Raw genomic sequence first — 56,793 nt, 5'->3', positions numbered from 1 at the left:
TGACCGGGGCGGATCAGGCGCCCGCGTCGCGGGCCGAACCAGGGCAGCGCCCAGGCCCGAAGGGCGCCGACGGTGAAGAAGACGATCCACCACGGGCTGGCTGCCCCCAGCCGCCAGGCCAGCGCGGCGAGCACCGTCCAGCCCAGGTGCCAGCCGATCGAGGCCAACACCCAGCCCGGCTTGTTGCGCTCCCGGATCAGGGTCTTCACCACGAAGACGGTGCCGAAGAAGTAACCGAACAGCCCGACCGCCAGCCACGACGTCGGCCCCAGCCCGGAGCGCCAGACCGCCCCCGGGGTGGTGAAGGGCAGGATCCAGGCCAGCAGGCAGGCGGCGAGCACCGTGCACAGGCCGGAGAGCAGCGCCCGCTCATGCCGACGGCTGGTCAGCCACAACGCCGTGCCCAGCAGTGGCAGGTAGACCGGCAGCCACCAGAGCAGGGGCCAGCCGCCCAGGGCCAGCGTCGCCAGCCCTGCCACGCCGGAGACGGCGCCATAGGTCAACATGGCGGGCAGGTAGGTTCGGCGCCGGCGGGCGGCGGCCTTCAGCCACAGTCCGCAGGCGTTGAAGCAGAAGTAGCCCACCAGCCAGGTGACGGCCAGCGGCCAGGCCCAGCCGGGCAGGCCGGTGCGGGAACGCACCCCCAGGCCCACCACCAATGGGACGACCAGCATCGCCCACGCGCCGTGCTGCTGGGGGATCCACCCGGCCTTGCCCTTGCCCGCCATCACGGCGTCAGCGCACCTCGCTGCAGGTCAGGGTGTACTTGGGGTTCTGGTCGATCACCTTGGTCATGCCCACCAGTTCGTTCAGGCGGGCCCGCCACGGCAGGTGTGAGTTGTAGATGCACCACAGCTCGCCACCCTTGCGCAGCACCCGGGAGGCCTCGGCAAACATCTCCAGCGCCGGGGTGGAGTCCTTGGCATTGCCGATGTGGAAGGGCGGGTTGGTCACCAGGATGTCCAGGGAGTCGTCGGCGAAGTCGGTCAGGCCGTCACGCCACAGCACCTCGACGCGCACCTTGTTGGCCCTGGCGGTCAGCTTCGTCGCCTCGACGGCGGCCCAGCTGACGTCACTGGCCATCACGTTCGCGGTGCGGAAGCGCTTGGCCAGCAGGGTGGCCAGCACGCCATTGCCGCAGCCCAGATCCAGGATCTGCAGCGCACCGCCCCCGACGGAGGCCTCCGAACGGCCCCCGCCCACCAGCTTGCCGACCCGGCCCAGCTTGTCCACCAGCACCTTGGTGCCGGGATCGATCTTGGCGCCGGCAAAGGTGTTGCCGTGTGCCCACAGCTCGACGCCGGCCTCGGCATGGGTCTTGCTGCGCGGCCAGGTTGGGTCGGCGGGGTAGGGGAGCCGGGCGTGCAGCACCCGGGACTTCTGCCGGCCCAGCGACGCGTTCACGCTGCCGAAGTGGGCCTGCAGCACCTCATTCATGCTCAGCGTCATGTGCTTCACCCGTCCGCCGGCCACCAGGCGGACCTCCGGATCCGCGTGGTTGGCGATCAGTTCCGCATACTCGTCCAGCGCCCCCAGCCCCTTGGGCAGCCGCAGCCAGACCAGGTCCGCCCCGGTCAGCGCGGCGGACAGGTCGTCTGCCAACAGTTCCGCGGGCACCTGCTGGCGCTCACGCAGGTCGTCGCACCAGATGACCACCTCGTCGGCGGCCTGGCGGGCGCGCTCCACCAGGGCGGGGGCATCCAGCAACACCAGGCGACGGGCGCGGGCCCCCTCGGTGATGGTGTGGGACTCGTCGGCGATCAGCAGGTCTACGGGGTCGGTTTCAAGCACGGCACCATTCTCCCAGTACCGGCGTCGAAAGGCCGCATCGTCGCGTCTCGACAAACCCCCCGGCTGGGTGATGTCGGAGGGGCTTGGTAGGTTCAGGGCATGGCAATGGAGCCGCTGCAGATCCACGTGATCGCCGACTCGACGGGAGAGACGGCGGCGAGGTTGGCGCGCGCCGGGCAGGCGCAGTTCACCGAGACCTCCTTCACGATCGTCCGCCACCCGCGGATCAGTACTCCCGAGGCGCTGATTGCCGTCTTCGACCAATTGCGGGCGGCGGTGGCCGACGAGCCCCAGATCAAGCGCGTCGTGCTGTTCACCCTGGTCAACGAGCACATGCGGACTCTGGTCCAGACCGCCTGCGAGGAACTCGGCATCCCCAGCGCGGATCTGCTCAGCGGCACCCTGGAGGCCTTCGAGCAGGCCACCGGCTCGGAGGCGGAAGAGGTGGTGCGCCGTCCCGTCGGTGTGGAGGCCGACTACTTCGAGCGGATCAGCGCGATGGAATTCGCGGTGCGCAATGACGACGGCGCGATGCCGGAGGCGCTGCGGGAGTGCGACATCTGCCTGGTGGGGGCGTCGCGTTCCGGAAAGACGCCGCTGAGCATCTACCTGGGTTACCTGGGCTACAAGACCGTCAACGTGCCGCTGGTGCCGGGGATCGCCCCGCCCACGGAATTGCTGGGGCTGGAGCGCTGGCGGATCGTCGGGCTGACCATCGACGCCGAACGGCTGTTGCAGATCCGCAACCGACGGGTACGCGGGCTGGGCGGCTTCGGCACCAAGGATGGCTATGCAGACCTGGTGCAGATCTACGACGAACTGGACGAGATCGGCAAGGTGCAGCGTCGGCTGGGGTGCCCCGTGATCGACACCACCGGGCTGGCGCTGGAGGAGGCGGCGGCCCGGGTGATCGACATCGTCGACGAGCGGGCCAAAAGGGCCGGCGCGGCCTTGCGTCGGCCGGCCGGAAGCCTGAAGATCAGGCCGTGAGACCTCCCCGGGGCGAAGTGGCCACGGGGCACAACTGAACACCAGCTGGACAACATCCCATCAGGGTTCACCGCCACGGCGGCACGTTGAAGGAACCAAAGGAGATTCCACACATGAATCAGAAGTACATCTACGACCTGCACGAGGGCGACGCCACCATGCGCAACCTGCTGGGTGGCAAGGGCGCCGGCGTGGCCGAGATGAAGAAGGTTGGGGTTCCCGTTCCCGACGCCTTCACGGTGACCACCACCGCCAGCGTCGAGACGATGAAGCGTGGCGGGGAATGGCCCGAGGGGCTTGCCGACCAGGTGGCCGAGGGGCTGCAGCGGCTGGAGGAGCGCACCGGCAAGGTGCTGGGTGGCAAGGAGAACCCGCTGCTGCTGTCCGTCCGCTCCGGTGCCGTCGTCTCCATGCCCGGCATGATGGACACCATCCTGAACCTGGGCATCAGCGACGAGACCGTGCCGGCGATCATCGCCGAGACCGGCAATGAGCGCTTCGCCTGGGACTGCTACCGCCGCTTCATCCAGATGTACGGCGAGGTGGTGGAGGGCGTCGATGCCCACGCCTACGAGGATGCCCTGACCAACATGAAGGCCAGCAAGGGCGTCGAGCTGGACACCGACCTGACCGCCGAGGACCTCAAGGAACTGGTCGAGCAGTTCAAGCAGATCAGCAATGAGGCGCTGGGTGGCGACTGGACGACCGATCCGGTGGAGCAGCTGAACCGAGCCATCAACGCCGTCTTCAAGAGCTGGCTGAACCCGCGCGCCGACGTCTACCGCAAGGCCAATGGCATCTCGGCCGACTACGGCACCGCCGTCAACGTGATGCAGATGGTCTTCGGCAACCGTGGCGAAACCTCCGCCACCGGCGTCTGCTTCACCCGCAACCCGTCCACCGGCGCCAAGGAGCTCTACGGCGAGTTCCTGACCAATGCGCAGGGCGAGGACGTGGTGGCCGGCATCCGCACCCCGCGGCCGCTGGCCGAGATGCAGGAGGTACTGCCGGAGGCCTATGCGCAGCTGATCGACACCATGAAGAACATGGAGCTGCACTACAAGGACATGCAGGACATGGAGTTCACCATCGAGAATGGCAAGCTCTACCTGCTGCAGACCCGTAGCGGCAAGCGCACCGCCGCGGCGGCGCTGAAGGTGGCCAGCGATCTGGTGGACGAGGGCATCATCGACAAGGCCGAGGCCCTGAACCGCATCGAACCGGCCCAGCTCGACCAGCTGCTGCACCCGGCCATCGACCCGCACCACGGCACCGAGGCGATTGCTCGGGGCCTTCCGGCCAGCCCCGGCGCCGCCGTCGGTGAGCTGGTCTTCGACGCCGACACCGCCGCGGATCGTGGTGGCAAGGGCGAGCCCGTCGTGCTGGTCCGCTTCGAGACCACCCCCGACGACATCGCCGGTGTGATCGTCTGCCAGGGCATCCTCACCGCCCACGGCGGCATGACCTCGCACGCCGCCGTCGTGGCCCGCGGCATGGGCAAGCCCTGCGTCGCCGGCGCCGCCGGGATCAAGATCGACCCCGTGGGCAAGACCCTCACCATCGGTGACAAGGTCTTCAAGGAGGGCGACGTGATCACCCTGAACGGTTCCACCGGTGAGGTCTTCGGCAAGGCGCTCGCGCTGATCCCGCCGCAGATCAACGAGGACTTCCAGAAGGTGGTCGGCTGGGCCGACGAGGTGCGCACCATGGGCGTTCGTGCCAATGCGGAGAACTTCGAGGACGCCAGCAAGGCCCGCGAGCTGGGCGCCGAGGGCATCGGCCTGTGCCGCACCGAGCACATGTTCTTCGGCGCCGACCGGCTGCCCGCCGTGCGGGAGATGATCACCGCCGAGAACTCCGAGCAGCGCGCCGCTGCCCTTGAGAAGATCCTGCCGATGCAGCAGGCCGACTTCGAGGGTGTCTTCACCGCGATGAAGGGCCTGCCCGTCACCGTGCGCCTGCTGGATCCGCCGCTGCACGAATTCCTGCCCAACCTGGTGGAGCAGAGCCTGCTGGTGCAGAAGCTGGAGCTCACCAATGGGGACCCGGCCGAGCTGGAAGAGGCCCGCAAGGTGCTTGCCCAGGTCAAGAAGCTGCACGAGCAGAACCCGATGCTCGGCACCCGCGGTTGCCGCCTGGCCATGCTCTACCCGGAGATCCCGGACATGCAGGCCCGCGCCATCATCCGCGCGGCCCTGGCCGTGCTGGAGCGCGAGGGCGAGACCATCGACATCGAGATCATGATCCCGCTGGTGGCGCTGCCCACCGAGCTGAAGACCCAGCGGGCCATCGTCGATGCCGCGGTCAAGGACGAGTTCGCCAAGGCCGGCAAGGAGTTGCCGTACACGATCGGCACCATGATCGAGCTGCCGCGCGCCGCGATGGTGGCCGACCAGATCGCCGAGCACGCGGACTTCTACTCCTTCGGCACCAATGACCTGACCCAGACCACCATCGGCATCAGCCGCGACGACGCCGAGAACGGCTTCCTCAGCGCCTACGTCGTCGACGGCGTGCTGCCGAAGAACCCGTTCGAGTCGATCGACGTGGACGGCGTCGGCGAGGTGGTGAAGATCGGCGTCGGCAAGGGTCGGTCGGTCAAGCCCGAGCTGAAGTGCGGCGTCTGCGGCGAGCACGGCGGCGATCCGGAGTCGATCGACTTCTTCCAGGGCGTCGGGCTGAACTACGTGTCCTGCTCACCCTTCCGGGTGCCGGTGGCCCGTTTCGCGGCGGCCAAGGCGGCGATGGCGCAGCAGAAGTGATCCTCGGGCGCTGAGCCCGTCAACGGCGGCCCCGTCTCCCCTGTGGAGGCGGGGCCGCCGTCGGGGTGTGGCAGGGTGGAGGCCCGACGAAGCAGGGGAGAGGACCCACCATGGATGCACCGCAGCGAGCCGTCGAGCTGGCCGACGAGCACGGCCTGCACGTGGTCCGGATCACCGTCGAGGGGGTGCCCGAGGGCCTGCGCGCCCGGCTGGTGGCCGAGGCACTGGCGGAGGTGCAGGCGTTGTTGGATGCCGAGGGTCGCCCGATCTGGTGGGTTGAGCAGGAGGCCGACGCGGCGGTGGTGGTGGCCGACGGCCTGGCGATGGACATGAAGGCCGAGCTGATCGCCCTGGAGACCGAGCACGTCCTGGGGCCGTGGTGGAACCTGGATCTGGTCACCGTGCTGCAGGACGGCTCCACCGGTGCATGGCACCGCTCCCCGATGCGGCCACACGCACGAACCGCGCCCAGCTCCGAAGAACTGGACGCGGTCCTGAAGGGCTACGACTGGAGCGTGTGAGCTCCGATCACTCGGTGGGCAGCCAGACCCGCATCGGGCTGGAACCGCGGTTGGCCCAGCTGCTGTACGGCACCAGCGTCGTCTCCCGGACGTCGGGATCCACCGCCACCATGGTGCGCGAGTACAGCGCCTGCGGCTTGCGCCGGAAATTGGCGGGCACCGTGATCAGCGGCAGTTCGCCGTCAGTCGACGGCTGCACCGTGGCGGTGGTGTGGAAGACCAGGTTCTCCAACTGCGGGTTGTCCACGCCCTCGGCGCAGTAGACCACCGGGCCGCGCAGCAGCGCGCGGCAGCCGCGCACCGCGTCGACCCGCGGATGGGCGAAGACGAAGCGGGGATTCATCTGGAAGTCCAGCACCGCGGTGTAGTCCTCGGTCAACTTCTGGTCGAAATAGCCGTCCACCACCAGCGCATTGCGCCCGTTGTAGGTGTGCTTCTCGCACCAGGACGGGACGCGCATCCGCAGCCGGGCGCCCGGGGCGGGGGTGCCCTCCAGTCGGATGGTGATGTGGCCGCTGTTGGGGTAGTCGGTCTCGATCACCAGCTTTCCCTCGCCGATCTGCGACGGCAGGTCGATGCTGCCGGCCATCCACTGCTGGATGCTGAGCGTCTTGTCGGCGACGGTGGCCACGAAGGCGCCCATGCTGGCGGTCAGCCGGACGAGGCTGGTAGGGCCGGTGGCGTGGTTCAGCCAACTGGCTCGCTCGATCCGGTTGTTGTCCTCGTCGCGCTGGCGGGAACGCACCTGCAGCGGGTTGGAGCTGAAGAAGCTCACGCCATCCTTGCCCACCGCGGCGGGCAGGGCATTGTGCAGCACCTTCTCGATCGCGTCGGCATAACGAGCCTGGCCGGTCAGCAGCAGCAGCCGGTGGTTCACCTGCACGTCGGCGATGCTGGCGGTGGTTTCCGCATAGGCGCGGGAGGCGGGCAGCTCGTAGGGGGCGCCGAAGCTCTCGTCGAAGTGTCGCGAGCCCAGACCGCCGGTGATGTACAGCTTGGTCAGGTGGGCGCTCTCCCAGCGGGCGATCAGCGCCTTCTGCAGTTCCGCGTCGCCGGTGGCACCCACCACGTCGGCGCAGCTGGAATCCAGGTACTGCTGCCGGGCGGCGTGGCCCAGCGCCTCGACGGCCTCGCGGACCGGCTCGTGATCCTGGAAGAAGATCGGGCCCAGCACACCGCTGCGCATCAGGCCCTGGCCGCGACGGTCCAGGATGGCACGGGCAGTCTCCAGGTAGGCCGACTCCTCCGTCTCGTGGAAGAGCTCCACCAGAGCGCCCTCGATGCCGGCGTGGCCGTCGTAGCCCTGCTTGTCCGGGCCGAAGGTGGCCACCACCAGATCCGCCCACTTGCGGGCGATTGGCATCAGCCGCTCGCCGCGGCCGATCCGGTTCAGGGCGATGGCGGCCTTGAGCAGGTGGGAGCCGCTGAACAGCTCCATGCCCATCGCGGCATCGCTGAAGTGCTCGTAGCCGGCCATCGACTGGCCCCACGAGTTCAGGTAGCCGTCGTCCTGCTGCACGGACTCCAGCAGGTCGATGGTCTCGTTCAGGAAGTCGTCGAAGGCGGTGGTGCCGGTGCGGGCAATCTCCCAGGCGATCGCCTCCAGCACCATGTAGACCTCGGCATCACTGTTGGTGTTGCCGATGTGCTGGTGCTCCACGCCGTCGCGGACATCGCGCAGGTTTGCCAGCGACCGCTCCTGCAGCTGGGCGATCACATGGGGCATGGTGGCGTCAACATTGCGCGCCTGGAATCGACCCATCCAGCCCTCGTCACTGGGATGCACGCTGGTGAGCGCGACGGGCGCCTGGGCGGCGCTGAACAGGGCCGGGGTGGCTTGATGCGGCATGGGTGCTTCCTCCATGGCGTCGATGCGCCGGTTTGCAAAGTTTGGAACTTCTCACCCCCCACCCTATGAGACGCGGGCGGTCGTGGTGGGGGCTTGACCGGTTGATTCCGTCAGGCGGTGGCTCCAGCCAGAATCTGTTCAGTGGCGGAGACTCCCAGACGGGTGGCCCCAGCCTCGATCATCGCGACGGCGGTGGCCCAGTCCCGGATGCCACCGGAGGCCTTGACGCCCAGCCGGCCGCCGACGGTGCGTGCCATCAACTCGACCGCATGCACCGTCGCGCCGCCGCTGGCATGGAAGCCGGTGGAGGTCTTGACGAAGTCCGCACCCGCGGCCTCCGCGGCCCGGCAGGCGACGACGATCTCGTCGTCGCTCAGCGCACCGGACTCGATGATCACCTTCAGTACCTTCGGGGAGGGCACCTCGGCCTTGACCGCGGCGACCTCGGCCTGTACCGCGTCGGCCCGACCGGCCTTCAGCAGGCCGATGTCGATCACCATGTCCACCTCGTCGGCGCCGTTGGCTACGCACTCGCTCGCCTCGGCCGCCTTCATCGCAGCGGTGTGCTTGCCCGACGGGAAGCCGCAGACGGTGGCCAGTTTCACCTCACCCAGCTCCGGCAGCTCGGTGAGCATGTTGGGGGAGATGCAGATGGAGTAGGTGCCGAATTCCTGGGCCTGGGCGGCCAGGGCGGCGACGTCGGCGGGCGTCGCGTCGGTCTTGAGCAGCGTGTGGTCGATCATCTGGGCCACGTCGGCGGCAGTCAGCTCAGTCATGCGCCCAGCGTAGTGCCTGGCCGTCGGGTCAGCTGGCGGTCACCTTCCGGAATTGATCTTGGTTGCTGGTCCCGGGGAACACATAGGCTGTCCTGCGTGACTGATCCGGAATCCGAGCTCGAGCAACCCATGGCGCGTCCCCGACGCGGGAGGATCGAGCCGGACGATCCGGCCGTCGATGACGAGGCGGCTGGCCAGGACGATGCGGACCGTGCCTTCCGTCGCCCCGGCAGCCCCGCCAACCGACTGCGCTCGCCCTACTCGGGTGGGGCCACGGCCGCACCGGTCATCGAGGAGATCGACGACGGCCCGCGGCGTCCCCCGTGGCTCTGGCTGGCGGTGCCGCTGGTGGCGGGGCTGGGGCTGGGCGGATGGTGGCTGGCGGGGCGGGGCGGGGTGGAACCACCCGTCGCACAGCCCACGCCGACGACCAACCAGAGCATCGAGGCGGTGCAGCCCAAGGCCCCGGAGCAGCCGTCGGTGATCGAGGCGCCGGGCAAGGGCACCGTCGATTCGGTGCGCAAGCAGTTGACCGCCCAGGGCTTCACCTGCGAATCCGAGGCGAAGAAGCGGATGGACTCCTGGGTGTGCACGCACTACACCAGCAACCCGGCAATGACCGCCTACCTGGGTGGTGCCAGCGGGCGCAAGCTGGGCCGGGCTTCCCTGAATGTCCAGGACGGCAAGGGTGGGAAAAATCCGCAGGCCCTGAAGCTCCAGGCCTGGCTGGCTGAACAGTTCGTCGGAGACAAGGCCCGAACCCAAGGCGTGCTCAAGGCGGTCCGGGCAGGCAATGAGGACTCCTACGCCACGGCCACCAGCGAGGAGGTCAACGCCCGGGGCAGCGCGGACGGGTCCATCGTGCTCTTCGTCGACGGTTGGGTGCCGGACCAGGTGCAGCCGGAGAAGCTGCTCCAGGGCAAGCCGCTGGGCCAAGCGCTGGCCAAGCGCGGCTACTCCTGCACCGGGGAGGCGGAGGTGAAGTGCACGCGAACTGCCGACGGCTACAAGTACAGCCTCGAGTACCGGCCGGAGGGTATGGAGGTGAGCTACCTGAAGCTCAGGACCGAGGCCACCGGCAAGCAGCCCGTGCTCAAGGCCGCGGCCGACGAAGTGCAGGCCGTCGCGTCGTTCTTCCAACAGGGCCGCCAGATCCAGACCTGGTTGGCGGCCCACCAGCGCAGCGCCGCCGGTGCGACGGGCTACCAGGACGGACTCGCGTTGGACTGGTACCCGGGCTCATCCCAGCCCGGGGGAGCGGCGGCGGTCTTCTACCTGCGCCAGGCCTGCTGGACCGACACCGTGGAGACCTGCTGACAATCGCGCCCCACATCACGGCGAGTCAGGCCAGCGGGATCTTCAGCGTGAAGCAGGTGTGACCCGGCTGGGAGTCGAGCTGGGCGGAGCCGCCGTGGGCCTCCATCACCGCCGCGACGATCGCCAGGCCGAGCCCGGTGGAGCCCTCCGTGTTGTGGGCGCGGGCGGTGTCGGCGCGGGCGAAGCGCTCGAAGGCGGTGTGCCGGATGGATTCGTCGACGCCCGGGCCGTCGTCGATCACCATGATCACGGCATTGCCACAATCCTGGCTGACCCGGATCTCGACGTGGGTTCCGGCCGGGGTGTGCTTGCAGGCATTGGAGAGCAGGTTGGCCACCACCTGGTGCAGTTTGAGGGCATCGGCCCTGGCCAGCACCGGATTGTCCGGCAGATCGACGCTCCAGTCGTGGGTGGGGCCGGCCACCTGCGCGTCGCTGACGGCATTGAGCACCACCTCGACGACGTCGGTCTCCGCCAGGTCAAGGCTCGGGTCATTGTCCAGCCTGGCCAGCAGCAGCATGTCCTCCACCAGTCGGCTCATCCGGGTGCTCTCCGCCTCGATCCGGCCCATCGCGAAGGCGGTGTCCTGGGGCATCTCGTGGCGGGAACGACGGGTCAGCTCCGAATAACCGCGGATGGCGGCCAGGGGGTTGCGCAACTCGTGGCTGGCGTCGGCCACGAACTGGCGCACCTTGGTCTCCGACTCCTGGCGGGTGGCCAGCGCGCTCTCGACGTTCTCCAGCATGTGGTTGAAGGCATAACCCACCCGGCCCACCTCATTGGCGGGGTCGGCATCGGCGCCGGCGACGCGTTGCGGCAGCGCCACCTCGCCCCGGTCCAGGGCCAGGTTGGAGACCTCGGTGGCGGTGGCGGCCAACCGGTTGAGCGGTTTCAGTGCGCTGCTGACCAGGGCGCGGGCGGCCGCGATGGCACCCAGCAGCGCGGCCGCGGTGAGCGCAAGCTCGGTCAGGATCAGTTGCTTGAGCGAGTGGTTCACGACGTCGAGCGGTAGCGCCACGATCTGGCTGCCCGACGAGGTGGCCCGGCTCTGCACCCGATACTGCTGGTCCAGCCCGCCCAGATGGATGGTCGTCGGTTCGGACGAAGCCACCGTGGTCAGCTGCCGGGCCACCGCCGGCGCCAGGTCCTCCTTGCCGTCCTCGATCCAGATCACGGCCGGCTGGGCGGATCCCGAGGTCACCATCGTGATCTGGCCGATCTCGGTGCCGGGCGGTGGGCGGTCCCCGAAGCCCTGGTGGTCGTCATCCATGAACCTGTCCGAACGCACCAGCGCTGACTGCAGCTTCCCGTCGACGGTGTTGATCAGCTGGTGGCGCACAGCGATCGTCGACGCGGTGCCCAACAACAGGGCCAACAGCATCACCAGGCCGGCGACCCGCAGCACCAGCTGGCGGGACAGGGTGCCCTTGCCCATCGGGTTCAGGTCCATCGGTGCCAGCGCCTGCTTGCCGCGGGCGGGCACCCCCAGCTCGCTCATTCGGCGGCGGGGCGCAGCACGTAGCCGGCGCCGCGCATGGTGTGGATCATGGGCGCGCGGTTGTGGTCGATCTTCTTGCGCAGGTAGCTGATGTACAGCTCCACGACATTGGCCTGGCCGCCGAAGTCGTAGTTCCAGACCCGGTCCAGGATCTGCGCCTTGGACAGCACCCGTTTGGGATTGCGCATCAGGTAGCGCAGCAGCTCGAACTCGGTGGCCGTGAGGTTGATCTCGTCGCCGGCCCTGGTCACCTCGTGGGAGTCCTCGTCCAGTGTGAGGTCGCCGACGACCAGCAGGGAGTCGTTCTGCGGGGCGGTGGCGCCGCTGCGGCGCAGCAGGGCCCGCAGGCGGGCGATCAGCTCCTCCAGGCTGAAGGGCTTGGTTACGTAGTCGTCACCACCGGCGGTCAGGCCGCCGATCCGGTCCGCGACGGCATCCTTGGCGGTGAGGAAGATGACCGGCACGTCGGGTTGTTCCGTGCGGATCCGGCGCATCACCTCCAGGCCGTCGAAGTCCGGGAGCATCATGTCCAGCACGATCGCGTCGGGACGCACCTCGCGGGCGGTCTTCACCGCGGCGGTGCCGGTGGCGGCCGTGGACACGTCCCAACCCTCGTAGCGCATCGCCATGCTGAGCAGCTCGGTGAGGCTCGGCTCGTCGTCGACGCTCAGCACCCGGATGGGGGAGCCGTCGGGACGGGTGAGCTGTTCATGGTTCGGGTCAAAGCGTGCCATGGCACATACTCTCCACCATCAGGCCCGGTGCAGGCTGTGCCCAGGCTGTGTGCTTTCTGTGAGGCAATGCCGGTTGTGCGGGGGCCTTGCGGCGGGTTGGATGGGCACATGAGCACCGCCTTCACCTTTGCCACTGCCGGTTCGATCCGCTTCGGCGCGGGCGTCGCCGCCCAGCTCGACGAGGTGGTGGCCGGGCTCGGCAGCCGCGCGCTGCTTGTCACCGGCGGCAGCCCCGAGCGCTACCAGCATCTGCACGGCAGCCTGCCGGTGGTGGCGCACTACGCCGTCGGGCACGAACCAACCATGGCCGATGCCCGCGACGCCGTGGCCTTGGCCCGCGAGGTACGGGTGGACGTGGTGGTGGCGATCGGCGGCGGCTCCGCGATCGACCTGGCCAAGGCCGTCGGCATCCTGCTGGTCAGCGGCGGCGACCCGCTGGACCATGCCGAGGTGATCGGCAAGGGCCAGCCGCTGCCCACCAGCTCGATTCCCGTCGTCGCGCTCCCGACCACGGCCGGCACCGGCGCGGAGGTCACCGCAAACGCCGTGCTGGCATCGCCCGATGACCAGGTGAAGGTGAGCCTGCGGGGCCCCGCGATGCTGCCCCGCTTCGCGCTGGTGGATCCGGAACTCACCCTGGCCTGCCCCTCGCACGTCACCGCCTCGTCGGGCATGGACGCCCTCACCCAGTGCATCGAGCCCTTCACCTCGCCCTTCGCGACGCCGTTGACCGACGGATTCTGCCGCGCCGGCATCGAGGCGGCGGCGCGCAGCCTGCGCACCGCCTTCCAGACGCCCGACGACCTGGCGGCCCGCACCGACATGGCGCTGTGTTCGCTGATGGGTGGGCTGGCGCTGGCCAATGCCAAGCTGGGTGCCGTGCACGGCCTGGCCGGGCCGCTGGGTGGGATGATCGGCGCCCCGCACGGGGCCATCTGCGCGGCGCTGTTGCCGGCCATCACCTCGGCCAATGTGGCGGCGCTGACCGAACGCGACCCGCAGAATGTGGCGCTGGAGCGCTACCGGGAGCTGGCGCGGCTGGTCACCGGCGTCGACGAGGTGGAGGCATTGGTGGGCTGGCTCTCGGAGACCGACCGGGTGCTGGAGATCGGCGGTCTGGCCGAGCTGGGCCTGACCGAGGACCGGATCGACGAGGCCTGTGACAAGGCCTTCCGCAGCAGTTCGATGAAGGGCAACCCGATCGTGCTGACCCGCGAGGAGCTGGCCTTCGTGGTCCGCGGCTCCCTGTGATGCTGATCCTGCTGCCGCCGAGTGAGGGCAAGGCGGTCGGCCGTCGGGGCCGCCCGATGGACCTGGCCGCCCTGAGCCTGCCGGGGCTCACCGAGGCCCGCACCCGGGTGATCGACGCCCTGACCGTGGTCAGCGCCCGCGATGATGCGCTGACCGTGCTGAAGGTGGGCGCCAGCCTGGCCGACGACGTCGCCGCCAACACCCGGCTGCTCACCGCCCCCGCCCTGCGCGCCCGGGAGCTGTACACCGGGGTGCTCTACGACGCGCTGGACCTGAAGTCCCTGTCGGCGGCGGATTCCCGACGCGCCACCGGCCGGCTGCTGGTGATCAGCGCGTTGTACGGGGCGCTGCGGCCCAATGACCGGGTGAGCCCCTACCGCCTGGCGATGGACGTTGACCTGCCCGATGTCGGACCGTTGGCCCGCTTCTGGGCGCCCCGACTGGCCGAGTTGTTGCCCGCGCAGGTCGGTTCCGGGGTGGTGGTGGACTGCCGTTCGGCCAGCTACCGCACTGCGTGGAAGCCGACGCCACAATTGGCGGAGCGCTGGGTGAATGTCGACGTCCCGGGCGCCTCGCACTGGGCCAAGCACACCCGCGGCCTGGTGGCCCGTCGGCTCTGTCAGACCGACGTCGTGCGGCGGCCCGCGGATCTGCCCGAGGCGCTGGGCGACGCCTTCGCCGTTGAGCTGGTGCTTCCCGAGCGCCCCGGCAAGCCGTGGACGGCATTGGTCACAGCACGGCCCTGACCACGGACAGGCCCATCTGCACCACGATCAGCACCAGGATGCAGAAGAACAGGCCCTCCCAGCCGGCCATCCTTCGGGTGCGCCCGGCCGTGCCCCGGTTCAGCACCTCCAGCCAGAGGTAGCCCAACAGGCCCGCATCCAGCGGCAGACCGGGTACCAGAAGCACCCAGAACCAGAACCACCGGGTTCCTCGTCGGGCCGCCCCGGCGATCACCAGACCCAACTCCATCGCTCCCAGCAGCAGGCCGCCGGCGTACTCCCAACTGAAGTATGAGGTGTGCGCGTGTTCCCCGAATCGGTAGTAGGTCAGGGTGGCATCATCCGGCGGGCCGTCGGAGGTGCTGTCACCATACTGGCGGTCCTTGTCCGCGTACTTGGCGGCAACCGGTGCCGCATCGTCTAGCGTGGTCCAGTGCCAGCGGTGCGAACGGTCCTTCCACACCAGGTAGCCACCGCGGCTGGGGTCGTCCTCGTCGTTGACGGTGACGCTGGTCAGCAACCGCTCCACCGCACTGGCCGGAACCTGTTCCCGTCGTTCATGGAGAATGATGTTCTTGCTGGTGATCGCCCGCTCGACCTCGGCGACGCTGGCCCGCTGGGGCGTCGCCCAGACGGTGCCGGCCAGCATCAGCACCCAGCAGCTGAGCAGCAGGATCGTGATGATCCGCTCGCCGCGCCCCAGATCCCGAAAGGACAGGGCTGGTGGACAGGTCGTCGGGATGGTCATTTCCCCATTGTGAACCCCCGCCCGGGCCAGCACCGGCCGTAGGTGCCGGCCCGGGTCAGGGAAGTGCTCAGCGCTGGCCGGGGCCGCCGGTGCGCACGTCGACGGTCTTGAGATCCTTGGAGACCTCCACCATCACCCTGCTGCCAGCCTTGGTGCCCCGCACGTCATAGGACCCGTCGGGGTCCTTCTGCACGCCCTCCACGGTCACCGCGGAGTCCTTGGCCTTGACGGCGGCCGTGACCTTGGCGGTCTCGTCGGCGGTGGCCGCGGTGTGCTGGTGACCCGCCTGAGCACCCTGACCACTGGGGCCGCCGCCCTTGCCACCACGCTCGCCCATGGTGTGGGCGGTGATGGTCTTCAGGTCCTTGCTGACCTCATAACCCGCCCGATTGCCGCTCTTGGTGCCCATCACGTGGTAGGTGCCGTCGGAGTCCTTCAGCACGTGTTCGACGGTGAAGGCCGAGTCCTTGGCCTTCACGGCATCGGTGACCTTGGTCAGCTCATCGCCGGTCACCTCGGTGCCCGGCAGACGGCCGTGGCCGCGCCCACCCCTTTCGCCGTCTTGACCGGCCGGGGCGCCGTAGCTGGAGCCATTGGTGGGGGTGGTGGTTTCGGCATTCGCGTTCAGGGCTGCGGTGGCGCCACCGGCCACGATCAGGCCGGCGACCGCGACACTGGCAAACGTTGCGGCCTTCTTCTTGTCGGGCATGGTTCACTCCTGGTTCTGGCCGGCAGTCCTTCTGCCGGACAGCAACCACCATGGCGACGCGGGCTGGGGTGCCCCTGTCGCACACCTGTCAGCAGGCTGTGGATCGGGCGGGCGCGGGATCAGCCATGCGCCTGTTCCACCAGGGCAAAGGGTTCCGACGGGTCCGTGTCGCGACGGTGATAGAGCACCAGGGCCGCCAGCATCGCACCGAAGCTGGTGCCGGCCGCCAGGCCGATGGCCACATAGGTGGACCCGAGCAGCAACCAGGTGGCGTCCACCGGATTCTCGTCGGTGATGGCGAAGACGCCGCGGTAGAGCATCACGCCGGGCATCAACGCGGCGACGGCGGTGGAGGTGAGGGCCACCAGGGGAGTGTGCAACCAGTGCACCAGCATCCGCGCGACGAATCCCACCACCAAGGCGGCGATCGCAACGCGCGCCGGGTGGGAACCCGTCGCCCAGCCGGCCGCCAGGTAACTGGCCCACAGCAGCAGTCCCAGCGCCGTGGTGATGGCCAGGGCCTTGGCGCGCATCGTGAAGCGGACCCCGAAGGCCAACGCCACCAGGGCGGAGCAAACCAGCTGCAACAGGTGGTTGGGGTTCTGGCTGGCTCCGGGTTCCAACTGGGTGGTGACTCCGACGGCACGTGCGAGCCACAGCGTCGTCACCAGCCCCAGCACGATCCCGCCGGTGGTGACCACCACCTCGACGGTGCGGGCCCCGGCACCCAGGAAACTGCCGTCGATGGCGTCGCCCGCGGCGGCGACGGTCCCCATCCCCGCCAGGAGGGAGACCATGCCGGCGGCGATCACCAAGGACGGATCCATCGGCGGCACCCATGACGGGACCCAGCGCTGCACCGCGAGGGCCAGCATCGCCAGCGTGGTGGGGATCGCTGCACAGACTGCGGTGGTGAAGAAGCTGCCCGGGCTCCAGCGTTCCAGTTGCTGGCGCGCCTCGTCCACCAACAGCGTGGACACCGCACCGACGGCCATGTCTGTGCCGTTGCCGCCGATCAGCAGGGCGATGGTGGCGCCCAGGAGGCATGCCGCCAACCGCCCGAACCATCGGGGGTGGGTGAAGGGCGCGGCCACGAGGTGGTTGAGGCGGGCCGTGGCGGTCTCCACGTCAAGTTCCCCGCGCCGCACGAGCGTGACCAGGTTCTCCACCCGCTCCAACCGGTCATAGTCGAGCTGGGTGGAAGCGACGGAACGCATGATGGTGATCGGGGTGGCCGCGCCCAGGGGTTCATAGCTGAGCAGGATCCGCGAGTAGGTCACGTCCAACTGCACCGGCAACCCGAAGGCCTGCGACACCCGACGGATGAGGGCCTCGGTTCGGGCGGCGCTGGATCCGGACCTGAGTGCCAGTTCCCCCACCCGTACCGCCAGTTCGGTGATCGCCCGGGCCCGGCCAGCGGACACGTCGACGTCGGGCAGCAGGTCCATCTCCTCGCGTGCCGTCTCGGCGGCATTGGAGGCAGGACCCTGGCCCTGTGAGGCGACTGACTCGGACATGACCCTCCCCGGGAATTGTCGGCGCGCGGTGCGCACGGCCGCACAGTCTTTCATTGGTTGTGAAATGCGAAACCACCCGGAGGGGTGGGCGGTCAGGGCGTTGCGGATCGTTCCGCCAGCGGGGTGGCGCGCCGACGCCGGAAGCCGGAGCCATCGCCATTGGCCCTGATCGGCCGCCGGACGGTGCCCTTGGTGACCAACCTCAGGCCGGTGTTGCCCAGCGCAGCGCCGAAACTGGAACCGACGGCCAGCGCTGCGCCGGTCATCAGGCATTTCAGCAGGAGGGACTGGGGGTCATTGCCGGGGACGGGGATCCCGCCGGAGGCGGCGGGGATGTCGGAGACCAGGCCGAAGATGCCGCGGTAGAGCAGCAGGCCGGGCATCAAGGGGGCAACCCCGGTGCTGATCAGTGCAACGACGGGGATCCGCAGCGGCGTCGTGAAGAGCCGGGCCACCAGCCCCACCATCACCGCGGCCAGCCCGGAGCGGGCGGGAGTGGAGGTGGTCAGCGCCGCGGACGCCATGTAGGCCAACTGGGCCGTCACGCCGATGGCGGTGGCCGCCAGCATGGAGCGTGGACCCATGTTGCACAGCACCCCGAAGCTGGCGGCGATGATGCCCGCCGCCATCACTTGCGCAAGCCCCGTGGCCGCAAAGCCCTCGATGGGGGCCAGATAGCTGGGCACCCCCAGCCACAGGCCCATCGAGAGCGTCGCGATCAGTCCCAGCACGATTCCGGAGGTGAGCACGAAGACCTCGACCAGACGGCTTCCGGCGCTCATGTAGTAGGCGTCGATGGCGTCACCAGCGGTTGTGACGATGCCCAGGCCGGCCAGCAGGGGCACCATTCCCGCGGCCACCACCAGCCCGGGGGAGGCCTGCTGCAGCCCGTCGGGCAGCAGGGAGCGGCCGGTCATCGCGAGCAGGCCGACGATGGCAGCCCCGGAGGCGGCCGCCACCTGGATGAAGAAGGTGTTCATGCCGCGCCGGTCCATGTTGCTGCGAATGAATTCCGCGGTGATGGTGGCCAGCATCGACAGGATGACGTCGGCTCGGTTGCCGCCCAGCAACATCGCGATCCCGCCCCCCATCATGGCCGCCGCCCCGTGCAGGACCCACGCCCGGTAGGTGCGCGGTTCGCGCCGGATGTTGCGCAGGCGGTTGAACATCACGGGAATCTCGAGCCCATCGGCAGTCATGGTCTGGATCAGGCTCTCGACGCGGGTCAGGCGGTCGTAGTCGATGCTTCCGGACTTGACCATCCGCATCACGGTGATCGGGTCACCGGCCGCCGACGGTTCGTAACTGATCATGATCCGGGTGTAGGTGATGTCCACCTGGGCGGGAAGCCCGTAGTGCTTGCAGATGCTCAGCACGAGCCGGGTGGCTCGGGCTGCCGTCGAGCCGGAGGAGAGCATCATGTCCGCGGCGCGCATGGACAGGGCGACGATGGCCCGGGCGCGGACGGCCTCGACATCGCTTTCGTCGGCCTGTGCCTCCTCGCGACGCTTGCTGCGGTAGGCACGGGCCACGGACCGGGAGGCTCGGGCGAGGCGCGTGCTGGCGGGGGACATGCGGTACTCCTGTGAACGGTTCTGGTGATGCGCGACGGGCCCCAGCGGTGGTGCACCGCGTGGGGCCCGTCGGGCTCATTCTTGCAGTTGTGGGACGGCTTCCGAAAGGGACGTCAGCCGCGTGGACGTCCTAGTCAGCGCAGGTGCCGACGCAGGCTGTGGGCCAGCGCCAGCAGGGCGATCCAGGCGGGCCCGACGTAGAGCGCCCCCCGGTAGTCGGGGATGAAGGCCATCAGCACCACGACGGCGGCCAGCGCCACCAGAACCAGGTAGTTGGACCACGGGGTGAAGGGCATCCGGAAACGCAGCCGCGAGACCTCGTCGGCGCCGAGTCGCTTGCGGAATTTCAGCTGGGTGATCACGATCATCGTCCAGTTGAAGATGCCGGCGATCAGCGCGACGGAGATCACATAGAGGAAGACCTTGCCGGGCAGCAGGAAGTTCAGCAGCACGGCCAGTGCGGTGACGGCGGAACTGGCCAGCACCCCCACCCAGGGGCTGCCGGCCTTGTTCACCCGGGCCAGCACGCGGGGTGCATTGCCCTGCCGGGCCAGCGAATAGAGCATCCGGCCGTTGGAGTAGAGCCCGGAGTTGTAGGCGCTGACGGCCGCGGTCAGCACGACGACGTTGAGCAGGGTGGCGGCGCTGCCGATGCCCAGCTTGGAGAAGATGGTGACGAAGGGCGACTCATTCTTGCCCAGCTCATTCCACGGGAAGAGCGCCAGCATCACGAAGATGGCGCCGACGTAGAAGATCAGGATCCGGTGCACCACCTGGTTGATCGCCTTGGGGATGGAGCGCTGCGGATCGTCGGCCTCCCCGGCCGCGATGCCGATCAACTCGACGCCGCCGAAGCTGAACAGCACCACCACCATCGCCATCGCCAGGCCCTTGAAGCCCGTCGGGAAGAAGCCGCCGTGGGCCCACAGGTTGGAGATGCCCGTCGCGTCGCCGCCATTGCCCCAGCCGAAGCAGATGATTCCCAGCCCGAAGATGATCATCGCGATGATCGCCACCACCTTGATGATCGCGAACCAGAACTCGAACTCGCCGAAGGCCTTCACGCTGATCAGGTTGATCGCGGTGATCAGCACCAGGAAGACGGCGCTGGAGACCCACTCCTTCACGCCGGGCAGCCAGAACTGCACATAGCTGCCCACCACCACCAGCTCCGCCATGGAGACGGCGATGTAGTTGAACCAGTAATTCCAGCCGGAGAAGAAGCCCGGGAAGGCGCCCCAGTTCTCGTAGGCGTAGTGGCTGAAGGCCCCGGAGACCGGGGTGTGCACGCTCATCTCGCCCAGTGCGCGCATGATCAGGAAGATCACTGCGCCGCCCAGCAGATAGGCCAGCAGGATGGCAGGGCCGGCCATCGCGATCGACGCGCTGGAGCCGTAGAACAGGCCGGTGCCGATCGCCCCGCCCAGCGCGATCAGCTGGATGTGGCGGTTCTTCAGGGAGCGCTGCAGCTCCGGCTCGTCGATGCTCATGGGCGACGAGTCTAGACTCCGGCGTCAGCGCCCATCCGCATGGTCCAGCGGGCCCCGGCTCAGGCCAGGGAGAGGAAGAGTTTCTCCATCGCCGCAAGATCCGCCTCCCGCTCCGGGTTGTCTTCGGTGAGGCACTGCTGCATGCCGGTGGAGATCAGTGCGAAGCCGGCCCGGTCCAGGGCCTTGCTGCAGGCGGAGAGCTGGGTGAGCACCTCGCGGCAGTCACGTTCGTCCTCGATCATCCGGATCACGGCACCCAGCTGGCCCTGGGCGCGACGCAGCCGCTTGAGGACGGCATCAAGGTCATCGGATGGGATCTGCACCGCGGGCTCCTGGACGTCGGGGACGGGCGGATTGCTCGTCGGTGAGGGTGATCCAATCACTTTCCGAGCAGACGGCCAAACAGGCTGGTCCCGGGCTGGTCCGGGTGGCCGGCGCACCACTGGCTGGCGGGGACGCTGGCCTTGACCTGGGCGATGTGCTGGCCGCAACCGGCCCAGGTGGTCTTGCCGCAGGTCTTGCAGGTGACGGGACGACACATGGTGGTACTCCTCGGTCGGGTGAAGATTGGTGGGGGAGGGACCCCGATGCACTTCACTTTATACCCCAGGGGGTATACCATCAAGTCATGCACACCAACCCCATGGACATCGTGATCATTGGAGGCGTCGCCGCCGGTATGTCGGCGGCCGCCCGTCTTCGTCGGCTCGACGGCAACGCGTGCATCACCGTGGTGGAGCGCAGCGGCAACATCTCGTTCGCCAACTGCGGTCTGCCGTACCACATTGGCGGCGTGATCGAGCAGCGCAAGGCCCTGCTGCTGCAGACCCCCGAGGCCATCAAGGCCCGTTTCGACATCGACGTCTTCGTGCGCACCGAGGCCGTCGCCATCCGCCCCGACCAGCACAGCGTCACCGTGCGCAACCTGGACGATGAAACCGAGCGCGAACTGCGCTACGACAAGTTGGTGCTGGCCCCCGGTGCCAGCCCGGTGCGCCCGCCGCTGCCCGGTATCGAGCGCGCGCTCGGCCTGCGCAATGTGGAGGACACCGACGCGATCATCGCCGCCCTGGGTGAGGACGTGACCAATGCCGTGGTGATCGGCGGCGGCTTCATCGGCGTCGAGATGGCCGAGAACCTGGTGCACAAGGGCCTCAGGGTTGCCCTGGTGGAGGCCACCTCGCAGGTGATGGGCCCGCTGGATCCGGAAATGGTCGCCCCGGTGCACGCCAAGCTGCGCGAGTCCGGCGTCGACCTGCGGCTGGGCGTCGCGGTCAAGGCGATCGGCGAGACCGACGTCGAACTGTCCGACGGTTCCCGGTTGGAGGCCCAGCTGGTGGTGGCCGCGATCGGCGTGAAGCCCGAATCCACCCTGGCCCGGGAGGCCGGCCTGGCGGTGGGTGAGCGCGGCGGGATCATCGTGGACGAGCACTTCCGCACCAGTGATCCCGACGTCTTCGCGGTGGGCGACGCGGTGGAGAAGATCGACGCCATCGACGGCAGCGCCACCCTCCTGCCCCTGGCCCAGACCGCCAATCTGCAGGGCCGCCGGGTGGCGGACCTGATTGCCGGGCGCGACGTCAAGGGCCGCCCGGTGATGGGCACCGCCATCGTCGGCGTCTTCGGGCTGCAGGTGGCCAGCGTCGGGTGGAACGAGAAGCGGTTGGTGGCCGCCGGGCGCAAGCACCGGATCATCCACACCCACCCCGTGCAGCACGCCGGCTACTACCCGGGCGCGCAGCAGATGGCGCTCAAGCTGCTGATCGACGCCGAGACCGACGAGATCCTGGGTGCCCAGGGCGTCGGCCCGGACGGCGTCGACAAGCGGATCGACGTGATCGCCACCGCCATGGCCGGTGGTCTGAAGGCCAGCGATCTGGCTGAGCTGGAGCTGGCCTACGCGCCGCAGTTCGGCTCCGCCAAGGATCCGGTGAACATGCTGGGCTTCGTCGCGGAGAACCTGGCCTCCGGGCTCAGTCAGAACATCCAGTGGCACGAGCTGACCGCCGCGCAGGAGGCCGGCGCCACGCTGATCGACGTGCGCACCCAGGGCGAGTTCGCGGCGGGTGCGATCCCCGGCGCCATCCTGGTGCCGGTCGACGAGCTGCGCGACCGGCTCGACGACCTTCCCGAGGGGGAGCTGGTGGTGCACTGCGCCGTCGGTATTCGTGGTCACATCGCCGCGCAGATGCTGGCCGCCGTCGGCCGTCCCGGGGCACGCAACCTGGACGGTGGCTACAAGACCTGGTCCGCGGGCATGGCCTCGCGCGGCTGAGGCCCGGCCGATGGCAGGCTGGGTGGATGGACGAGCTGCTGGTGGAGCGGGTGTTGCGGTTGGTCGAGGCCATTCCCGCGGGCTTCGTGGTCAGCTACGGTGACGTGGCGGCGGCGCTCGGTACCGGCCCGCGCCAGGTGGGCCGGGTGATGGCCCGGTGGGGCAGTGACGTGCCCTGGTGGCGGGTCACCAATGCCGCCGGTGAACTCTCCGGGGGCCTGCTGGCCGAGGCGCGGGAGCACTGGCAGGCCGAGGGCATCGAGCTGGGCGGCACGGGCCGTGGCTGCCGGATCGGCAGGTGCCGCTGGCAGCCCGACGAGCTGGCGGCCGCCGCCCGCCGGGTGGATACGGAGCTTGCCGGGGCCCGGATCAGCAGTCCCGCAGCGCCGCCGGAATGCTGACCGGGCCCGTCGGGCTGACCATGATCCGTTCGGGCTGATCGTGAATCGTCACCTCCACCACGTCGGGGGAGACCCAGCGCACCGACTCGATGGCGTCGCTGCCGCCCCGCACACATCCCGCCTGCCAGTAGCGGCTGCGCAGGCCGCCGACCTGTTGCAGGCGCAAGCGCTGGGCCGGTCGGATCCGGGCGGCGGTGGTGGTCACCCGCAGATCCAACCGTTGATCGGGCGAACGATAGCTGCCCTCGTGATGGGAGGGGCCCAACAGTCGCCCCACCAGCGTCAGGGCGATCAGCGTCACCAATGTGCAGACGCTGATGGCCGCGGCCACCCGACTGTGGCCGCGACTGCGCAGCATTCCGGTTGCGCCTGCGCCGAAGGCAAAGACGGCAAAGTGGCTCGGCGGCGGCAGGAGTTCCCCGGCCAGGATGCCGTCGTCGCTGCCCAGGCGGGCCGAAGCGAATCCCAAGGCCAAGGAGACCGCCGCCATCATCAGGCCCAGCGCGAGGGGTGCCAGCGCTCGACGGTGCGGTGGCGCCCCGATCGCAAGGCTGGTCATGCGTCCATCTTCGTGCCGTCGGGGGCTGTCTGGGCCGCTGGAAACCGGCCAGTCAGCAGCTCAACAGGCTTCTGGTTGGTTCCGGTCGCTAGTGTTGGCCCCGAACCCACAAGGGAGTGGGCCCGAAACCATCCGGGGAGGCGATCATGGACGATGCCCGCACCGAACGGATCATCGCAGCCCTGCGGGGCGGCGTTGCCCCCGCGACCGGCTGCACCGAGCCGATCTCGCTGGCCTATGCCGCGGCCCGGGCGGCCGCAGAGCTGGGGGAGGAGATCCAGCGGATCGAGGCCCGGGTCTCACCCAATGTGATGAAGAATGCGATGGCCGTGATGGTGCCCGGTACCGGGATGCCCGGGCTGGAGATCGCCGCCGCGATTGGAGCCATCGACGGCGATCCCACCGCGGGGCTCGCGGTGTTGGGCGCGCTCACCGAGGCCGGCGTTGCCCGGGCCCGACGGATGGTGGACGAGGCCCGGGTTCTGGTCACGGTGGCCGACGTGCCCGACGACCTCTACGCCGAGGCCGTCGTGATCGGCGCTGCCCACCGCGTGCGGGTCTGCATTGCCGGTAGCCACACCAATGTCTACCGGGTCGAACGGGACGGCGAGGCGCTACTGGACGATCCCCGGCCGCAGCCCACCCAGCTGAGCCCCACCACCGAATTCCTGCGGAGCCTGACGCTGCGCGAGGTCTACGGCTTCGCCACCACCGTGCAGACCGAGCGAGTCGACTTCATCCTGGAGGCCGAGCGGCTGAACCGGGAGCTCTCCGCCGCCGGGCAGGGCGGTGACTACGGCCTGGGCGTCGGGGCGGCCATGTTGCAGGCCATCGACACCGGACTGGGCTCCAATGACCTGCCGTCGCGGATGGTCGCCCTCACCTCCGCTGCCTCCGACGCGCGGATGGGCGGCGCGCCGCTGCCGGCCATGACCAATGCCGGCTCCGGCAACCAGGGCATCACTGCCACGTTGCCGGTCACCGTCGTCGCCGACGACCGTGGATCCACCCCCGATGAGCGGATCCGGGCACTCACGATGAGCCACCTGACGGCGCTCTACATCCACGCCAGTCTGCCGGTGCTGTCCGCCTTCTGCGCCGCCGTGACCGCGGGCATGGGCGCCGCCGCGGGGCTGAGCCTGCTGCTCGATGGGCGCTACGAGACGGTGGAGCGGGCGGTCTCCACCATGGCCGGCGACACCATCGGGATGGTCTGCGACGGCGCCGGCGCCAGCTGCGCCATGAAGGTGGCTTCCTCGGTGGGGTCTGCCAATCGGGCGGTGCTGCTGGCGCTGGCCGAACAGCGGGTTCCGGGCAGCAATGGCATGGTCTTCGACGACGTGGACCAGACGATCCGCGGGATCGGGCGGCTGGCCACCCGGGGCATGGCCGGGACGGATCCCGAGATCCTGCAGATCATGCTGAGCAAGCCGCGACGCTGACCGTCGGTCGGGTGCCCGGGCGCCCGGGTGTACGGGGGTGGGCAAGGGGCCCTACGGCACCCCGCCCAGTGAGATATCATCGCCGTATGGCGATGAAAAAGTCTTTGGGCGATTCAATGGGTGCTGCGGCGGACGCCGGTCGGCCTGACCTGGCGGCCGCCGCGGCGCTGCTCGGGGCGCTGGGGGACATCTCGCGGCTGACGATCGTGCAGCACCTCACGCTGGGCGAGCATCGCGTCGTGGACCTCACCGGTCACCTCGGGCTGGCCCAGTCCACGGTCAGCAAGCACCTGGCCTGCCTGCTTGATTGTGGGCTGGTGACCGTCCGGCCGCAGGGTCGGGCCTCGGTCTACGCGCTGGCGCACCCCGACGCCACGGCGCGACTTCTCTCGGTCGTGGAGAACCTGCTGGGGCTGACCGGCAATGCCGTCCAGCTGTGCCCCTCCGTTGCCAGGGAGGCGGGACGATGAGCGGGCACTCCCACGACCACGGCCACTCCCACAACCACGCGGCCGGCCTGGTGGACCACCGCGGGCGATTGGCCCTGGTGCTCACGCTGACCGTCAGCGTGCTGGTGGCGGAGCTGGTGGGCGCCTGGTTGTCCGGCAGCCTGGCCCTGCTGGCCGACGCCGGTCACATGCTCACCGACGTCGCCGGGCTGACCATGGGGCTGATTGCCGCCATCCTGGCCCGCCGCCCCGCCACGCCGGAACGCACCTGGGGTTTCCAGCGGGCCGAGATCCTGGGTGCCGCGGCCCAGGCCACGCTGCTGCTGGTGGTGGGGGTGCTGGTGGTGATCGAGGGTATTCGACGCCTGCTGGCGCCGCCGGAGATCGGTTCGCACTCCATGGTGCTGTTCGGCGTGATCGGCCTGGCGGCCAATCTGGTCGGGCTGGCCATCCTGGCCGGCGGGCGAGGTGACTCGTTGAACATGCGCGCCGCCTTCCTGGAGGTGGTCAATGACGCGCTGGGCTCGGTGGCGGTGATCATCGCCGCCGTCGTGATCCACTTCACCGGCTGGCAGCGGGCCGATGCGGTCGCCTCGCTGGTGATCGGGCTGCTGATCATCCCGCGCACCCTGGCCATCCTGCGGGAGTCGCTCAATGTGCTGATGGAGTGCACGCCCAAGGGACTGGATCTGGCCGAGGTGCGCCAGCGCATCCTGGCGCTGGATCATGTGCACGAGGTGCATGACCTGCACGCGAGTCAGGTGGCCACCGGAGTGCCGGTCTTCACCGCCCACGTCGTCGTCGACGACTCCTGTTTCCACGACGGCCACCTCAACGAGATGCTGGATGAGGTGCAGCGCTGTCTGCACAACGACTTCGGGGTGGAGCACACCACCATCCAGTTCGAGCCCGCGAAGCACTCGGAGCATGAGCCGGCCGCCCATGCCTGAGTGTCAACCACCGTGCGCATCATGATGCACATAAGCCTGGTCGGTGCTGGATGGCTGGCTGGCCTCGCCGGTGGTCTGGATCCCGCCAGCCACCGACCGGACGGGTGCGGTGCTGCGCGGCCTGATGCTGGAGGCCGGCGTTGCGGGCGTGCGCACCACAGACGCCCAACTTGCCGCGATGGCGATTGAGTTCGGGGTTCCCGTCGTCTCGGCCGACGCCGACTTCGCGCGCTTCCCTGGGGTCATCTGGATCAATCCCCTCGCCAACTGACGGCCGGATCACCCCAGATCGAAGAGTTGCGGGCAATCCAGTAGCCGTCGATGGAGGTCGACGGTGGCCAGCGCCGTCCACTCAACCGAGGTCATGCCCTGCTCGTCGAGCTGCAGGATCCGGGCATCCCGGGCGGCGGCGATGATCGGGGAGTGGGTGGCCACCAGCACCTGGAAACCCTCGCGGGCGAGCTGTCCGAGTTGTTGGGCCAGCACCACCTGGGAGTGAAAGCTCAGCCCGGCCTCCGGCTCGTCCAGCACCAGCAGCCCGCCCCGGTGCATCATGCTCAGCCGGGACAACAGCAGCTCGTTGAAGGCCTGGCCGTGGCTCAGCTCGTGGAAGTTTCGTTCCCCGTGCAGGGGCTTGTTCTCCTCCAGGTAGGTGAGCAGTCCGTGGATGCTCTCGGCCCGCAGGAAGTAGCCCATCCGGGTGGCGCTGGCGCCGCGCACCAGCCGCAGGTGCTGGTGCAGCGGGGATTCCGAGCTCCGGGTTGTGTGCTGGGCGCCGACACTGCCGCCCTCCGGGCTGAGCCCGTAGGCCAGCGCGATCCCCTCCAGGATGGTGGACTTCCCGGTGCCGTTCTCCCCAACCAGGATGGTGAGTGGTCCCAGCTCCAGCCCCTCGCGGAGCAGCTGGGCGACGGGTGGCATCGCGAAGGGCCACTCGTCGGGCCAGTCTCCGTCGGCGAGCACCTCACGGATGGGCAGGATCGTGATCATGGCACGAGGTTATGACCTGCCTCTGACAGTTTTGGTTGGCGCTGACGTAACGTCAGGGGGTCAGACTGGTGCCATGAGCATCGACGCCGCCCCGGCACGCACCAGTCGGTTCACCCTGCCGCTCTATCTGGCGGCCAGCGCCACCAGCCTGTTCGGCAACTCCGCAATCAACATCGTCCTGCCGTGGCTGGTGCTGGAGCGCACCGGCAATCCGTCTCTGGCGGGCACGGTGGCGGCGGTCAGTGCGATCCCCTCGGCCGTTGCGGCGTTGGCCGGCGGGCACCTGATCGACCGCTTCGGACGCCGCCGCATGAGCGTGCTCTCGGACATCGGTTCTGCCCTGGCGGTGGCTGCCCTGGCCGTCGTGGACCGGCTCACGGGGCTGGACCTGACCTGGTTCATCATCCTGGGCATCACCGGCGCCCTGTTCGACCTGCCCGGGATGACCGCCCGGGAGACCCTGATGGCCAATGTCGCACACACCTCCGGGCGGAGCCTGGATGCCATCGCCGGGTTCCGGCAGGGCATCTTCGGGCTGTCCTTCCTGCTGGGCCCCGCCATCGCGGGTCTGCTGCTGACCGTGCTGCCCGCCATCCAGGTGGTCTGGATCACCGCGGCCTGCTCCGCGCTGGCGGCACTGTTCATCGCCGCGATGCCGCTGCTGCCCCTGCCGGAAGCGCCCACCGAGGAGGAGAATCCGCTGGGGGCCCTGGGTACGGTCCGCGCCTCCAGGCCGCTGAGCCTGTTGATCCTGCTCAATGGCTTCTCCATGTTGCTGGTGGCCCCGCTGCTGGCGGTGCTGCTGCCCGCCCACTTCCAGTCGATGTCCCAACCGGACCGGCTGGGCGCCTCGCTCAGCGCCTTCGCCGTGGGCACCATCATCGGCGGCGGCGTCTACGCGTCGCTGCTGAAGAGGCGACGGCTGGTGGCCTGGGTGGTGGGCAACCTGCTCTTCCTGGCCTCCTTCATCACCATCGCGCCGCTGGTCGGCTTCTGGCTGCCCGCGGTGGGAATGCTGCTGGCCGGTGTCGGTCAGGGGGTGCAGGGGCCGATCGTCGCCGTGCTGCTCACCGAACACGTCCCCGAACGGCTCCGCGGCCGGATCTTCGGCCTGCTCACCTCGCTGGGTGCGTTGGCCAGCCCCGTCGGCCTGGGCCTGATGGCCGTCCTGCTCGCGGGCCATCCGCTGCGGGTGGGTGGTTGGGCGCTGGCCATCGCCTGGGCGCCGGTTGCCCTGTGGGCCTGTCTGTCGCCCGCGCTGAGGGGGTGGCTGGTTCGTGCTGACGATCAGTGAGGTGGGCCAGTATGCGGGGGTGAGCGTTCGTGCAGTCCGGCACTACCACCAGCTGGGCCTGCTCCCCGAGCCCGTTCGTGACGAGTTGGGCCACCGTCGCTACGATGCCGGCGCCCTGGTGATGCTGCGCCGGATCTCGACCCTGGCCGACGCGGGGGTGCCGTTGCGTCGGATTCCCGAGGTGCTGGACGCCCCTCCGGAGGAGCGCGACGCCCTGATGGCCGGGATCGACGCCCAGCTGTGCGAGAAGGAGCAGGCCGTACGGCGGACCCGTCACCGGTTGGCCCGCGTTCGGGCCGGTGAGGACTCCCGCGAACCCGCGGCCCTGGCGAGGCTGGTCGCGGAGCTGGAGGCAATGGGGCTCGACGAGCAGCAGGTGGCCACCGATCGCGAGGTCTGGCAACTCACCCACCTGCTCTACCCCCAGGCGACTGAACAATGGCTCGCGGACCAGCTGCGCCTGCTGACTGACTCCGAGTATCGCGCCATCTACCTTGAGGTGCTCGCCATCGGATCCTTGCCTCCGGATGATCCTCGTGTTGATGAGGTGGCGCGGCGCAATGTTGCCTGGACCCTCAGGCACCTTGACGAGTGGGGTGACTGGTTCTCCGTGTGGGGTGGTGACCCCCGGGCGGCGCAACTGCTGGATGCCCATGTCCGGCGTCGCTACGGAACCCCGGCCCACCGTCGGCTGGCGGACCTGGTGCGACGAGCGCTCGACGAGGCAGTGGCCTCAGAGCACCATGGAGGCAATCCAGCCGGCCAGCAGCAGCGGGATGTTGTAGTGCAGGAAGGTGGGGATCACGGTGTCGCGGATGTGGTCGTGCTGGCCGTCGACGTTGAGGCCGGAGGTCGGGCCCAGCGTCGAGTCACTGGCGGGGGAGCCCGCGTCACCCAGTGCACCGGCGGTGCCGATGATGGAGACCGTGGCCAACGGTGAGAAGCCCAGCTGCAGGCAGAGCGGCACGAAGATGGTGGTGATGATCGGCAGGGTGGAGAAGGAGCTGCCGATGCCCATCGTCACCAACAGGCCCACGAAGAGCATCACGAAGGAGCCCATCAGCTTGGAGCCGCCAAAGGCCTCGGCGCTGGCCTTGACCAGTGAATCCACCTGGCCGGTGTCGGACATCACCTGGGCGAAGCCCTGGGCGGCGATCATGATGAAGCCGATCATCGCCATCATCTTCATCCCGGAGTCGAAGACGGCGTCGGCCTCGCTCCACTTGATCACCCGGGCGGCGACGAAGACCGCGAAGCCCACCAGCGCACCGAGCAGCAGGGAATCGGCCCAGATCTGCACCACCAGGCAGAGCAGCACGGCCAGCAGGGCCACCGCGATCCGGTAGGCGCCCACCGGTTCACCCAGGTGCACGTCGCCCTGGCCCTCGATCGCCCGGTCCTCGTAGTGGCGCGGCTTGCGGTAGCTGAAGAAGACCGCGATCAGCAGGCCGGCCACCATGCCCAGCGCGGGGATGCCCATGGCAGCCATCACATTGATGCCGTCGGTCTTGAGCCCGGCCTTGTCGATGTTGGCCAGCAGAATGTCGTTGAGGAAGACATTGCCGAAGCCGTAGGGCAGGTACATGTAGGTGGTTACCAGGCCGAAGGTCATGATGCAGGCCAGCAGGCGACGGTCGACGTCGAAACGGTTGAAGACCAGCAGCAGCGGCGGGATCAGCAGCGGCACGAAGGCGATGTGGATCGGCACCAGGTTCTGGCTCATGATCGCCGCCGCCAGGATGGCACCCAGCAGGCCCCACTTGAGGCCCTTGCTGCGGGCGCTGTCCCCGGCGCCGGCCTTGCGGATCACCCACGACGCGAAGGCCTGCGGCATGCCCGAGCGGGCGATGGCCACGGCGAAGGCGCCCAGCATCACATAGCTCAGGGCGATAGAGGCACCATTGGCGATGCCCTTGGTGAAGGACTCCATGGTGGCGGTCATGCCCATGCCGGCGCTGATGCCGCCAACCAGGGCCCCGATGATCAGTGAGATCACCACATGCACCCTGGCGAAGGACAGGGCAAGCATCACGACAACGGCGAGCACGACGGCATTCATGGCAACTCCAGGTGAGGGAAACGTGCCTACGCTAGCGCCCGCGGTGAGCCTGCCCGGCGCGAGTCCATATCCGGGCCAAAAATCGTTGGCGACTGGTCGCGGGGCGGTGGCATGGTGGAGCGACGTCCACCCTCAGGAGGCCCCGTGCTCGATGCACCCCAGTCCACCGCCGGAACACATCTGCGGGTGGAGGGTGTCTCCAAGGGCTATGCCGGGCGACGGGTGCTGACCAATGTCGGCTTCTCGGTGGCCGCCGGAGACCGGGCTGCGGTGATCGGCGAGAATGGCTCCGGCAAGTCCACCCTGCTGCGGCTGGTGGCCGGGCTGGAGTGCCCCGACGCCGGTGAGATCGTCACCCCGGCAAGCTACGCGCTGTACCACCAGCAGGCGCCCTTCCCCATGGGGCACACGCTGGCCCAGATTGCCCGGGAGGCGCTGCGCCCGGTGCGTTTCCACGCCGACGAGGTGACCCGGCTGGGGGAGGCGATGGCCGATTCTCCCCAGGACGCAGCACTGGCCGACGCCTTTGGTCACGCGGTCGCCGAGGCGGAACGCACTGATGCCTGGGGCGCCGAGCGCCGCTGGCACCTGCTGATCGACGGGCTCGGGCTGGCCGGCCTAGCGCCGGATCGTCGGGCCGCCGAGCTCTCCGGCGGGCAGGTGGCGCGGCTCAGCCTGGTGTGGGTGCTGGTGCAGCGCGCCGAACTCCTGCTGCTGGACGAGCCCACCAACCATCTGGACGATGCCGCCGCGGCGGTGGTTTCGCAGACCGTCAAGGAGTGGCCGGGCCCGGTGTTGTTGGCCAGCCATGACCGGGCCTTCCTGGACGAGACCATCACCAGCCTGGTTGATCTGGATCCGGCGCTCCGCCAGCATTGCACCGTCGGGGTGAGCGGCGTGACTCGGTTCACCGGCAGCTATACCGACTACCTGGCTGCCCGGGCCGATCAGCGGGAACGCTGGCAGCAGCAGTACCAGAACGAGCAGGCCGAGCTCTCCCGGCTGCGAGATCGGGTCCGCAAGGATCAGCAGGTGGGGCACACCAACTGGCAGCCGCGCAGCGAGACCCGCATGGCACAGAAGTTCTATGCCGATCGCAATGCCACCGTGGTTTCCCGACGGGTGAACGACGCCCGTCAGGATCTGGAGCGGCTGGAAGCCGAGCAGGTGCGCAAACCGCCGCGCCCGCTCATCTTCCGCGGGCTGGCCGCGGCGCACCCTGTCAATTCCGGCTCGGCGTCGACGGGGCCGACGCTGGTGGCCAGCGGCCTGTCCGTCGCCGGGCGGCTGGCGCCGACGAGCCTGGCGCTGGGTGCCCGAGACCGGTTGCTGGTGGAGGGACCCAATGGCTGCGGCAAGTCCACCCTGTTGGCGGCGCTGGCCGGGCTGGTGGAGCCCACGTCGGGTTCGGTGAGCAGGCCGTCGCGGCTGCGGGTGGCGCTGCTGGCGCAGGAACCCACCGTCGCCGATGCCGACCAGACCGCCAGCCAGGCCTACCGCGCGGCGGTGGGGGAGGCCGTGGCCGACGAGGTGCCGCTCGGTTCCTTCGGGTTGATTGCGGGGCGGGATCAGAACCGCCCGGTGGCCGAGTTGAGCGTCGGTCAACGACGGCGGTTGGATCTGGCCTGCGTGCTGGCCAGCCCGCCCGAGGTGCTGCTGCTGGACGAGCCGACCAATCACTTCTCGCTGCAGCTGGCCACCGAGTTGGAGGCCTCGATCGAGCACTATCCGGGGACCGTCGTGGTCGCCAGCCATGACCGCTGGCTGCGTTGCCGCTGGTCGGGTCAGCGCCTCCAGTTGTGAGGTGAATCTCACCTGAGCAGTACGGAAATCGATGGTCACCTGAGCGTCACTCGACGGTCACCTACGGTCCATAGCGTCGTCAATCGACGCGGGCTGGACACGGCTGGCCCCATCGTGAGGGGGCCAATCATGGCGGTATCCAGGCGAAACATGCTGCGAGGCAGCGGATTGTCGGTGTTGGCGGTCGGTGGCAGTTCGCTGCTGAACGCGCCGCAGGCGCAGGCGCGGGGCGCGCAGCCGGCGGGAACCACGTTGCAGCAGGCGGGTTCCGGCGCGGCGACGGGCTATTCCCGGCTGAGTGCCGGCCCCGGTTACCCGCTGGTGGTGCGCGACGATCTGGCCCAGCCCAGGCCCGGGCGTGAGGATCGGCGCACCGCGCTGGCCAGCCTGGTGCAGCTGACGGACCTGCACTTTATGGACGCCCAGTCGCCGATGCGTGTCGAGTGGTTCCGCAAGGTGGTCGGCTTCTCCTGTCGCCCGCAGGAGTCGTTGGTCACACGCGGCAACACGGTGTTGGTGGAGACCATCAACCACTTGGCCAAGGGGCCTTGGACCGGCCGTCGCTTCGACGCGGTGGTTTGCACCGGTGACAACACCGACAACCAGGAAGTCGTCGAGCTGGACTGGTACCTCAAGACGCTGTCCGGCGGCGAGATCACCCCGAACACCGGTGACCCGGCTCGCTGGGAGGGCGTGCAGACCCGCAACAACAAGGCCTACTGGACGCCGGAGAGCAGCATCGCCGACGAGTACAAGCAGGCCGGCTTCCCGCAGATCGACGGTTTCTTCGATCGGGTGATGGCCACCCACAGCTCGCCCGGCCTGCAGACGCCTTGGTATGCCGTCTTCGGCAACCACGACAATTCCATCCAGGGCACCTTCCCGGCGTCGTGGAAGTCGCTGGCCAAGGCCTACACCGGTGACCAGAAGCTGGTTGGCTTCGCCGAGCCGACCGACCAGCAGGCCGCCGCACGGGCCCTGTCCAGCGGATCCCCGGTGGACCTGTCGACCGCCCGCACGCTGACCGTCACGGTCACGCCGGATCCTCGTCGCCGACCCTTCACGCCGAAGGAATTCATGGCCGCCCACCTGGCCGACGACGTCACCGGCCCGGGCCCGGTCGGCCACGGCTTCAGCCAGGCCAATGTGGAATCCGGTGCCGGCTACTACACCTTCCAGCTGGCCCCCGGCATCACCGGCATCTCGATGGACTCCACCAATCGCGCGGGTTTCACCGAGGGCTCGATCGACGATCGGCAGTGGAAGTGGCTGCTGAAGACCCTGCGGGCCGGTTCCTCGGTCTACTACGACGCCGTGGGTGGCAAGCACACGCAGCAGGTCAGCGACCAGCTCTTCGTGCTGTTCAGCCACCACACGTCGACGTCGATGAGCAACCTGATGCTGCCCGCCGACGGCACCGGCATCCGGCACGCCGGCTTCGAGCTGGTGGACCTGCTCAAGCGCTTCCCGAATGTGCTGGCCTGGGTCAACGGCCACACCCACGCCAACAAGATCACGCCGCAGCGGCACAAGGACCCCAAGCGCAGCTACTACGAGATCAACACCGCTTCGCACATCGACTACCCGCAGCACGCCCGGCTGATCGAGTTCGTCGACAATCACGACGGCACGCTGTCGCTGTTCACGACGCTGGTGGAATCCCGCGCGCCCTACCAGGCCGACTACGACACGGCGACGGTGGAGGGGCTGGCCTCACTGGCCCGGGAATTCGCCTACAACGACCCGGAACGTGACCTCTCGCTGCTGGGGCAGGCGCAGGATCGCAACACCGAGCTGCTGCTGGCCCACCCGCTGCGCTGAGTCCTGACCCACTGGGCTGCGGTCAGGCCGCCGCGGGGGCTGTTTCGACGGTTTCCTCGTGGCGGCGCCAGGTGGGTGTGTCAGGGCGGCCAAGGTCCAGGGTGCGGCTCGGCGTGCGCAGGTAGCGATAGCCAAGAGGGGTCTGCCACAGGAAGATCCCCGGCAGGGGCTGGTACAGGCGCCAACCGAAGTGGGTCTTGGCTCGATGGGCGAGGCGGGACAGGGGCCCGAGGTTGTCCGGATGAGTCTGTCCAGTCGCCTTGGTTGGTGGGGAGGCCTCGACAGGCTCGGCCATCGTGGTGGGGTTGGGCGGGCTCGCAGACCCAGCCCCCGTTCCCCGAGCTTGTCGAGGGGCAGAAGTGGTCGCCTGATCGCCCGACGCAACCCCCGCTCCCCGGGCCTGTCGAGGGGTCAGGGACGGGGCCTCGACGGGCTCGGCCGTCGTGGTTGGGCTGGGCGGACTCGCAGACCCAGCCGCCGCTCCCCGAGCTTGTCGAGGGGCCTTCGTTCGGGGCTGCCACGGAACCGTGTGGTCCAAATCAAGTCCTGGTGAGGTACGGGTGGACCAGGGGAACACCTCCCACGGGTTGCGCAAGATCACCGCTTCGCGCATCGTGGGCGGGCACTCATACGAATCACTCGGTACTTGGTGGTTCTGGTCGATCACCGGGCGCACCGTGAACCGATGATGACCGAACACGTCGGGCAACCACTCGGCCAGCAGCGGGTTCAACTGGTCGCAGCGGACCAGGCCTTCACCGGTGGCGAGGGTGGTGTCGGTCAGGTGCACGACGAGTTGGGCCTTCGGAAGTAACTGGTCGGGGTCAACCGTGATGGTGCCGCACACATGCCCCGCCTGACCATTGCGCGCACACACCTGCTGGAACTCTTCCCCCGTGGGGGGCTGGTCGAGCAGGTCGACCTGCAGGAGCTGGGTGGCCAGGGGCGGGTTGGCCAGGATCCCCACGGCCCGCGCCCGCAACGCATTGCGCGTACCCCGCGTGCCGCCGGTCTCCAGGATGGTGGCGATCCGGTCGAGTTGGGCATCGAGCAGGATCGCATCCGCCGCGTCCACCACCCCGACGATGTCGGCGACCCCGTGGTTGGACTGCGCCACCCACACACCCCGCGCCTCCAACGCATCCGCCCGCCGCTGGTCGGCTTGTTCGGCGTCGAGCTGGCGCAGCACCAGCGCGGCGGTCAGCTTCTTCACCTGCCGAAAGCTCATGCCGATGATCTGCCGGGACAGTTCGAGATCCACCAAGCCCGCGTGGGTCGCGTCGAGCTCGTGGGTGGCGTGCGCGATGTGGCGGGCCTGGTGGACCGGCACCTCCAAGCCCTGCACCAGACCCCACAACTCCGGCAGCCGATGCCGACAGTCCAACGCGGTCGCAATCAGCTGGTGGGCCTCCTCCGGCCGGACATGCAGATCCGCGGCGAGTTCAAGGGCGCAGCCTTCGGCAACCTCCGGTGTCCCGTCCGAACCGATCTGCACCAGTCGTTCCCGCCCGGGCAACGCCGGCTCCGCAGCATCCACCTCGGAGTGCAGATCAGCAAGATGGGCGATCAACCGGAACTCCCGAGCCTCGGATTCCTTGCGCAGGTGCCGTTCGGCGCGCAGCGCTTCGATCGTCGCGAGGGCGCTGACGGGCAGGTCGGCACCCGGCTGTGATGCGTGTGTGGTGCTCATTCTGACCTCCCCCGTAACTCGTCGCTGAACTGTTCTAATCCTACCTCGCACAGCCCTTCATAACAAGACCTTATACTGATTGTTTTTCGAACCCCGCTGGCCATAACCCGCCATGGAACCAGTCAAGCACCCACCTCTGACAGATTGTGGGCTGAGGGCGGATGGCACGGCACCATGGGAGCATCGATCTGTGTTGAAGCGACGTGTACCCGGTCTTGCCGCCGCCCTGCTGTTGCTGGTCGGCTGCTCCGGCGGTCGGGGTGAGGTCACCCGGCAGCCGGCCCAGGTCGTCGCCGCGGATTCGGCCGGCACTCCCACCGCCAAGCTGGTGACCGCCCTGTCGGTGGTGAATGTCAGCTGTGCCCGGTCCCGGTCTACCGAGGACGGCTCCGAGACCCGCTGCGTCGGCCACGATGACGCGTCCGTCCATGAGATCCGGATCACCGCCGGCCCCGACGGGGAGCTGGTCGAGGTGCAGGACGAACTGCTCAGCCGCGTCGACGTCCCCGCCTACGACAGCGGCCGGATGGACACGTCGCCATGGGATGCCTCCCGTCGGCGCGTCGCCGAAGCCTTCGAGCGGGCCACCGGCGCGGGGCTCGATGTGGCTGGCTTGTTCACGGGCGGCCGCCCCGGCTCCCACCATCAGGCCAAGCTCGGTGACTGGTCCGTCTCCACCTGGACCAACTCCAGCGTCGACGCGCGCTTCTCACCCACCTTCCGGGCGGTACGAGAGTCGGCCGGGCAGGTGGGCAAGAAGCTGGCCGATGTTGGGCCGGCCGTCGCGCTCAATGGTCAGGCGCTGCGGGAAGTGGCTGGGAAGAAGGGCTGGAAGTGCTCCACGCCGGAGAATGGCGCCGCCTGCTGGACTCCCGCCGATTCGACGGCGACACTGTCCATCGGCGTCGAGGGGGACGGCTCATCCGAACTGCACGCGGTGCAGGTCGGTGATGTCGCGGCCTGGCCCAGCGACGACGAGGCGCTGCGGGCCGCTCTGTCCTCCGATCTGGCCGACAAGATTCACGACTGGGCAGCTTCCCAAAGTGGGCCGGCGGCGCTGATTGTGATTGACGGCACCATCGTCGTCGTGGAGCGCTACGGGGCGCAGCTCTCCATGGACAAGGGGTCGGCTACTCGATTGCGCGTGGGCTTCCGTCCAGAGGTGGTTGCCCGCACCTCTTTCAGCTGACCAAGAAGCCTCTGGGTTCTGGTGGGTCTTGTCACGGGTCCGCTGACTAGGACGTCCATGAACTGAGCGGGCCGGCGACTTCTCACTATCTTGTCCAGAGCCGCGCCAGAGGTGCATGACATCACTCTCACGCCGAAAGTGGTGCTTTTCGCCGGAGGCTCTTGAACGCCACTGATGAAGACTGTGATCGGTTCGGATGATCGAGGGCACATCCTCGATGAGTTGGCGCGTATCGCTCGGGAGCGTCAGGATCTGGCCTCAGCAGAGGTCATCGCGGTGCGGCGAGCGCGAACCGAGGGACTCTCCTGGGCAGAGATCGGCGCTGTGCTCGGGGTCACGAAGCAGGCGATGCACCGCAAGTACGGCAAAGCGACCTGAACCCTCCAATCTGCCGCTGGTTGATGGTTGGGGGAGCGTGCTGCATGGGCTGTTACCCGGTGATGCCCTGGCCAGATGCCGCGTACGGCTCTGGAGGGCGAGCACTGGCGGCACCCGTGGTGTTCTCATGGCGCGCGTGGCACGTGACAAGAAGCCAGGACGATGACAAGCCCGTGACAAGAAACCGAGAAACGGACAAGTTCCGCGAGAACCTACAAGAACTGAGCCGACTGCGCTCAACTCCTCGGGAATAACCCTGAGTGAACCATGGTTGAGTCGAGTGAACTCAACCTCGCCCTTGAGCGAAGTCGACTCAAGCCCTAGAGTTGAGTCCGCAAGGCTCAAGCGAGCCTGATGAACAACGAAGAGCTTCCCGGGCAGCTGCCCAGCGGCTCCCGGAATACATCTGAAGAGCACCAACACTGTTTGCAACAAACTGTTTGCATCAACACCTGGAGGAATCACCATGGCACGTGCAGTCGGCATCGACCTCGGCACCACCAACTCCGTCGTCGCAGTCCTTGAGGGCGGCGACCCCACTGTCATTCCGAACGCCGAGGGCGCTCGCACCACCCCGTCGGTGGTCGCGTTCTCGAAGACCGGCGAGGTCCTGGTTGGCGAGGTTGCCAAGCGCCAGGCCGTCACCAACGTCGATCGCACCATCCGCTCCGTCAAGCGCCACATGGGCACCGACTGGAGCATCAAGGTCGACGACAAGTCCTACAAGCCGCAGCAGATCAGCGCCTTCGTGCTGCAGAAGCTGAAGCGCGACGCCGAGGCCTACCTGGGTGAGCCCGTCACCAACGCGGTCATCACCGTCCCGGCCTACTTCTCCGACGCCGAGCGTCAGGCCACCAAGGAAGCCGGCGAGATCGCGGGTCTGACCGTCGATCGCATCATCAACGAGCCCACCGCGGCCGCCCTGGCCTACGGCCTGGACAAGGACGAGCAGACCGTCCTGGTCTTCGACCTCGGGGGTGGCACCTTCGATGTCTCCCTGCTGGAGATCGCCGACGGCGTCTTCGAGGTGAAGGCCACCAAGGGCGACAACCGCCTGGGTGGCGACGACTGGGACCAGCGGGTCGTCGACTGGCTGGTCACCCAGTTCAAGAACAAGAACGGCATTGACCTGAGCCAGGACAAGATGGCCAAGCAGCGCCTGCAGGAGGCCGCCGAGCGTGCCAAGATCGAGCTGTCCTCCGCCCAGGAGGCCAGCATCAACCTGCCCTACATCACCGCCGGCGCCGAGGGCCCGCTGCACCTGGACGAGAAGCTCACCCGCTCCGAGTTCCAGCGCATGACCCAGGATCTGCTGGAGCGCTGCCGCGTTCCCTTCAATGCCGTGATCAAGGACGCCAACACCTCGGTGGACAAGATCGACCAGGTGATCCTGGTGGGTGGCTCCACCCGTATGCCCGCCGTCGCCGATCTGGTGAAGGAGCTGGCCGGCAGGGAGCCCAACAAGGGCGTCAACCCCGACGAGGTCGTGGCCCTGGGCGCCAGCCTGCAGGCCGGCGTGCTGAAGGGTGAGGTCAAGGACGTGCTGCTGCTGGACGTCACCCCGCTGAGCCTCGGCATCGAGACCAAGGGTGGCGTGATGACCAAGATCATCGAGCGCAACACCACCATCCCCACCAAGCGCTCCGAGGTCTTCACCACCGCCGAGGACAACCAGCCGTCGGTGATGATCCAGGTCTACCAGGGTGAGCGTGACTTCGCCCGGGACAACAAGTCCCTGGGCAACTTCGAGCTGACCGGCCTGATGCCCGCCCCGCGTGGCGTGCCGCAGGTTGAGGTCACGTTCGACATCGACGCCAACGGCATCGTGCACGTCCACGCCAAGGACATGGCCACCGGCAAGGAGCAGTCCATGACCGTGACCGGCGGCTCCGCCCTGGGCAAGGACGACATCGAGCGGATGATGAAGGACGCCGAGGCGCACGCCGAGGAGGACAAGAAGCGTCGCGAGGCCGTCGAGATGCGAAATGAGGCCGACGCGCTGGCCTTCCGCACCGAGAAGCTGCTGGCCGACAACGCCGAGAGCATCACCGACGATGTGAAGGCCCCCGTGCAGGAGGCCCTGGACAAGTTGAAGGAGACCCTGAAGGGCACCGACAACAACGACGAGGTCAAGGCCGCGATGGATGACCTGAACACCAAGGCTTCGGCCATGGGCCAGGCCATGTACGCCGCCGCCCAGGCCCAGCAGCAGTCCGAGGCTCCCGCCGAGGGTGCCGAGGGTGAGGCTCCTGCCGACGGCGCCACCGCGGATGACGACGTCGTGGACGCGGAGATCGTCGACGAGGAGAAGAAGGACAACAACTGATCTTGTTCCTCCGGTTGGCCCGGGGCGGAAGTCCAGCAAGACTGGAGCCCGTCCCGGGCACTTCCGAAGAACCAAGATCATTCCGCAGCAAGATCATCACGCAGATATGAGGAGACCATGAGCGAGAACCAGCCGCAGGACCCCCAGCAGCCGGAGGAACTCAGCGCGCAGACCCGGCAGGAGATCGACGAGGCCCTGGCCGGTGCCGATGCTCCCGTCGAGGGCAATCTCGAGGAACCGGTGACCCGCGAGGCGGAACTGGAAGCGCTGGTGGCCGAGCGCACCCTTGACCTGCAGCGACTGCAGGCGGAATACGTCAACTACAAGCGTCGGGTGGATCGTGACCGGCAGGCCGCCAAGCAAGCCGGCGCCGAGAGCATCGTGCGCGAGCTGATGCCGGTGCTGGACGGCATCCACATGGCCCGCGAGCACGACGAACTGACCGGCGGCTTCAAGATGGTGGCCGACGAGATCGCCAAGGTGGCCGAGAAGCATGGTCTGGTGCCCTTCGGCGAGGTTGGCGACGAGTTCGACCCCAACCTGCACGACGCGCTGATGCAGATCCCCCTGGCCGGTGCCACCACCACCTGCGTCTCACAGGTGATGCAGCGCGGTTTCCAGATGAATGGCCGGGTGCTGCGCCCGGCTCGCGTCGCCGTGAGTGACCCGGACCCGGCCGCCCCGGCGGCCGAGTCTCCCAAGTCCGAGAACTGAGCACAGGGAAGGAGGAGACGCCATGAGCGTGAAGGACTACGCCGAGAAGGACTACTACAAGGTGCTGGGCGTCTCCAAGGACGCCAAGCCCGAGGAGATCAAGAAGGCCTTCCGCAAGCTGGCCCGGGAGAACCACCCCGACCAGCACCCCGGTGATGCCAAGGCGGAGCAGCGCTTCAAGGACGTCTCGGAGGCCAACTCCGTGCTGTCCGACCCCAAGAAGCGCAAGGAGTACGACGAGGCCCGCAGCCTCTTCGGTGGGGGCGGATTCCGCTTCCCGCGCGGCGGCCAGCCCGGCACCGCTCCCGGCGGCGTCAACGTCGAGGATCTCTTCCGCAATGCCCAGGCCGGTGGCGGCTTTGGTGACATCTTCGGTGACCTGTTCGGTCAGGCAGCCGGGGGAGCGCCCCGTCGCGGCGGCTCGCATCGCGGTGCGCGTCGGGGCTCCGACGTCGAGGGCGACGTGACGATCAGCTTCACCGACGCCGTCGACGGCACCACCGTCGGCGTGCAGATGGTCTCCGAGGCTGCCTGTGCGGCCTGTCGCGGCACCGGCGCGAAGGCCGGCACCGTGCCCGAGGTGTGCGAGACCTGCCAGGGCTCCGGGGTGCGGACCTCCACCAGCGGCGGTGTCTTCGGCATCACCGAGACCTGCACCGACTGCAAGGGCCGTGGCCTGGTGGTCAAGGATCCGTGTGAGGTATGCAATGGCTCCGGGCGCGCCAAGTCTGCCAAGACCATGCAGGTGCGGATTCCCGCGGGCGTCACCGACGGCCAGAAGATCCGGATCAAGGGCAAGGGCTCCCCGGGCGAGAACGGCGGCCCCAACGGTGACCTGTACGTGCTGGTGCACGTGCGTCCCCACGCCGTCTTCGGCCGCAAGGACGACAACCTGACGGTCACCGCTCCGGTCTCCTTCACCGAGGCCGCCCTGGGCGCCGAGATCGAGGTGCCGACGCTGAAGGGCTCCCGGGTGAAGCTGCGGATCCCCGCCGGTACCCCGAATGGCCGCACCTTCCGGGTGCGCGGCAAGGGCGTCGCCCGGCGTGACGGCTCGATGGGGGATCTGCTGGTCAGCGTCGAGGTGCAGGTACCGGAAAACCTGGATGACAAGGCCAAGCAAGCCCTACAGGAGTTCGACCGTGTGGCGGGCGGAGGCAACCCGCGAACCGGTATGTTCGGAGGCTCGTCGTGAGCGAGAACTACCCGCAGGTGGTGGATCGCGACGCCGCCGTCTTCACGATCGGCGTCGCGGCCAACCTGGCCGGCATGCATCCGCAGACCCTGCGCAGCTATGACCGGATGGGGCTGGTCAGCCCGCGTCGTTCCCGTGGGCGTGGCCGGCGCTACTCGCCGCGGGACATCGCCAAGCTACGGCTGGTGCAGCACCTCAGCCAGGAGGAGGGGATCAACCTCACCGGCATCCAGCGGATCCTGGAGCTGGAGAACGAACTGGACGTGATGCGCACCCGGCTGAGCGAGATGGAGGCCCTGCTGGACGAGGCGCGGGCCGCCCGCGCCGCCACCGGTGGGAGGGTCTTCACCGCCGAGACCTCTGGTGCGGTGCACCTGGGGCGGCATGTGGTGCGCCGCCAGCTGGCGCTGCCCGGGCGATGAAATATTTGGACCATCCGAACCATCCATGTCCGTTTTTGAGTAATGTAGCTCACAATTGTGGGGTGAAGAACACATAATCCCACACGATTGATGGATGGAAAGTGTTGGATCGATGGCGGAGCGGTGAATTCTTGGCTTAGCGTCGAGGCATGAAACCACTCGTGATTCGCAGCGCGATCGTCGCTTCGCTTGGTGGCCTGATCTTCGGTTTTGACACGGCTGTCATCTCCGGCACCACGGACGCCCTCAAGAACTACTTCAGCCTCAGCTCGGCCCAGCTCGGCACCGTCGTCGGTGTGGCTCTGCTCGGCACCATCCTCGGCGCCATGACCGCCGGCCAGCCGGCCGACAAGTTTGGCCGCAAGAAGGTGCTCTTCGTGATCGGCATCCTCTACATCCTTGGCGCCCTTGGCTCCGCCTTCGCCCACGACGTCTGGGTGCTCAGCCTGTTCCGCTTCCTGGGCGGCATCGGCGTCGGCGCGGCCAGCGTCTGCGCCCCGATCTACACCGCGGAGATCGCCCCCGCGAAGGTGCGCGGTCGGCTCGTCGGCCTGGTGCAGTTCAACATCGTGCTCGGCATCCTGCTGGCCTACCTGTCCAACTTCCTGGTGCGGTTGCTGGTCAACAACGAGATGCTCGACTGGCGCTGGATGTTCGGCGTGATGGCCATTCCGTCGGCGATCTTCCTGGGCCTGCTGTTCACCGTCCCGGAGACCCCGCGCTGGCTGATCTCGCATGGCCGCGACGCCGAGGGCCGAGCCATCGTGCAGAAGCTGACCAGTACCCAGGAGGAGGCCGACTTCCAGATCCGCGAGATCGACGAGGGGCTGGCCGAGGCCGAACGCAACAACGACAAGGACGCCAAGTTCTTCACCAAGGGCAATCGCAAGGTGATCCTGCTGGCCTTCACCATCGCCATGTTCAACCAGATGTCCGGCATCAATGCCATCCTCTACTACGCCCCCGAGGTGATGAAGCAGGCTGGCGCCAGCACCAATGCCGCCTACCTGATGAGCGTCGCCGTCGGTCTGATGAACCTGGTGGCCACCATGACCGCGCTGACCGTGATCGACAAGATGGGCCGACGCAAGCTGATGCTGGTCGGTTCCATCGGTTACCTGATCAGCCTGGGCTTCCTGGCGGGCGTGATGTTCTACTACGAGAACGCCAAGGGCGGTGCCTTCAACGGCACCTCGTCGATCCTGGTGCTGGTGGGCCTGCTGGGCTTCATCGCCGCCCACGCCTTCGGTCAGGGCTCGGTGATCTGGGTCTTCATCAGCGAGATCTTCCCCAACCGCATTCGCGGCCGCGGCCAGTCGCTGGGCTCGCTGACCCACTGGGTCTTCGCCTGGCTCACCTCCACGCTCTTCCCGCCGATCATCGACGCCCTGGGCGGCGGCGTGGCCTTCTCGATCTTCCTGGTCTTCATGATTGGCCAGCTCTTCTGGGTGCTGAAGGTGATGCCCGAGACGAAGGGCGTCCCGCTGGAGGAGATGGAAGCAAAGCTCGGACTCGCGCGTGCGTGATCGGGGTGCCAATGAGAGGATCACAGGCATGAACAGCGAAGTTCCCAACAATCCCTCGGTGCTCTGCCTGGGTGAGGCCCTGGTCGACGTGGTGATCCGCGACGGCGTGACCACCGGAGAGCACGTCGGCGGTAGCCCGCTCAATGTCGCCTGCGTGATGTCGCGGCTCGACCACGACGCCACCATCGGCGCCTGGTGGGGCAAGGACGAACGTGGGGCGGCCATCGAGCAGCATGCCACGGACCACGGGGTGCCCGTGCAACCCGGCAGCGACGGGGCCGCCAGGACGCCCGTCGCCTTCGCCCACCTGGATGCCGAGGGCCGAGCCACGTACGAGTTCGATCTCGAATGGGCCCTGCCCGACATGTCCGGCGTCGAGTCCTACGCGCATCTGCACACCGGCTCCATCGCGGCGACGCTGGAACCCGGTGGCACCCAGGTGGTCGACGCGGTCAAGGCCGTGCGGCCCACCGGCACCATCAGCTACGACCCCAATGTGCGTCCGGCGCTGATGGAGTCTCCGGACAAGGTGTTGGGCCGGATCGAGGAGCTCGTCGCCCTGGCCGACGTCGTCAAGGCATCCGACGAGGACGTGGAGTGGCTCTATCCGGGCATTCCCGTGGAGGACATCATGCGCAAGTGGGCCGCGATGGGCCCGGCGCTGGTGGTGCTCACCCGTGGGCCGTGGGGCGCGTACGCGCTGCTGCGGCACAACCGGGACATGCTGCACGTCGACCAGATGACGGTGAAGCTGGCCGACACCGTCGGCGCGGGCGATTCCTTCATGGGTGGTCTGCTCTCCGGCCTGCTCGACGCCGGGCTGCTGGGCTCCCGCGAGGCGGCAGGGCGACTGGCCGATGCCGGCTGGAATGAGGTGCAGCCCGCGCTGCACCGGGCCGTGGTCACCTCGGGCCTGACCGTCAGCCGCGCCGGGGCCCATGCGCCGACTCGCGAGGACATCGAGACCGTCGTCCAGAGGGACCCCAGCCTGGCGAACTGACCGATGGGCTTCAGCGGGCAATCACCTGCACCAGCAGGATCTTCACGATGGTCCCCAGCGCGAACAGGGCGCCATAGGCACTCTCGATCCGCTCGTCATTGACCTTGGAGTTGGCGAAGGCCAAGATGGCGGGCTGCCCGACGAAGCCGGCGAAACCGCCCGTGGCGCGCTGGGCCGAGAGCCCGATCAGCCGGCCCCGGCCAGCAGGATTGCGCCACCCAGCAGCAGGCTGAGGCCACTGACCAGAATCACCTTGGCCCCGGTCAGGGTGAAGGCCTGGGAGACGAAGGCGGGCCCCGACGCCAGCCCCACGGCGGCCAGGAAGATCATCAACCCGAGCTGGCGCAGCGTCGCGTTCACCGCACCCGGCAGGTCCCAACGGAAGGGCCCGGTGCGGTGGACGGCGCCCAGTGCCATCCCCACCACCAGCGGCCCGGCGGCGGCGCCCAGGCTGAAGCGCAGCCCACCGGGCAGCGGCAGCACCAGCGCACCGGCCAGCAGACCCAGGCTGATCCCCAGGCCCATGGTCAGCGCATCCACCTGGCTGACGCGGCGCTCGGAGTCGCCGAAGAAGTCCACGGCGTCCTCCAACTGCTCGCGCGGGACGACGGCCAGCACCCGGTCCCCGGGCTGCAGCACTAGATCGTCGCGGGCCAGCATGTCCAGGTCGCCGCGGCGAACCCGGGTGATCACCCCGTGCAGATGACCCTGGAAATTCAGCTGACCGATGCTGTGGCCGACGACCGCGGGGGAACTGACCAGGAAGCGTCGAAAGTCGACATCTCGACGTTGGTGCGTGAGGTCGCCGCCCTCGCTCGGGTGGCCCAGATAGCCAATGGCGGCCTCGACGTCGTCCGGCGAGCCGATCACCAGCACTCGGTCGTCGGGCAGCAGCGGCCCCAGCCCGCGCGCCACCCGGATGTCACCGTCGCGCTCCAGATAGGAGAATTTCACCGTCTGGTCGCGGAAGCCGGGCACGTCCCACAGCTCCGCCTCGCGCTTCACATGGGCGGTGACGGCGACGATCCCGGCCTCGGCCAGCGAGCGGTTGTCCCGGGTGCCCGGCCAGCGCCGCTCCACCACCAACGCCACCAAGATCATCCCCAGCACGACGCCGGTGGGATAGGCCAGGGCGTAACCCACCAGGGTGTCACCGGAACCATGGGTGGCGATGATTGCGGCGTCGATCGCCGGGGAGGTCAGCACGCCGGCATAGGCTCCCGCAACGTGCCCCGGGCTGAGACCCAGCAGGCCGCCCAGCACGGCGGCGACGCCGGCCATGGCCCCCAGCCCCAGCACCCCGGCGAGCATCAGGGACCACTGCCGTCGCAGGTCAGAGACGAAGGTGGAACCGGCCGCCAGCCCCACGGTGTAGCAGAACAGCACCACGCCCAGGCTCTTCACCAGCCCCATTCCCGGGGCGCTGCCCAGCCGGGCGTCGAAGGCGCCGATCACCAGCCCCATGAACAGGGCGCCTGCTGCTCCGAAGCGCAGCGGGCCGAACTTGATCTGGCCCAACAGGGCGCCGGTGGACAGCACCAGCATCAGGGTCAGCAGCGGTTGGGTGGTCAGGAAGTCGAGCATGGTTCTCCGGGAGGTGGGCTGTGGGTCATTCTGCTCCCGCCGCCGTGCCGTCCGCGAGCCAGCCGCCAGCTGGACCGGCCCGGGCGGGCATGATGGGAGGGTGCAGACAGCCACCACTCCAGCCGGGCCCACCGTGCTCGTCGTCGAGGACGACCGGCAGGCCAGCAACCTGCTCGCGGAGATCCTCATGGAGCGGGGGATGCACGTCGTTCAGGCCTTCACCGGCCCCGACGGCATCCGGCTGGCGCATGCCGAACAGCCGGACCTGATCTTGCTGGATCTGATGCTGCCCTTCAAGAGCGGCGACGAGGTGTTGCGGGCCATTCGCCTGGAGAGTCGGGTGCCGGTGATCATCGTCTCCGCCCGGGAGACCACCCGGACCAAGATCGACTTGCTGAACCTTGGCGCTGATGACTACGTCACGAAGCCCTTCGACATCGACGAGGTGGTGGCCCGCTGCGAGGCGGCGCTGCGCCGCTCGGCGGGGCCGGCCAGTCCCCGCACCGTGCACCAGTACGGTGATCTTGAACTGGACGAGACGGCGCATCGGGCCAGCGTCGCCGGGCAGGAGCTGACCCTGACCGCCACCGAGTTCGGGCTGTTGACCATGCTGATTCGCGACCCACGGATCGTGCACGCCAAGGCCCGGCTCTATGCCCAGGTCTGGGGCGAGGAGATGGGCTACGACGAGCGCACCGTCAATGCCCACATGCACAACCTGCGACGCAAGATCAGGGACGCTGCCGAGTGTGATCCGATCAAGACCGTCTGGGGGATCGGCTACACCCTGCGCGAGCAGTAGGCTCGCCCGCATGGCCCGACGCGCTGCAGGTCTGCCATCGACGACGAGCGCACCCTGGAGCAGTTCTTTGCCCAGGCGCCGGCCATGAACCCGAACGCCCCGCTGATCACGGGCGTGATCTGCGGGATGCGGGTGGAGGAGATCGAGGACCCGCTGATGCAGCAGATCCGCTGGCTGGACAAACTGGTCGACGAGGTGGCGCGCGGCAAGAAGATGACCAGCATCCTGCGGTCTTGACGAAGTCTTGACAGCCGTCTTCACAGATTCTTGACCCCCGTCCGAGAGGGTGGGGGTCATGGACGAGATGGTGGTGAGAACCCAGCGACTGACCAAGAGCTACGGCAAGGTCAAGGCCCTGGACGAGGTGGGGATCGAGCTTCCGCGTGGCGAGATCTACGGCCTGGTGGGGCAGAACGGTGCGGGCAAGACCACGCTGATCCGGCTGCTCACCGGTCTGGCCCGCCCGACGGCGGGCACGATGGAGCTCTTCGGGGCGACGGGTGCCTCGGTGGTGGCGCAACGTTCCCGGATCGGCGCGCTGATCGAGGCGCCGGCCCTGAGCCTGGACCTGACGGCCCGGCAGAACCTGGAGGCGCTGCGGGTCCAGCGCGGGTTGGCCGGAAAGCACTGGACGGACGAGGCCCTGGAGGTCGTCGGCCTGACCGACACCGGCAAGAAGCCGGCGGGGAAGTTCAGTCTGGGCATGCGGCAGCGGCTCGGGTTGGCCGTCGCCCTGCTGGGCCGCCCTGAGCTGCTCATCCTCGACGAGCCGGTCAACGGTCTGGACCCCACCTGGATGACGCGGGTCCGGGAGGACCTGGTGCGCCGCGCCCACGAGGACGGCACCACCATCCTGATCTCCTCGCACCTGCTGGCGGAGCTGGACCTGTTCGCCACCCGCTACGGCTTCATCCACCACGGCCGCCTGGTGCGCCAGCTCACCGCCGGCGAGCTGCACGAGCAGTGCCAGCGCACGCTGCGGATCCGCGTCGACGATGCCCCCCGCGCCGCCACCGTGCTGGAGGAGCAGCTGGGCATCCGGAACTACCGGCTGACCGACGGCCAAGGCCTGCAACTGACCAGCCATCTGGAGGCATCCGCCAAGATCAACTCCGCCCTGGTGGGCGCCGGCGTCGAGGTCAGTGCCCTCGAGGTGCGTGGCGCTTCGCTGGAGGAGTACTTCACCGACCTCGTCAAGGGAGCCTGACATGTTCGCCAACATGCTTCGTGCCGACGCCTACCGCTTCCTGCGGTCGCGCTTCGCCAGGACCATCGGTGTGGTCTTCTGCGTCGTGATCGGCCTGTTCTGCCTGTTCAACTTCGCCGACCACAGCAGCACCTCGTTCGCCTTCGGAGGCTCGATCGGCCAGACCAAGGACGGCGTCGAGCTGATCGACGGCTTCGTCGGCTTCTACTACGCGGACCCGGCCCACCCCCAGTTCTGGGAACTCTTCTACTCGGCCACCTGCTTCACCGCGGCGACGATGTTCGCCATCGCGATCACCGGGATGATGATCACCTCGGCCGACGACCAGAACGGCATCACCAAGATCAACGTCGCCCAGGGGCTGTCCCAGACCCGCCTCTACCTGTCCAAGGTCCTGCTCGCCGTCATTGTGACGGGGCTGCTGTGGGCGCTGCACAATGCGATCACCCTCGCGCTGGTCCTGGTCCGGGAGGATGTCTCGCTGACCGGTGACCAACTGGGCCGGTGGGCCTGGCACTGCCTGTTGCTCTTCCTGCCCCAGCTGGTGTTGATGTTGCTGGTCAGCCTGGTGACCCTGGTCACCCGTTCCCGCGTGGCGAGCATGGTGCTGCTCGTCGTGCTGGTCCTTGCGGCCCCGATCCTCGGCGCCGTCGCGCGGGCCCACCCGTCGCGTTGGGCGGAGCTGCTGCTGGGGGCCAGCCCCGTCTGGCACCTCAACCGGGTCTCCCGCGCGTGGGCCGAGACGCAGATCGTGGGGCACACCTGGTTGATGTTCGCGGTGGGCACGGTGGTGCTCCTCGCGGCCAGCATCGCGTGGCTTCGCCATCGTGAGCTGAGCTGACTGCAAGACTGGCGTCATGACGGGCTGGATCGTGGCCGCGGTGGGGGCGGCCGTCGCGGTCTGGTCCGTCATGCGCGTCCGCGGGCTGCACAGGGAGATCGCCGACGTGCGGCTCCAGCTGGCGCGGCACCGGGAGCAGGGTTCCCAGGAGCCCCTGGCGCTGGTGGTGCGCGACGACGAGCTGGAGCACCTGGTGGCCGAGCTGGACACCTCGCTCGACGCCTTGCGCAGCAATGGGATTGCCACCGCCGCGCGTGAGATCCGGCTGCGCCGTGAGATCGCGGACATCTCCCATGACCTCAAGACCCCGCTGATCGCGGTGCGTGGCTACCTGCAGCTGGTCCAGCGCGACGGCGCCTCGGCGGACACCTCGCCGCGGCGCTTGCAGACCGTCCTGGAGCGCGTCGATGATCTTGGACGGCTGGTGGACGACTTCTTCGAGCTCAGCGTGCTGGACGCCGGCGTCCGGGAACTGGAGCTCGGGCCGGTGGATGCCACCGAGGTGGTCACCGAGGCGCTGCTGGGCTTCTACGTCGCCTTCGAGGCCAAGGGGATCGAGCCGACGGTCCTCGTGCCCGCCGAGCCACTGGTGGTTCGCGCGGAGGCGACGGCGCTGGGGCGCGTGGTCCGCAACCTCGTCGCCAATGCCCTGGCGCACGGTGGTGGCGACGTCGAGGTGAGCCTCTCCCGCGAGGACGACCAGGCCGTGCTGCGCGTCACCAACGACGCGCCGGGACTGGCCCCGGCCGACGCGGAGCGACTCTTCGAACGCTTCTACCGGGCGGATCCGGCCCGCACCGGCGCCCACGCCGGACTGGGGCTGTCGATCGTGCAGGAGCTGGTGCGCCAGATGGGTGGTCGGGTGCAGGCCCGGGCGGAGCAGGACCGGCTGCGGATCACCGTCGAGCTGCCGCTGGCCGCCGTCTGAGCATCTAGGCTGGGGTCATGCGTGAACTGCAGAAGGTCATCATCGAGGAGATGGGCGTCAAGCCCGCCATCGACCCCGCCGAGGAGGTGGAGCGTCGCGTCCAGTTCCTGTGCGACTACCTCAAGGCCACCGGAACCAAGGGTTTCGTCCTGGGTATCTCCGGTGGCATCGACTCGACGCTGGCCGGCCGGCTGGCGCAGATGGCCGTAGACAAGCTGCGCGCCGAGGGCGTCGAGGCGGACTTCGTCGCGGTGCGCCTGCCACACGGGGTGCAGGCCGATGAGGCCGACGCCGCCGCCGCGATGGACTGGGTGGCCGCCAGCACTGAGGTGACCCTCAACATCAAGCCCGCCACCGACGGCATGGAGGCCGCCTTCGAAGAGGGCACCGGCATGCAGATCAGTGACTTCAACAAGGGCAATGTGAAGGCCCGGATGCGCATGGTGGCGCAGTACGCCATTGCGGGTGAGCGCAACCTGCTCGTGATCGGCACCGACCACGGCGCCGAGTCCACCACCGGCTTCTTCACCAAGTTCGGCGACGGCGGTGCGGACATCCTGCCGCTGTTCACCCTGGACAAGGGGCAGAACCGCCAACTGCTGCAGCACCTCGGAGCCCCGGAGCGGCTGTGGGCCAAGGTTCCCACGGCGGACCTGCTGGACGGCAAGCCGCTGCGCACCGACGAGGACGAGCTGGGCATCAGCTACGACGACATCGACGCTTACCTGGAGGGTTCCGAGATCCCCGACGAGGTGGCCGAGAGGATCGAACAGAAGTGGCTGCGCAGTCGGCACAAGCGCACCACCCCGGTGGACATCCGCGATACCTGGTGGCGCTGAGCCGGGCTATCCCCGGCAATCACTCATCAAGCTCTTGCAGGCGATACACATCGGAACTCGTGATCGTGTGACCGCTGCCTGCCAGGGCCGCGAAGCCGTTGCGAATCCGCGCTTCCCGTGGCTCGGGCATGCTGTGCAAGGACTGCCGAGCCAACTCGCTGATGACCTCGCCCAGAGTGCGACGCTGGTCGGCCGCAAGCTGACGGACCGCCTCCAGCACGTCGTCGTCGATGGTGAGCGTGGTCCTCATGATTCGATGGTATGTGCGAGGTTGCGCGAATTGAAGTTGTGGCTGACCACAACAGAGGGCCAGGCGGCGCAGTCGACCAGCTGTGGCGGGAATACTGGCCAGCCCGTCGGGGTTGAGTCTGGTGTGCTCAACTTTGCTTGAACCTGGCCGGGCGCGAATCCATACTTGAGTCACGGCCACTCAATCCAGCCCTTGAACCCAGAAGGAAACATGGACACCGAGAAGCTCACCACCATGAGCCGGGACGCGGTCTCGGCTGCGATCCGCAATGCGCTGGCGAATGGCAATCCGAATGCCGAGCCGGTGCACCTGTTGCATTGCCTGCTGCTGGTTCCCGACAACACCGTTGGGCCCCTGCTGGCGTCGGTTGACGTCGATCCCGCCAAGGTCAGTGCCGCCGCGCAGGCCGCCATCAAGAAGCTGCCCAGCGCCCAGGGCAGTTCCGTCAGCCAGCCGCAGCTCTCGGGCGCCCTGGCGCGAGTCCTGGCCGACGCCGAACTGCGCGCCGACGAGCTGGGCGATTCCTATGTCACCACCGAGCACCTGCTGCTCGCTCTGACCGCCATCACCTCCGACGCCGCCAAGATCCTTGTTGATCTTGGTGCCACGGTAGACAAGATCAACAAGGCCTTCGCCGATTCCCGCGGCGATCGTCGAGTCACCTCCCCTGAAGCCGAGGGCGGGGAATCCGCGTTGGGCAAGTACTCCGTCGACCTCACCGAGCGCGCCCGTGAGGGCGAGCTGGATCCGGTGATCGGCCGTGACCAGGAGATCCGTCGGGTGGTGCAGGTGCTGGCTCGTCGCACCAAGAACAACCCCGTGCTGATCGGCGAGCCCGGCGTCGGCAAGACCGCCGTCGTCGAGGGCCTGGCCCAGCGCGTGATCGCCGGTGACGTGCCCGACTCGCTCAAGGGCCGTCGTGTCGTCAGCCTGGACCTCAGCTCCATGGTGGCCGGTGCCAAGTACCGCGGGGAGTTCGAGGAACGGCTCAAGGCCGTGCTGAAGGAGATCAAGGAGGCCGACGGCCAGATCATCACCTTCATCGACGAGCTGCACACCGTCGTCGGGGCCGGCGCCGGTGGTGAGGGTGCGATGGACGCCGGCAACATGCTCAAGCCGATGCTGGCCCGCGGTGAACTGCGGATGATCGGCGCCACCACCCTGGACGAGTACCGGGAGCGGATCGAGAAGGATCCCGCGTTGGAGCGCCGTTTTCAGCAGGTCTACGTCGGCGAACCCACCGTTGAGGACACCATTGCGATCCTGCGTGGCTTGCGGGAGCGTTACGAGGCGCACCACAAGGTGCGGATCACCGACGGGGCACTGGTGGCCGCCGCCAGCCTGTCCAATCGCTACATCACCCACCGTCAGCTGCCGGACAAGGCGATCGACCTGATTGACGAGGCTGCCAGTCGGCTGCGGATGGAGATTGACTCCAGTCCGGAGGAGATCGACGTGCTGCGTCGCCAGGTGGACCGGATGAAGATGGAGCAGTTTGCCGTCGAGAAGGAGAGCGACGCCGCCTCCAAGGCGCGCCTGGAAAGGCTCAACCAGGAGCTGGCCGACGCCGAGGAGCAGCTGCGCTCCCTGGAATCCCGGTGGGAGTCGGAGAAGGCGGGGCTGAACCGGGTTGGTGACCTCAAGACCGAGATCGACCGGCTGCGCAGCGAGGCCGACAAGCTGATGCGTGAGGGCCAGCTGCAGGCCGCCGCGGAGATCACCTATGGCAAGATCCCCGCGCTGGAGAAGGAACTGGAACTGGCCAGCCAGGCCGAAGCCGAGCAGAAGCAGGGCTCGATGGTCTCCGAGGAGGTGGGCAGCGCCGACATTGCCGAGGTGGTCAGTGCCTGGACCGGCATTCCCGTCGGCAAGATGTTGCAGGGCGAATCCGAGAAGCTGCTCAGCATGGAGGAGCACATCGCCGAGCGGCTGATCGGCCAGAAGCCGGCCGTCAATGCGGTCGCGGATGCCGTCCGGCGTAGCCGCGCCGGGATCAGCGACCCGAACCGGCCCACCGGCAGCTTCCTCTTCCTGGGCCCCACGGGCGTCGGCAAGACCGAACTGGCCAAGTCCCTGGCGGACTTCCTGTTCGACGACGAGACCGCGATGATCCGGATCGACATGAGCGAGTACTCGGAGAAGCACTCCGTCTCGCGGCTGGTGGGCGCTCCCCCCGGCTATGTCGGCTACGAGGAGGGCGGTCAGCTCACCGAGGCCGTGCGGCGCCGCCCCTACAGCGTCGTGCTGTTGGACGAGGTGGAAAAGGCCCACCCCGACCTGTTCAACATCCTGCTGCAGGTGCTGGACGACGGTCGGCTGACCGACGGCCAGGGACGCACGGTCGACTTCCGCAACACCATCCTGATCATGACCTCCAACCTGGGCAGCCAGTTCCTGGCCGACCAGAACCTGGCCGCCGAGGCCAAGCGGGATGCCGTGATGGGCGTGGTCCGGGGTGCCTTCCGGCCCGAGTTCCTGAACCGGTTGGACGAAATCGTCATGTTCGATCCGTTGACCCAGGAAGACCTGACGCACATCGTCGAGACCAACCTGACCAAGATCAACGCCCGGCTGGTTGAGCGCCGGATCACGATCAATGTCACCGACGAGGGCAAGGCCTGGCTGGCCCGCACCGGCTTCGATCCGGTCTACGGCGCTCGCCCACTGCGTCGACTGGTGCAGGCCACGATCGAGGACCAGATGGCCAAGAAACTGCTGGCCGGCCAGATCGCCGACGGCGACACGGTCACCTTCGACGTCGATTCCTCCGGCGACGGGTTGTGCATCGCCTGAGCGGTAGCCTTCCTCGGGTGAGCAGTGAACGCGTCGTCCCCGATCCGCAACGGCCCGGCTGCTGGCTGGTGCGGATCGGGGGTGCCGACCAGTCCTGGGTGAACCCCGATGACCCCACCCATTTGGAATTCGACTACATGCAGCGGCTGGCCGACCAGATCGATCAGCACGGTGAGCCCGGTCAGCGACTGCGGGTGGTGCACGTCGGGGGGGCGGCCATGACGCTGGCGCGCTATGTGGCGCACACGCGTCCCACCTCGCCGCAGATCGTTCTGGAACCCGATGCCGAGCTGACCGCCGAGGTGCGCGCCAAGATCCCGCTGGGCAAGCACTCCGGCATCAAGGTTCGCCCCGTGGGTGGCCGCGAGGGCATCGCCGCCATGCCCGACGACTATGCCGACGTGGTGGTGCTGGATGCCTTCATCGGCGCCCGGGTGCCGGGCGAGCTGGTTGGTCTGGACTTCCTGGCGGACGTACGCCGGGTCCTGGTGTCCGAGGGCCTCTTCCTGGCCAATGTCACCGACACCCACCCCTTTGATTGGACTCGGCGGGTGTTGGCCGGCCTGCGGAGCACTTTCGCCCATGTCATGCTGAGCGGCGAGAGCGCCACCCTCAAGGGGCGTCGCTTCGGGAATGTGGTGATTGGCGCCAGTCCGGTGGCGCTCCCGGTCGACCGGCTGGAGCGGCGGGCCGCCGGCGCAGTCTTCCCCCATCGATTGGTGCACGGTGAGCATCTGACCCGTTTGGTGGGGGGCGCGCAACCCTTCTTTGGGGTGGGTGAGGAATCTCCCGGCCCGCCGGCGGGGCGAGCCTTCTTTGATTGAGTCACGAGCTGAATCGGCGAGTGCTCCCTGACAAGGGCACTGTCTGTGGAGTGGGCGCAGGCGTCTCACTGGCTGGATAACTTCCCTGCGGAATCGTGAGAACACGACAAGAAGGGTGTTGAGTTTCTCTCAGTGGCTTGTTACTTCAGTCTGTTGCCCTGCATACTCAGTGCTGTCACAGCTCGGAACAGGTTCGGGGTGGGCTTTGCTCGGGGGAGCATGGGAGAACAGCGGTGCGCCAGGTTCAATGGCATCGTGTCACGGCGGCGGTCTTGGCCTTCGTGCTTGCCTTCTCGCTCGGGTTGCAGGGAAGCGTCGGCGCCGAGGCGTTGACCATCGCGGCGATGGCCAACACCAAGACCTACGACGTGCACGGCGACTTCCTGCTGGTGGGCAACGGCCTGCTGACCACCACCAGCAATGCAAAGAACGGTCAGACGCCCAGCAATCTCTTCAGCGGTAGCACCAGCGCGAGCGCCGAGAACGAGTACTACCCGATGACCTTCATCGACGTGGACTCCGACGCCAACACCTTCAACTCCAGTCGGGCCACGTACACCATCCCCGCCGGTGCAAAGGTAGTAGGTGCGAAACTCTACTGGTCCGGTGACCTTGGTCAGGTCAGGGGTCAAGCGGGGACCACCTGCTCCAGCTACGGCGCTGCCTCGAGCCCCGCAAAGTTGCCGCCCAGGGGTACTGCCAGCAGCCAGCAGGTCAGCGTCACCATCAATGGCGTGACAACCCAGTTCAGCCCGACGAACTACAAGACAGACTTGGGCAATGCCTCGCTGGGTTCAGGGCAGCCCTACTACTACTCCGCCAGCGCCGATCTGGTGGGTGAATTCGACGGTGTGGTGGGTACCGGTGCCGCGAGCACCATCACCGTCGGCAATGTCTGGGGTGCCGCTGGTTACAACTGCCACGTTGGTTGGGCCATGGAACTGGTCTATGACTACGGCGTCTATGACCCGACCCAGCCGAAGGCCTCGGTGCGACGCAAGATCTACCAGTTTGACGGATATGAACGAAAGTTCCTCAACGACTCCCCCACCACCATCAACCTCACGGGCCTGGAGCCCCAGGGCACGGGTGCGAAGATGGGCAGCATCGCGTACGAAGGCGACGCATCCATCGGGGGCGACTATGTCCGGTACAAGGACGTCACCTCCCCGGTCGCTAGTTTGGGTGAGAACTACTTCGTCGGCAGGGCTGAAGGTGCCGTTCCCTACGCTCCCTACACCGGCACCTTCCACAATGCCAATGTCGACGCCAAGACGGCCTCCCTGCCGAATCTGAAGACCGGCGACAGCTCGCTCATCATCGACTTGGGCACCTCCGGCGACTCCTACCTGCTGCAGCACCTCAGCGTCGCGGTACCCATGGCGGACATCGCGATCGTCAAGACCGCTGGCAATGGTGAGGAGAACCAGGCGATTGCGCCCGGAGCGCTGCCCAGCTTCCGCATGACCGTCTACAACTCGGGTTCGGCCCCCTTGAAGAACCTCAGCGTCGAGGATCCCTTGTCGCCGGGGTGCAATCGGACGACGGCACAGATGGCCACCATCCTGAGCGCGGCCGGCTACACGAACGGTCAGCTCCCGGAGGGTGCCTCGGTGCAGTACACCTGCAACGGTCCTGCCACGTCGACCACCTTCACCAATACGGCCAGTGTCGCGGGGCAGACCGTGGATGGTGCGGTGTTGCTGGACAAGTCCGACGTGGCCCAGGCCCAGGTGGCAACCTGGACCCTGACGAAGGCCCCCAAGACCCCGGACGTGAAGAAGGGCACCGACGCCACCTGGGTGATCAAGCTCACCAATACCGGTGGCGCGGACATCTACGACATCACCCTGAGCGACCCGTCGACGCCGGCGTGCAACAAGACCGTGCCGTTGCTGGAGAAGGGGCAGACCCTCGAATACGAGTGCAGCGCGACGGTGACCGGCACCACCACCAACACCATCAACGCCACCGGTACCGCCAAGGCCAC

At 68.1% G+C, this 56,793-nt stretch carries 50 protein-coding genes and 2 pseudogenes (2 of these 52 cut by a window edge); 33 read left to right on the top strand and 19 right to left on the bottom strand.

Going from position 1 to position 56,793, the window contains the following annotated elements:
- Both AAEX57_RS11230 and AAEX57_RS11225 read right to left on the bottom strand, forming a co-directional pair.
- A protein-coding gene (locus tag AAEX57_RS11230) for a YwiC-like family protein (RefSeq protein WP_342092214.1) crosses the window boundary here: on the bottom strand, positions 1-728 show its 5' portion. The gene continues 61 nt to the left of window position 1, outside the view; 728 of the gene's 789 nt are visible here — the first part of the coding sequence; it begins with the start codon at positions 726-728; the stop codon falls past the left edge of the window.
- A gap of 7 nt (positions 729-735) precedes the next feature.
- Complete coding sequence (locus tag AAEX57_RS11225) at positions 736-1,791, bottom strand: class I SAM-dependent methyltransferase (protein WP_342092097.1); 1,056 nt, start codon at positions 1,789-1,791, stop codon at positions 736-738.
- Positions 1,792-1,890: 99 nt separating this feature from the next.
- Between AAEX57_RS11225 and AAEX57_RS11220 the strand changes: the two genes are divergently transcribed.
- From AAEX57_RS11220 to AAEX57_RS11210, 3 genes are all read left to right on the top strand, one after another.
- Positions 1,891-2,781: a pyruvate, water dikinase regulatory protein gene (locus tag AAEX57_RS11220; RefSeq protein WP_342092098.1), complete on the top strand. Its 891-nt coding sequence runs from the start codon at positions 1,891-1,893 to the stop codon at positions 2,779-2,781.
- Between the two features lie 113 nt (positions 2,782-2,894).
- Positions 2,895-5,543 (top strand): pyruvate, phosphate dikinase, encoded by a 2,649-nt coding sequence (gene ppdK / locus AAEX57_RS11215; protein ID WP_342092099.1) that lies wholly within the window; start codon positions 2,895-2,897, stop codon positions 5,541-5,543.
- Between the two features lie 110 nt (positions 5,544-5,653).
- Positions 5,654-6,064 (top strand): hypothetical protein, encoded by a 411-nt coding sequence (locus AAEX57_RS11210; protein WP_342092100.1) that lies wholly within the window; start codon positions 5,654-5,656, stop codon positions 6,062-6,064.
- A gap of 7 nt (positions 6,065-6,071) precedes the next feature.
- Here the strand turns inward: AAEX57_RS11210 and AAEX57_RS11205 are convergent, their stop codons facing one another.
- Positions 6,072-7,913, bottom strand: a complete 1,842-nt coding sequence (locus AAEX57_RS11205; RefSeq protein WP_342092101.1) for a glycoside hydrolase family 127 protein — start codon at positions 7,911-7,913, stop codon at positions 6,072-6,074.
- A gap of 110 nt (positions 7,914-8,023) precedes the next feature.
- Positions 8,024-8,689, bottom strand: coding sequence for a deoxyribose-phosphate aldolase (gene deoC, locus AAEX57_RS11200; RefSeq protein WP_342092102.1), 666 nt, complete (start codon positions 8,687-8,689; stop codon positions 8,024-8,026).
- 96 nt (positions 8,690-8,785) lie between these two features.
- On the opposite strand from deoC, the gene AAEX57_RS11195 reads away from it, so the two are divergent.
- A complete protein-coding gene (locus AAEX57_RS11195) occupies positions 8,786-10,006 on the top strand; it encodes a hypothetical protein (protein WP_342092103.1) in 1,221 nt (406 codons plus the stop codon).
- A gap of 25 nt (positions 10,007-10,031) precedes the next feature.
- Here the strand turns inward: AAEX57_RS11195 and AAEX57_RS11190 are convergent, their stop codons facing one another.
- Positions 10,032-11,504, bottom strand: a complete 1,473-nt coding sequence (locus AAEX57_RS11190; protein ID WP_342092104.1) for a sensor histidine kinase — start codon at positions 11,502-11,504, stop codon at positions 10,032-10,034.
- On the bottom strand, positions 11,501-12,238 hold the full coding sequence (locus AAEX57_RS11185) for a response regulator transcription factor (protein WP_342092105.1): 738 nt from the start codon (positions 12,236-12,238) through the stop codon (positions 11,501-11,503). The genes AAEX57_RS11190 and AAEX57_RS11185 overlap by 4 nt, the downstream gene beginning before the upstream one ends.
- Before the next feature lie 108 nt (positions 12,239-12,346).
- Between AAEX57_RS11185 and AAEX57_RS11180 the strand changes: the two genes are divergently transcribed.
- Both AAEX57_RS11180 and AAEX57_RS11175 read left to right on the top strand, forming a co-directional pair.
- Complete coding sequence (locus AAEX57_RS11180; RefSeq protein WP_342092106.1) at positions 12,347-13,489, top strand: iron-containing alcohol dehydrogenase; 1,143 nt, start codon at positions 12,347-12,349, stop codon at positions 13,487-13,489.
- Complete coding sequence (locus AAEX57_RS11175) at positions 13,489-14,235, top strand: YaaA family protein (protein ID WP_342092107.1); 747 nt, start codon at positions 13,489-13,491, stop codon at positions 14,233-14,235. Before AAEX57_RS11180 ends, AAEX57_RS11175 begins: the two co-directional genes overlap by 1 nt.
- Here the strand turns inward: AAEX57_RS11175 and AAEX57_RS11170 are convergent.
- The 7 genes from AAEX57_RS11170 to AAEX57_RS11140 form a co-directional block, all read right to left on the bottom strand.
- The gene (locus AAEX57_RS11170; RefSeq protein ID WP_342092108.1) at positions 14,219-14,962 is read right to left on the bottom strand and encodes a hypothetical protein; all 744 of its coding nucleotides are present in this window, start codon (positions 14,960-14,962) and stop codon (positions 14,219-14,221) included. The two genes, AAEX57_RS11175 and AAEX57_RS11170, sit on opposite strands and share 17 nt — an antisense overlap.
- Positions 14,963-15,029: 67 nt before the next feature.
- The gene (locus AAEX57_RS11165) at positions 15,030-15,671 is read right to left on the bottom strand and encodes a hypothetical protein (RefSeq protein WP_342092109.1); all 642 of its coding nucleotides are present in this window, start codon (positions 15,669-15,671) and stop codon (positions 15,030-15,032) included.
- A gap of 119 nt (positions 15,672-15,790) precedes the next feature.
- Positions 15,791-17,188, bottom strand: a complete 1,398-nt coding sequence (locus tag AAEX57_RS11160) for a threonine/serine ThrE exporter family protein (RefSeq protein WP_342092110.1) — start codon at positions 17,186-17,188, stop codon at positions 15,791-15,793.
- A 92-nt stretch (positions 17,189-17,280) separates the two neighbouring features.
- Positions 17,281-18,762 (bottom strand): threonine/serine ThrE exporter family protein, encoded by a 1,482-nt coding sequence (locus AAEX57_RS11155; RefSeq protein WP_342092111.1) that lies wholly within the window; start codon positions 18,760-18,762, stop codon positions 17,281-17,283.
- A gap of 134 nt (positions 18,763-18,896) precedes the next feature.
- Entirely contained in the window at positions 18,897-20,252 is a 1,356-nt protein-coding gene (locus AAEX57_RS11150; protein ID WP_342092112.1) for an amino acid permease, read from the bottom strand.
- A gap of 59 nt (positions 20,253-20,311) precedes the next feature.
- A complete protein-coding gene (locus AAEX57_RS11145) occupies positions 20,312-20,575 on the bottom strand; it encodes a metal-sensitive transcriptional regulator (RefSeq protein ID WP_342092113.1) in 264 nt (87 codons plus the stop codon).
- 56 nt (positions 20,576-20,631) lie between these two features.
- Complete coding sequence (locus AAEX57_RS11140; protein WP_342092114.1) at positions 20,632-20,793, bottom strand: hypothetical protein; 162 nt, start codon at positions 20,791-20,793, stop codon at positions 20,632-20,634.
- An 87-nt stretch (positions 20,794-20,880) separates the two neighbouring features.
- Here AAEX57_RS11140 and AAEX57_RS11135 point away from each other — a divergent pair, with 87 nt between their 5' ends.
- Together AAEX57_RS11135 and AAEX57_RS11130 are read left to right on the top strand one after the other, a co-directional pair.
- Entirely contained in the window at positions 20,881-22,527 is a 1,647-nt protein-coding gene (locus tag AAEX57_RS11135; RefSeq protein WP_342092115.1) for an FAD-dependent oxidoreductase, read from the top strand.
- A 26-nt stretch (positions 22,528-22,553) separates the two neighbouring features.
- Positions 22,554-22,928, top strand: coding sequence for an MGMT family protein (locus AAEX57_RS11130; RefSeq protein ID WP_342092116.1), 375 nt, complete (start codon positions 22,554-22,556; stop codon positions 22,926-22,928).
- Here the strand turns inward: AAEX57_RS11130 and AAEX57_RS11125 are convergent.
- The gene (locus tag AAEX57_RS11125) at positions 22,897-23,487 is read right to left on the bottom strand and encodes a hypothetical protein (RefSeq protein ID WP_342092117.1); all 591 of its coding nucleotides are present in this window, start codon (positions 23,485-23,487) and stop codon (positions 22,897-22,899) included. The two genes, AAEX57_RS11130 and AAEX57_RS11125, sit on opposite strands and share 32 nt — an antisense overlap.
- Before the next feature lie 146 nt (positions 23,488-23,633).
- Here AAEX57_RS11125 and AAEX57_RS11120 point away from each other — a divergent pair, with 146 nt between their 5' ends.
- The 4 genes from AAEX57_RS11120 to AAEX57_RS11105 all read left to right on the top strand — a co-directional run bounded on the left by AAEX57_RS11120 (position 23,634) and on the right by AAEX57_RS11105 (position 26,599).
- Complete coding sequence (locus tag AAEX57_RS11120) at positions 23,634-24,929, top strand: L-cysteine desulfidase family protein (RefSeq protein ID WP_342092118.1); 1,296 nt, start codon at positions 23,634-23,636, stop codon at positions 24,927-24,929.
- 116 nt (positions 24,930-25,045) lie between these two features.
- On the top strand, positions 25,046-25,399 hold the full coding sequence (locus AAEX57_RS11115) for an ArsR/SmtB family transcription factor (protein ID WP_342092119.1): 354 nt from the start codon (positions 25,046-25,048) through the stop codon (positions 25,397-25,399).
- Positions 25,396-26,328 (top strand): cation diffusion facilitator family transporter, encoded by a 933-nt coding sequence (locus AAEX57_RS11110; RefSeq protein ID WP_342092120.1) that lies wholly within the window; start codon positions 25,396-25,398, stop codon positions 26,326-26,328. Before AAEX57_RS11115 ends, AAEX57_RS11110 begins: the two co-directional genes overlap by 4 nt.
- Before the next feature lie 43 nt (positions 26,329-26,371).
- Positions 26,372-26,599, top strand: a complete 228-nt coding sequence (locus tag AAEX57_RS11105) for a PIN domain-containing protein (protein WP_342092121.1) — start codon at positions 26,372-26,374, stop codon at positions 26,597-26,599.
- A gap of 8 nt (positions 26,600-26,607) precedes the next feature.
- Here the strand turns inward: AAEX57_RS11105 and AAEX57_RS11100 are convergent, their stop codons facing one another.
- Positions 26,608-27,318 (bottom strand): AAA family ATPase, encoded by a 711-nt coding sequence (locus AAEX57_RS11100; RefSeq protein ID WP_342092122.1) that lies wholly within the window; start codon positions 27,316-27,318, stop codon positions 26,608-26,610.
- Positions 27,319-27,391: 73 nt separating this feature from the next.
- On the opposite strand from AAEX57_RS11100, the gene AAEX57_RS11095 reads away from it, so the two are divergent.
- Positions 27,392-28,612, top strand: coding sequence for an MFS transporter (locus AAEX57_RS11095; protein ID WP_342092123.1), 1,221 nt, complete (start codon positions 27,392-27,394; stop codon positions 28,610-28,612).
- Positions 28,596-28,745: pseudogene (locus AAEX57_RS11090) on the top strand (MerR family transcriptional regulator); the annotation flags it as partial. The gene AAEX57_RS11095 and the pseudogene AAEX57_RS11090, both read left to right, overlap by 17 nt.
- Before the next feature lie 600 nt (positions 28,746-29,345).
- On the opposite strand, the gene AAEX57_RS11085 reads toward AAEX57_RS11090, so the two are convergent.
- Positions 29,346-30,671, bottom strand: coding sequence for a Na+/H+ antiporter family protein (locus tag AAEX57_RS11085; protein ID WP_342092124.1), 1,326 nt, complete (start codon positions 30,669-30,671; stop codon positions 29,346-29,348).
- Between the two features lie 144 nt (positions 30,672-30,815).
- On the opposite strand from AAEX57_RS11085, the gene AAEX57_RS11080 reads away from it, so the two are divergent.
- A complete protein-coding gene (locus tag AAEX57_RS11080) occupies positions 30,816-32,474 on the top strand; it encodes an ABC-F family ATP-binding cassette domain-containing protein (RefSeq protein ID WP_342092125.1) in 1,659 nt (552 codons plus the stop codon).
- Between the two features lie 129 nt (positions 32,475-32,603).
- On the top strand, positions 32,604-34,295 hold the full coding sequence (locus AAEX57_RS11075; RefSeq protein WP_446721136.1) for a TIGR03767 family metallophosphoesterase: 1,692 nt from the start codon (positions 32,604-32,606) through the stop codon (positions 34,293-34,295).
- A 22-nt stretch (positions 34,296-34,317) separates the two neighbouring features.
- Here the strand turns inward: AAEX57_RS11075 and AAEX57_RS11070 are convergent, their stop codons facing one another.
- The gene (locus AAEX57_RS11070; protein WP_342092127.1) at positions 34,318-35,985 is read right to left on the bottom strand and encodes a DUF222 domain-containing protein; all 1,668 of its coding nucleotides are present in this window, start codon (positions 35,983-35,985) and stop codon (positions 34,318-34,320) included.
- Between the two features lie 190 nt (positions 35,986-36,175).
- Here AAEX57_RS11070 and AAEX57_RS11065 point away from each other — a divergent pair, with 190 nt between their 5' ends.
- The 8 genes from AAEX57_RS11065 to AAEX57_RS11030 all read left to right on the top strand — a co-directional run bounded on the left by AAEX57_RS11065 (position 36,176) and on the right by AAEX57_RS11030 (position 44,735).
- Positions 36,176-37,174 (top strand): hypothetical protein, encoded by a 999-nt coding sequence (locus AAEX57_RS11065; protein WP_342092128.1) that lies wholly within the window; start codon positions 36,176-36,178, stop codon positions 37,172-37,174.
- Positions 37,175-37,348: 174 nt separating this feature from the next.
- The gene (locus AAEX57_RS11060) at positions 37,349-37,552 is read left to right on the top strand and encodes a helix-turn-helix domain-containing protein (RefSeq protein WP_342092129.1); all 204 of its coding nucleotides are present in this window, start codon (positions 37,349-37,351) and stop codon (positions 37,550-37,552) included.
- Positions 37,553-38,018: 466 nt separating this feature from the next.
- Positions 38,019-39,878 carry a molecular chaperone DnaK gene (dnaK, locus tag AAEX57_RS11055; RefSeq protein WP_342092130.1) on the top strand — a complete coding sequence of 620 codons (1,860 nt, stop codon included), beginning with the start codon at positions 38,019-38,021 and terminating at the stop codon, positions 39,876-39,878.
- Between the two features lie 117 nt (positions 39,879-39,995).
- A complete protein-coding gene (locus AAEX57_RS11050; protein ID WP_342092131.1) occupies positions 39,996-40,592 on the top strand; it encodes a nucleotide exchange factor GrpE in 597 nt (198 codons plus the stop codon).
- 22 nt (positions 40,593-40,614) lie between these two features.
- A complete protein-coding gene (gene dnaJ / locus AAEX57_RS11045) occupies positions 40,615-41,787 on the top strand; it encodes a molecular chaperone DnaJ (protein WP_342092132.1) in 1,173 nt (390 codons plus the stop codon).
- Positions 41,784-42,209, top strand: coding sequence for a heat shock protein transcriptional repressor HspR (locus AAEX57_RS11040; protein WP_342092133.1), 426 nt, complete (start codon positions 41,784-41,786; stop codon positions 42,207-42,209). Before dnaJ ends, AAEX57_RS11040 begins: the two co-directional genes overlap by 4 nt.
- Before the next feature lie 149 nt (positions 42,210-42,358).
- Positions 42,359-43,735, top strand: coding sequence for a sugar porter family MFS transporter (locus tag AAEX57_RS11035; RefSeq protein WP_342092134.1), 1,377 nt, complete (start codon positions 42,359-42,361; stop codon positions 43,733-43,735).
- 28 nt (positions 43,736-43,763) lie between these two features.
- Complete coding sequence (locus tag AAEX57_RS11030) at positions 43,764-44,735, top strand: carbohydrate kinase family protein (protein ID WP_342092135.1); 972 nt, start codon at positions 43,764-43,766, stop codon at positions 44,733-44,735.
- Between the two features lie 10 nt (positions 44,736-44,745).
- Here the strand turns inward: AAEX57_RS11030 and AAEX57_RS11025 are convergent.
- A pseudogene (locus tag AAEX57_RS11025) lies at positions 44,746-46,319 on the bottom strand (aspartate:alanine exchanger family transporter).
- Positions 46,320-46,419: 100 nt separating this feature from the next.
- On the opposite strand from AAEX57_RS11025, the gene AAEX57_RS11020 reads away from it, so the two are divergent.
- Genes AAEX57_RS11020 through nadE form a run of 6 tightly spaced genes read left to right on the top strand, consistent with a single transcriptional unit; the run spans position 46,420 to position 50,936 of the window.
- Entirely contained in the window at positions 46,420-47,121 is a 702-nt protein-coding gene (locus tag AAEX57_RS11020) for a response regulator transcription factor (RefSeq protein ID WP_342092136.1), read from the top strand.
- Positions 47,122-47,157: 36 nt separating this feature from the next.
- Positions 47,158-47,358 (top strand): DUF2200 family protein, encoded by a 201-nt coding sequence (locus tag AAEX57_RS11015; RefSeq protein WP_342092215.1) that lies wholly within the window; start codon positions 47,158-47,160, stop codon positions 47,356-47,358.
- Positions 47,359-47,416: 58 nt separating this feature from the next.
- A complete protein-coding gene (locus AAEX57_RS11010) occupies positions 47,417-48,328 on the top strand; it encodes an ABC transporter ATP-binding protein (protein ID WP_342092137.1) in 912 nt (303 codons plus the stop codon).
- Position 48,329: 1 nt separating this feature from the next.
- Positions 48,330-49,169 carry a hypothetical protein gene (locus AAEX57_RS11005; protein ID WP_342092138.1) on the top strand — a complete coding sequence of 280 codons (840 nt, stop codon included), beginning with the start codon at positions 48,330-48,332 and terminating at the stop codon, positions 49,167-49,169.
- Positions 49,170-49,185: 16 nt separating this feature from the next.
- On the top strand, positions 49,186-50,097 hold the full coding sequence (locus AAEX57_RS11000; protein ID WP_342092139.1) for a sensor histidine kinase: 912 nt from the start codon (positions 49,186-49,188) through the stop codon (positions 50,095-50,097).
- Positions 50,098-50,114: 17 nt separating this feature from the next.
- Positions 50,115-50,936, top strand: a complete 822-nt coding sequence (nadE, locus tag AAEX57_RS10995; RefSeq protein WP_342092140.1) for an ammonia-dependent NAD(+) synthetase — start codon at positions 50,115-50,117, stop codon at positions 50,934-50,936.
- Between the two features lie 19 nt (positions 50,937-50,955).
- Here nadE and AAEX57_RS10990 read toward each other — a convergent pair whose 3' ends face one another.
- Positions 50,956-51,186, bottom strand: a complete 231-nt coding sequence (locus tag AAEX57_RS10990) for a ribbon-helix-helix protein, CopG family (protein ID WP_342092141.1) — start codon at positions 51,184-51,186, stop codon at positions 50,956-50,958.
- Between the two features lie 210 nt (positions 51,187-51,396).
- Here AAEX57_RS10990 and clpB point away from each other — a divergent pair, with 210 nt between their 5' ends.
- The 3 genes from clpB to AAEX57_RS10975 all read left to right on the top strand — a co-directional run.
- Entirely contained in the window at positions 51,397-53,979 is a 2,583-nt protein-coding gene (gene clpB, locus AAEX57_RS10985; RefSeq protein WP_342092142.1) for an ATP-dependent chaperone ClpB, read from the top strand.
- A gap of 17 nt (positions 53,980-53,996) precedes the next feature.
- Positions 53,997-54,803, top strand: coding sequence for a spermidine synthase (locus tag AAEX57_RS10980; RefSeq protein ID WP_342092143.1), 807 nt, complete (start codon positions 53,997-53,999; stop codon positions 54,801-54,803).
- A gap of 281 nt (positions 54,804-55,084) precedes the next feature.
- A protein-coding gene (locus AAEX57_RS10975) for a DUF7507 domain-containing protein (protein WP_342092216.1) crosses the window boundary here: on the top strand, positions 55,085-56,793 show its 5' portion. It continues 22,438 nt past the right edge of the window; 1,709 of the gene's 24,147 nt are visible here — the first part of the coding sequence; the start codon lies at positions 55,085-55,087; its stop codon lies beyond the right edge, outside the window.

The sequence above is a fragment of the Luteococcus sp. H91 genome (genome assembly GCF_038433135.1).
Lineage (GTDB): Bacteria > Actinomycetota > Actinomycetes > Propionibacteriales > Propionibacteriaceae > Luteococcus.
The sequence above is the reverse complement of the archived record's forward strand: the minus strand, read 5'-3'. Positions and strand labels throughout refer to the sequence as shown.

What these genes read in the sequence shown, in the direction of transcription:
- AAEX57_RS11220 (WP_342092098.1), top strand. Translation starts at nt 1,891, where the DNA reads ATGGCAATGGAGCCGCTGCAGATCCACGTGATCGCCGACTCGACGGGA.
- ppdK (WP_342092099.1), top strand. Translation starts at nt 2,895, where the DNA reads ATGAATCAGAAGTACATCTACGACCTGCACGAGGGCGACGCCACCATG.
- AAEX57_RS11210 (WP_342092100.1), top strand. Translation starts at nt 5,654, where the DNA reads ATGGATGCACCGCAGCGAGCCGTCGAGCTGGCCGACGAGCACGGCCTG.
- AAEX57_RS11205 (WP_342092101.1), bottom strand. Translation starts at nt 7,913, where the DNA reads ATGCCGCATCAAGCCACCCCGGCCCTGTTCAGCGCCGCCCAGGCGCCC.
- deoC (WP_342092102.1), bottom strand. Translation starts at nt 8,689, where the DNA reads ATGACTGAGCTGACTGCCGCCGACGTGGCCCAGATGATCGACCACACG.
- AAEX57_RS11190 (WP_342092104.1), bottom strand. Translation starts at nt 11,504, where the DNA reads ATGAGCGAGCTGGGGGTGCCCGCCCGCGGCAAGCAGGCGCTGGCACCG.
- AAEX57_RS11185 (WP_342092105.1), bottom strand. Translation starts at nt 12,238, where the DNA reads ATGGCACGCTTTGACCCGAACCATGAACAGCTCACCCGTCCCGACGGC.
- AAEX57_RS11180 (WP_342092106.1), top strand. Translation starts at nt 12,347, where the DNA reads ATGAGCACCGCCTTCACCTTTGCCACTGCCGGTTCGATCCGCTTCGGC.
- AAEX57_RS11175 (WP_342092107.1), top strand. Translation starts at nt 13,489, where the DNA reads ATGCTGATCCTGCTGCCGCCGAGTGAGGGCAAGGCGGTCGGCCGTCGG.
- AAEX57_RS11170 (WP_342092108.1), bottom strand. Translation starts at nt 14,962, where the DNA reads ATGACCATCCCGACGACCTGTCCACCAGCCCTGTCCTTTCGGGATCTG.
- AAEX57_RS11165 (WP_342092109.1), bottom strand. Translation starts at nt 15,671, where the DNA reads ATGCCCGACAAGAAGAAGGCCGCAACGTTTGCCAGTGTCGCGGTCGCC.
- AAEX57_RS11160 (WP_342092110.1), bottom strand. Translation starts at nt 17,188, where the DNA reads ATGTCCGAGTCAGTCGCCTCACAGGGCCAGGGTCCTGCCTCCAATGCC.
- AAEX57_RS11155 (WP_342092111.1), bottom strand. Translation starts at nt 18,762, where the DNA reads ATGTCCCCCGCCAGCACGCGCCTCGCCCGAGCCTCCCGGTCCGTGGCC.
- AAEX57_RS11150 (WP_342092112.1), bottom strand. Translation starts at nt 20,252, where the DNA reads ATGAGCATCGACGAGCCGGAGCTGCAGCGCTCCCTGAAGAACCGCCAC.
- AAEX57_RS11140 (WP_342092114.1), bottom strand. Translation starts at nt 20,793, where the DNA reads ATGTGTCGTCCCGTCACCTGCAAGACCTGCGGCAAGACCACCTGGGCC.
- AAEX57_RS11135 (WP_342092115.1), top strand. Translation starts at nt 20,881, where the DNA reads ATGCACACCAACCCCATGGACATCGTGATCATTGGAGGCGTCGCCGCC.
- AAEX57_RS11130 (WP_342092116.1), top strand. Translation starts at nt 22,554, where the DNA reads ATGGACGAGCTGCTGGTGGAGCGGGTGTTGCGGTTGGTCGAGGCCATT.
- AAEX57_RS11125 (WP_342092117.1), bottom strand. Translation starts at nt 23,487, where the DNA reads ATGACCAGCCTTGCGATCGGGGCGCCACCGCACCGTCGAGCGCTGGCA.
- AAEX57_RS11120 (WP_342092118.1), top strand. Translation starts at nt 23,634, where the DNA reads ATGGACGATGCCCGCACCGAACGGATCATCGCAGCCCTGCGGGGCGGC.
- AAEX57_RS11115 (WP_342092119.1), top strand. Translation starts at nt 25,046, where the DNA reads ATGGGTGCTGCGGCGGACGCCGGTCGGCCTGACCTGGCGGCCGCCGCG.
- AAEX57_RS11110 (WP_342092120.1), top strand. Translation starts at nt 25,396, where the DNA reads ATGAGCGGGCACTCCCACGACCACGGCCACTCCCACAACCACGCGGCC.
- AAEX57_RS11100 (WP_342092122.1), bottom strand. Translation starts at nt 27,318, where the DNA reads ATGATCACGATCCTGCCCATCCGTGAGGTGCTCGCCGACGGAGACTGG.
- AAEX57_RS11095 (WP_342092123.1), top strand. Translation starts at nt 27,392, where the DNA reads ATGAGCATCGACGCCGCCCCGGCACGCACCAGTCGGTTCACCCTGCCG.
- AAEX57_RS11085 (WP_342092124.1), bottom strand. Translation starts at nt 30,671, where the DNA reads ATGAATGCCGTCGTGCTCGCCGTTGTCGTGATGCTTGCCCTGTCCTTC.
- AAEX57_RS11075 (WP_446721136.1), top strand. Translation starts at nt 32,604, where the DNA reads ATGGCGGTATCCAGGCGAAACATGCTGCGAGGCAGCGGATTGTCGGTG.
- AAEX57_RS11070 (WP_342092127.1), bottom strand. Translation starts at nt 35,985, where the DNA reads ATGAGCACCACACACGCATCACAGCCGGGTGCCGACCTGCCCGTCAGC.
- AAEX57_RS11060 (WP_342092129.1), top strand. Translation starts at nt 37,349, where the DNA reads ATGAAGACTGTGATCGGTTCGGATGATCGAGGGCACATCCTCGATGAG.
- dnaK (WP_342092130.1), top strand. Translation starts at nt 38,019, where the DNA reads ATGGCACGTGCAGTCGGCATCGACCTCGGCACCACCAACTCCGTCGTC.
- AAEX57_RS11050 (WP_342092131.1), top strand. Translation starts at nt 39,996, where the DNA reads ATGAGCGAGAACCAGCCGCAGGACCCCCAGCAGCCGGAGGAACTCAGC.
- dnaJ (WP_342092132.1), top strand. Translation starts at nt 40,615, where the DNA reads ATGAGCGTGAAGGACTACGCCGAGAAGGACTACTACAAGGTGCTGGGC.
- AAEX57_RS11035 (WP_342092134.1), top strand. Translation starts at nt 42,359, where the DNA reads ATGAAACCACTCGTGATTCGCAGCGCGATCGTCGCTTCGCTTGGTGGC.
- AAEX57_RS11030 (WP_342092135.1), top strand. Translation starts at nt 43,764, where the DNA reads ATGAACAGCGAAGTTCCCAACAATCCCTCGGTGCTCTGCCTGGGTGAG.
- AAEX57_RS11010 (WP_342092137.1), top strand. Translation starts at nt 47,417, where the DNA reads ATGGACGAGATGGTGGTGAGAACCCAGCGACTGACCAAGAGCTACGGC.
- AAEX57_RS11005 (WP_342092138.1), top strand. Translation starts at nt 48,330, where the DNA reads ATGTTCGCCAACATGCTTCGTGCCGACGCCTACCGCTTCCTGCGGTCG.
- AAEX57_RS11000 (WP_342092139.1), top strand. Translation starts at nt 49,186, where the DNA reads ATGACGGGCTGGATCGTGGCCGCGGTGGGGGCGGCCGTCGCGGTCTGG.
- nadE (WP_342092140.1), top strand. Translation starts at nt 50,115, where the DNA reads ATGCGTGAACTGCAGAAGGTCATCATCGAGGAGATGGGCGTCAAGCCC.
- AAEX57_RS10990 (WP_342092141.1), bottom strand. Translation starts at nt 51,186, where the DNA reads ATGAGGACCACGCTCACCATCGACGACGACGTGCTGGAGGCGGTCCGT.
- clpB (WP_342092142.1), top strand. Translation starts at nt 51,397, where the DNA reads ATGGACACCGAGAAGCTCACCACCATGAGCCGGGACGCGGTCTCGGCT.